This is a genomic window from Beduinella massiliensis, from assembly GCF_900199405.1.
Lineage (GTDB): Bacteria > Bacillota > Clostridia > Christensenellales > Aristaeellaceae > Beduinella > Beduinella massiliensis.
Window position 1 is genome coordinate 57,672 of the sequence record NZ_LT963428.1, and the last position, 57,671, is coordinate 115,342.

General features: G+C 64.3%; 46 protein-coding genes and 1 riboswitch (2 of these 47 cut by a window edge). Of the genes, 22 read left to right on the forward strand and 24 right to left on the reverse strand.

Going from position 1 to position 57,671, the window contains the following annotated elements; all coding sequences use genetic code 11:
• The 3 genes from C1725_RS00240 to C1725_RS00250 form a co-directional block, all read right to left on the reverse strand.
• Positions 1-154, reverse strand: partial view of an oligopeptide/dipeptide ABC transporter ATP-binding protein gene (locus tag C1725_RS00240; protein WP_102409675.1) — the start only. The gene continues 842 nt to the left of window position 1, outside the view; only the first 154 of its 996 coding nucleotides appear in the window; its start codon is at positions 152-154; the stop codon falls past the left edge of the window.
• An 18-nt stretch (positions 155-172) separates the two neighbouring features.
• Positions 173-1,108: an ABC transporter permease gene (locus C1725_RS00245; RefSeq protein ID WP_346026180.1), complete on the reverse strand. Its 936-nt coding sequence runs from the start codon at positions 1,106-1,108 to the stop codon at positions 173-175.
• A 272-nt stretch (positions 1,109-1,380) separates the two neighbouring features.
• Complete coding sequence (locus tag C1725_RS00250; protein ID WP_102409728.1) at positions 1,381-2,307, reverse strand: ABC transporter permease subunit; 927 nt, start codon at positions 2,305-2,307, stop codon at positions 1,381-1,383.
• A 458-nt stretch (positions 2,308-2,765) separates the two neighbouring features.
• Here C1725_RS00250 and C1725_RS00255 point away from each other — a divergent pair, with 458 nt between their 5' ends.
• The 3 genes from C1725_RS00255 to C1725_RS00260 all read left to right on the forward strand — a co-directional run bounded on the left by C1725_RS00255 (position 2,766) and on the right by C1725_RS00260 (position 6,254).
• Entirely contained in the window at positions 2,766-4,364 is a 1,599-nt protein-coding gene (locus tag C1725_RS00255) for an ABC transporter substrate-binding protein (protein ID WP_102409677.1), read from the forward strand.
• A gap of 1,206 nt (positions 4,365-5,570) precedes the next feature.
• Positions 5,571-5,747 (forward strand): ribbon-helix-helix protein, CopG family, encoded by a 177-nt coding sequence (locus tag C1725_RS18810; RefSeq protein ID WP_146009082.1) that lies wholly within the window; start codon positions 5,571-5,573, stop codon positions 5,745-5,747.
• An 18-nt stretch (positions 5,748-5,765) separates the two neighbouring features.
• Entirely contained in the window at positions 5,766-6,254 is a 489-nt protein-coding gene (locus C1725_RS00260; RefSeq protein ID WP_102409678.1) for a hypothetical protein, read from the forward strand.
• 91 nt (positions 6,255-6,345) lie between these two features.
• Here the strand turns inward: C1725_RS00260 and C1725_RS00265 are convergent, their stop codons facing one another.
• From C1725_RS00265 to C1725_RS00280, 4 genes are all read right to left on the reverse strand, one after another.
• Complete coding sequence (locus C1725_RS00265) at positions 6,346-7,122, reverse strand: SDR family NAD(P)-dependent oxidoreductase (protein ID WP_102409679.1); 777 nt, start codon at positions 7,120-7,122, stop codon at positions 6,346-6,348.
• 5 nt (positions 7,123-7,127) lie between these two features.
• On the reverse strand, positions 7,128-7,481 hold the full coding sequence (locus C1725_RS00270; RefSeq protein WP_102409680.1) for a metalloregulator ArsR/SmtB family transcription factor: 354 nt from the start codon (positions 7,479-7,481) through the stop codon (positions 7,128-7,130).
• A 137-nt stretch (positions 7,482-7,618) separates the two neighbouring features.
• Positions 7,619-8,041, reverse strand: coding sequence for a VanZ family protein (locus C1725_RS00275; RefSeq protein WP_102409681.1), 423 nt, complete (start codon positions 8,039-8,041; stop codon positions 7,619-7,621).
• Between the two features lie 37 nt (positions 8,042-8,078).
• Positions 8,079-8,855: an SDR family oxidoreductase gene (locus C1725_RS00280; RefSeq protein ID WP_102409682.1), complete on the reverse strand. Its 777-nt coding sequence runs from the start codon at positions 8,853-8,855 to the stop codon at positions 8,079-8,081.
• Positions 8,856-9,229: 374 nt separating this feature from the next.
• On the opposite strand from C1725_RS00280, the gene C1725_RS00285 reads away from it, so the two are divergent.
• Positions 9,230-10,342 carry a M23 family metallopeptidase gene (locus C1725_RS00285; RefSeq protein ID WP_346026181.1) on the forward strand — a complete coding sequence of 371 codons (1,113 nt, stop codon included), beginning with the start codon at positions 9,230-9,232 and terminating at the stop codon, positions 10,340-10,342.
• Between the two features lie 111 nt (positions 10,343-10,453).
• On the forward strand, positions 10,454-12,337 hold the full coding sequence (locus C1725_RS00290; RefSeq protein ID WP_102409684.1) for a M3 family metallopeptidase: 1,884 nt from the start codon (positions 10,454-10,456) through the stop codon (positions 12,335-12,337).
• A 976-nt stretch (positions 12,338-13,313) separates the two neighbouring features.
• Here C1725_RS00290 and C1725_RS00295 read toward each other — a convergent pair.
• The 6 genes from C1725_RS00295 to C1725_RS00320 form a co-directional block, all read right to left on the reverse strand.
• Positions 13,314-14,468, reverse strand: a complete 1,155-nt coding sequence (locus C1725_RS00295; RefSeq protein ID WP_102409685.1) for a hypothetical protein — start codon at positions 14,466-14,468, stop codon at positions 13,314-13,316.
• Entirely contained in the window at positions 14,465-15,280 is an 816-nt protein-coding gene (locus C1725_RS00300) for a hypothetical protein (RefSeq protein WP_102409686.1), read from the reverse strand. Before C1725_RS00300 ends, C1725_RS00295 begins: the two co-directional genes overlap by 4 nt.
• 112 nt (positions 15,281-15,392) lie before the next feature.
• Positions 15,393-16,412, reverse strand: a complete 1,020-nt coding sequence (locus C1725_RS00305; RefSeq protein ID WP_102409687.1) for a hypothetical protein — start codon at positions 16,410-16,412, stop codon at positions 15,393-15,395.
• Positions 16,396-17,172, reverse strand: coding sequence for an AAA family ATPase (locus tag C1725_RS00310; RefSeq protein ID WP_102409688.1), 777 nt, complete (start codon positions 17,170-17,172; stop codon positions 16,396-16,398). Before C1725_RS00310 ends, C1725_RS00305 begins: the two co-directional genes overlap by 17 nt.
• A gap of 461 nt (positions 17,173-17,633) precedes the next feature.
• Positions 17,634-18,167, reverse strand: coding sequence for a hypothetical protein (locus C1725_RS00315; protein ID WP_102409689.1), 534 nt, complete (start codon positions 18,165-18,167; stop codon positions 17,634-17,636).
• The gene (locus tag C1725_RS00320) at positions 18,164-20,515 is read right to left on the reverse strand and encodes a DnaB-like helicase C-terminal domain-containing protein (protein ID WP_102409690.1); all 2,352 of its coding nucleotides are present in this window, start codon (positions 20,513-20,515) and stop codon (positions 18,164-18,166) included. Before C1725_RS00320 ends, C1725_RS00315 begins: the two co-directional genes overlap by 4 nt.
• Before the next feature lie 686 nt (positions 20,516-21,201).
• On the opposite strand from C1725_RS00320, the gene C1725_RS00325 reads away from it, so the two are divergent.
• Positions 21,202-22,125 (forward strand): MBL fold metallo-hydrolase, encoded by a 924-nt coding sequence (locus C1725_RS00325; protein WP_102409691.1) that lies wholly within the window; start codon positions 21,202-21,204, stop codon positions 22,123-22,125.
• 159 nt (positions 22,126-22,284) lie between these two features.
• Here C1725_RS00325 and C1725_RS00330 read toward each other — a convergent pair whose 3' ends face one another.
• The gene (locus C1725_RS00330) at positions 22,285-23,061 is read right to left on the reverse strand and encodes a metallophosphoesterase family protein (RefSeq protein ID WP_102409692.1); all 777 of its coding nucleotides are present in this window, start codon (positions 23,059-23,061) and stop codon (positions 22,285-22,287) included.
• A gap of 19 nt (positions 23,062-23,080) precedes the next feature.
• Positions 23,081-24,658: a type 2 periplasmic-binding domain-containing protein gene (locus C1725_RS00335; protein WP_102409693.1), complete on the reverse strand. Its 1,578-nt coding sequence runs from the start codon at positions 24,656-24,658 to the stop codon at positions 23,081-23,083.
• A gap of 176 nt (positions 24,659-24,834) precedes the next feature.
• On the opposite strand from C1725_RS00335, the gene C1725_RS00340 reads away from it, so the two are divergent.
• Positions 24,835-26,643, forward strand: a complete 1,809-nt coding sequence (locus C1725_RS00340) for a sensor histidine kinase (protein WP_346026183.1) — start codon at positions 24,835-24,837, stop codon at positions 26,641-26,643.
• 54 nt (positions 26,644-26,697) lie between these two features.
• Here the strand turns inward: C1725_RS00340 and C1725_RS00345 are convergent, their stop codons facing one another.
• The 4 genes from C1725_RS00345 to C1725_RS00360 all read right to left on the reverse strand — a co-directional run bounded on the left by C1725_RS00345 (position 26,698) and on the right by C1725_RS00360 (position 32,275).
• Positions 26,698-27,738 carry a response regulator transcription factor gene (locus tag C1725_RS00345; protein ID WP_346026184.1) on the reverse strand — a complete coding sequence of 347 codons (1,041 nt, stop codon included), beginning with the start codon at positions 27,736-27,738 and terminating at the stop codon, positions 26,698-26,700.
• A gap of 17 nt (positions 27,739-27,755) precedes the next feature.
• Positions 27,756-28,640: an ABC transporter permease subunit gene (locus tag C1725_RS00350; RefSeq protein WP_102409696.1), complete on the reverse strand. Its 885-nt coding sequence runs from the start codon at positions 28,638-28,640 to the stop codon at positions 27,756-27,758.
• 33 nt (positions 28,641-28,673) lie between these two features.
• A complete protein-coding gene (locus C1725_RS00355; protein WP_346026185.1) occupies positions 28,674-29,636 on the reverse strand; it encodes an ABC transporter permease in 963 nt (320 codons plus the stop codon).
• Positions 29,637-29,965: 329 nt separating this feature from the next.
• Positions 29,966-32,275 (reverse strand): family 65 glycosyl hydrolase domain-containing protein, encoded by a 2,310-nt coding sequence (locus C1725_RS00360; protein ID WP_102409698.1) that lies wholly within the window; start codon positions 32,273-32,275, stop codon positions 29,966-29,968.
• A 340-nt stretch (positions 32,276-32,615) separates the two neighbouring features.
• Here C1725_RS00360 and C1725_RS00365 point away from each other — a divergent pair, with 340 nt between their 5' ends.
• The 3 genes from C1725_RS00365 to C1725_RS00375 all read left to right on the forward strand — a co-directional run bounded on the left by C1725_RS00365 (position 32,616) and on the right by C1725_RS00375 (position 37,958).
• Positions 32,616-34,016 (forward strand): DEAD/DEAH box helicase, encoded by a 1,401-nt coding sequence (locus tag C1725_RS00365; RefSeq protein ID WP_102409699.1) that lies wholly within the window; start codon positions 32,616-32,618, stop codon positions 34,014-34,016.
• Positions 34,017-34,317: 301 nt separating this feature from the next.
• Entirely contained in the window at positions 34,318-37,113 is a 2,796-nt protein-coding gene (locus C1725_RS00370) for a response regulator (protein WP_102409700.1), read from the forward strand.
• A 129-nt stretch (positions 37,114-37,242) separates the two neighbouring features.
• Positions 37,243-37,340: riboswitch (cyclic di-GMP riboswitch) on the forward strand.
• Positions 37,341-37,436: 96 nt separating this feature from the next.
• Positions 37,437-37,958: a hypothetical protein gene (locus C1725_RS00375; RefSeq protein ID WP_102409701.1), complete on the forward strand. Its 522-nt coding sequence runs from the start codon at positions 37,437-37,439 to the stop codon at positions 37,956-37,958.
• 123 nt (positions 37,959-38,081) lie between these two features.
• On the opposite strand, the gene C1725_RS00380 is transcribed toward C1725_RS00375, so the two are convergent.
• Positions 38,082-39,074 carry a type I asparaginase gene (locus tag C1725_RS00380; RefSeq protein ID WP_102409702.1) on the reverse strand — a complete coding sequence of 331 codons (993 nt, stop codon included), beginning with the start codon at positions 39,072-39,074 and terminating at the stop codon, positions 38,082-38,084.
• 163 nt (positions 39,075-39,237) lie between these two features.
• Here C1725_RS00380 and C1725_RS00385 point away from each other — a divergent pair, with 163 nt between their 5' ends.
• From C1725_RS00385 to C1725_RS00440, 12 genes are all read left to right on the forward strand, one after another.
• Positions 39,238-39,663 (forward strand): DUF3842 family protein, encoded by a 426-nt coding sequence (locus C1725_RS00385; RefSeq protein WP_102409729.1) that lies wholly within the window; start codon positions 39,238-39,240, stop codon positions 39,661-39,663.
• Between the two features lie 161 nt (positions 39,664-39,824).
• Positions 39,825-40,079: a thioredoxin domain-containing protein gene (locus C1725_RS00390; RefSeq protein ID WP_102409703.1), complete on the forward strand. Its 255-nt coding sequence runs from the start codon at positions 39,825-39,827 to the stop codon at positions 40,077-40,079.
• Positions 40,076-41,794, forward strand: coding sequence for a [Fe-Fe] hydrogenase large subunit C-terminal domain-containing protein (locus C1725_RS00395; protein ID WP_102409704.1), 1,719 nt, complete (start codon positions 40,076-40,078; stop codon positions 41,792-41,794). Before C1725_RS00390 ends, C1725_RS00395 begins: the two co-directional genes overlap by 4 nt.
• The gene (locus tag C1725_RS00400; protein WP_102409705.1) at positions 41,791-42,963 is read left to right on the forward strand and encodes a SpoIIE family protein phosphatase; all 1,173 of its coding nucleotides are present in this window, start codon (positions 41,791-41,793) and stop codon (positions 42,961-42,963) included. Before C1725_RS00395 ends, C1725_RS00400 begins: the two co-directional genes overlap by 4 nt.
• 783 nt (positions 42,964-43,746) lie before the next feature.
• A complete protein-coding gene (locus C1725_RS00405; protein ID WP_102409706.1) occupies positions 43,747-45,183 on the forward strand; it encodes a monomeric [FeFe] hydrogenase in 1,437 nt (478 codons plus the stop codon).
• 190 nt (positions 45,184-45,373) lie between these two features.
• Complete coding sequence (locus C1725_RS00410; protein ID WP_346026186.1) at positions 45,374-47,098, forward strand: ABC transporter ATP-binding protein; 1,725 nt, start codon at positions 45,374-45,376, stop codon at positions 47,096-47,098.
• Positions 47,099-47,414: 316 nt separating this feature from the next.
• Positions 47,415-48,638 (forward strand): extracellular solute-binding protein, encoded by a 1,224-nt coding sequence (locus C1725_RS00415; protein WP_102409708.1) that lies wholly within the window; start codon positions 47,415-47,417, stop codon positions 48,636-48,638.
• Between the two features lie 150 nt (positions 48,639-48,788).
• Entirely contained in the window at positions 48,789-49,658 is an 870-nt protein-coding gene (locus C1725_RS00420; RefSeq protein WP_346026187.1) for a carbohydrate ABC transporter permease, read from the forward strand.
• 1 nt (position 49,659) lies between these two features.
• Positions 49,660-50,505, forward strand: coding sequence for an ABC transporter permease subunit (locus C1725_RS00425; protein ID WP_102409710.1), 846 nt, complete (start codon positions 49,660-49,662; stop codon positions 50,503-50,505).
• Between the two features lie 224 nt (positions 50,506-50,729).
• Positions 50,730-51,083, forward strand: coding sequence for a metalloregulator ArsR/SmtB family transcription factor (locus C1725_RS00430; RefSeq protein ID WP_102409730.1), 354 nt, complete (start codon positions 50,730-50,732; stop codon positions 51,081-51,083).
• A 1-nt stretch (position 51,084) separates the two neighbouring features.
• Positions 51,085-51,876 (forward strand): TraX family protein, encoded by a 792-nt coding sequence (locus C1725_RS00435; protein WP_102409711.1) that lies wholly within the window; start codon positions 51,085-51,087, stop codon positions 51,874-51,876.
• A 24-nt stretch (positions 51,877-51,900) separates the two neighbouring features.
• Entirely contained in the window at positions 51,901-53,001 is a 1,101-nt protein-coding gene (locus tag C1725_RS00440) for a substrate-binding domain-containing protein (protein WP_102409712.1), read from the forward strand.
• A 121-nt stretch (positions 53,002-53,122) separates the two neighbouring features.
• Here the strand turns inward: C1725_RS00440 and C1725_RS00445 are convergent, their stop codons facing one another.
• The 4 genes from C1725_RS00445 to C1725_RS00460 form a co-directional block, all read right to left on the reverse strand.
• Positions 53,123-54,895, reverse strand: a complete 1,773-nt coding sequence (locus C1725_RS00445) for an ATP-binding cassette domain-containing protein (RefSeq protein WP_102409713.1) — start codon at positions 54,893-54,895, stop codon at positions 53,123-53,125.
• A gap of 279 nt (positions 54,896-55,174) precedes the next feature.
• The gene (locus C1725_RS00450; RefSeq protein ID WP_102409714.1) at positions 55,175-55,753 is read right to left on the reverse strand and encodes a haloacid dehalogenase-like hydrolase; all 579 of its coding nucleotides are present in this window, start codon (positions 55,751-55,753) and stop codon (positions 55,175-55,177) included.
• Between the two features lie 97 nt (positions 55,754-55,850).
• Complete coding sequence (locus C1725_RS00455; protein WP_346026188.1) at positions 55,851-57,038, reverse strand: class I SAM-dependent rRNA methyltransferase; 1,188 nt, start codon at positions 57,036-57,038, stop codon at positions 55,851-55,853.
• Between the two features lie 133 nt (positions 57,039-57,171).
• Positions 57,172-57,671: the 3' portion of a phosphotransferase gene (locus C1725_RS00460; protein ID WP_346026189.1), read on the reverse strand. It continues 391 nt past the right edge of the window; only the last 500 of its 891 coding nucleotides appear in the window; its start codon lies beyond the right edge, outside the window; it ends in the stop codon at positions 57,172-57,174.

A 57,671-nucleotide genomic window follows, 5' to 3' on the forward strand; every position in this document is an offset into this window, starting at 1 on the left:
ACAGCATGCTCACGCTCTTGCCCGAGCCGCTCTCGCCCACGATGCCCACGGCCTCGCCCGCGTCCACGTGAAAGTCGATGCCGCGCACCGCGCGCACGAGCCCCGCCTGAATGCGGAAGGTCGTGCGAAGGTTTTTGACCGTAAGTAGTTCCATGTTCCTCCGCCTTTCCGCTTATTTCTTGAGCTTGGGGTCGAGCGCGTCGCGCAGGCCGTCGCCGATGAAGTTGAGCGCGAACATCGTCAGGCTGATCGCGAGCACCGGGAAGATCATCTGGTACGGCTGCGAGCGCAGCATGGGGATGGCGTCGTTGGCGAGGCTGCCCCACGAGGCCATGGGCACCTGAATGCCGATGCCCAGGAAGGAGAGGAACGCCTCGGAGAAGATGGCGGAGGGGATCAGGAAGGTCACGGTCACGATGATCGGGCCCATGGAGTTGGGAATCAGGTGGCGGATGAGGAGCTGCCAGTTGTTCGCGCCCGCGAGCTGGCCCGCGAGCACGTACTCCTGATGCTTGAGGCTCACCACCTGCGAGCGCACCACGCGCGCCGTGCCCACCCAGGAGGAGATGCACATCGCGATGATGATCGACTTCATGTTGGAGCCCAGGAACATCATGATGAGGATGATGTAAAGGAGCGAGGGCAGCGCGATGATGATGTCCACGATGCGCATCATCACCATGTCGACCTTGCCGCCGAGGTAGCCCGCGATGCCGCCGTAGAGCACGCCGATAATCATGTTGATGAAGGCCGTCACGAAGCCGATGGACAGCGAAATGCGCGCGCCGTAGAGGATGCGCGTGAAGATGTCGCGCCCGAACTTGTCCGTGCCGCACAGGTGCTGCAGGCTCGGGCCCTGGTTCATGGCGGTGTAGTCCTGCTGGGCGTAGCCGTAGGGCGAGAGCATCGGCCCGAAGATCGCCAGCAGCGTCATGAGCACGATCACCACCATGCCGAACATGGCCAGCGGGTCCTTTTTATAGCGCAGCCAGACGTCCTTCCAGTACGAGACGCTCGGACGGGCGAGCGCCTCCGCGTCGCGCTCCCCGCTGCCGATGGGCCGGTACAGGGAAGGGTCTAGCGTCGGATCGGTAATTCGCGTATCCAAATGGAGCACCTGCCTTGTCTTAGGATGATGAGGTGTAGAGCTTGAAAGATTGAGAGATATATAAGGAAGGAATAGGCCGCGAGGGTATGCGCATCAGGTACGCGCTGCGCTGGGCCCAGAGGGGTCAGGGGGGATTCCGATTTCCCCCCTTAGACCCCTCTGGACTCCCCTATCCCCCTTGAAGCGGCCCCTCTCGGGGGGCTGCGGCCCCCCGGGGGAGGATCGCAACTCCCCCTGGCCCCCCTGGCCTCAGCGGAGCGCGTCCCCTCCTCTTAGTCGTTCAGCTTCACGCGCGGGTCGATCACGCCATAGAGGATGTCCACGACCAGGTTCGCCACGATGACGAAGATGCCGAAGAACGCCGTCATGCCCAGGATGACCGAATAGTCGCGGCTGGAGATGCCGTCCACGTACTCACGGCCGATGCCCGGGATGGAGAACAGCCGCTCCACGACGAACGAGCCCGTCAGCATCGAGGCGACCAGCGGCCCCAGATACGTGACCACCGGCAGAATCGCGTTGCGCAGCGCGTGGCGCAGGATCACCATCTTTTCGCTGATGCCCTTCGCGCGCGCGGTGCGGATGTAGTCCGCCCGCATCACCTCGAGCATCGAGGAGCGGGTGAGCCGCGCGATGTACGCCGTCGGGCTGAAGGCAAGACAGGCCACCGGCAGGATGAAGTGCTTCCAGCTCGTGAGCCCGAACGAGGGGAGAACCTTCCAATAATAACAGAAGATGTAGAGCATCAGCACCGAGATCACGAACGCGGGAATGGAGATGCCGATGGTCGCGAAGATCATCGAGAACCAGTCCATCCACTTCCCCCGCTTGATCGCCGACACGATGCCCAGCGCCAGCCCCATGATGACGCTGACCACCACCGCGATGACGCCCACCTTGGCGCTCGCCGGGAAGCCTCGGTCGATGATCTCGTTGACCGAGGTGTCCGCCTTCTTGAACGAGATGCCGAAATCGCCGTGCAGAATGTCGCTCAGATACCGCAGGTATTGCTGCCACAGCGGTTTGTCCAGCCCGTACTTCTGCTCCAGGCGCGCCATCACCTCCGGCGGCGTCTTGTTCTCTTCCTTCATTTGAAAGGGGTTGCCCGGCACCGCATGCATCAGCACAAAGGTGATCGTGATGATCACCCAGATGGTGAGGATGCCTGCCATCAGGCGCTTCAAGATGTAACGCAGCATGTCCTTGACCTCCATCCGCGCCCCGCCCCGCCGGGCGGCAGGGGAAGCGCCGTTTACCCGCCGGCACGCGCTCCGGCTTCAAATTTTCCTCTATCTCCCGCGCGGGAGAACGGGAAGCGGCCGGCAAATGCAGGAGGAATTAAAAAAACTTGCATAAGCCCGCGATTTCCCTGAAAGGCGATGTTGATATGATAACAAGAAATCCCCCTAATGGCAAGAGGGTAACGAAATTTTAAACGGATTGCCTACATATTGCTGACCTTCAAAAACGCATTTTCCTGCGCCCTCAAAATTTGTTTTTGACAAACGGATGCTTTTCTGCTAAGATACTAGCAAGCAAATTTGCACAATCTGAGGTTCAAACTTTCAGGATTGCGCAAAACCTGCGGCAGGAAGCGCCCATTTTCGCGCCCCTTGCCGTCCGGGATTGTCTGATTTAAATAAGGAGGCTGATTTCATTGAGAAGACTGCTCGCGCTGCTGATGGTTCTGGTGCTGTGTGTGCCCGCGATGGGCGCGCTGGCCGACGCGGAGAAGGTCATCACCGTGCAGACCGGCGAGCCGGAGTGCATGGACCCGACGATGAACGACTACTCCAACGGCTCGTTCGTCATGACGAACCTGTTCACCGGCCTTTATACCTACGACGCAAACGGCCAGATCATTCCCGGCATGGCCGAGAGCTACACCGTGAACGACGACGCCACCGTCTTCACCTTTACGATGAACCCGGAGGCCAAGTGGTCGGACGGCTCGAAGCTGACCGCGTATGACTTCGAGTACGCCTTCCTGCGCACGCTGAACCCGGAGAACGCGGCCGAGGGCGCCTACGCGCTGTACGACATCAAGAACGCGCAGGCCTACTTCACCGGCCAGTGCGACGTTTCCGAGGTCGGCGTCAAGGCGCTGGACGAGAGCACCCTGGTGCTGGAGACCAACGTGCCGACCCCGTGGTTCATGGAGCTGGTCGCCGGTTCCACGAGCTACTACCCGGTGAAGAAGGAGGCCGTGGAGGCCTTCGAGGGCCTGCAGGAGTGGACGAAGAAGCCGGAAACCTACGTGTGCAACGGCCCGTTCATGCCCGCCGAGCTCAACGTCAAGAGCAACTACAAGATGGTGAAGAACCCCTACTACATCGGGGCCGACCACGTGAAGATCGACGCGATCAACTACGTGTTCATCGACACCCCCGAGGCCTCGCTGGTCGCCTTTGAAAACGGCGAAATCGACGTGCTGATGAGCCTGAACACCGACGCGCTGGACAAGTACCGCGATTCGGACCTGTTCTTCACCTCGCCCAAGCAGGGCCTGCGCTACTACCACTTCAACTGCACCAAGGCCCCGTTCGACGACGCCCGCGTGCGCAAGGCGTTCTCGCTGGCGATCAACCGTGAGATCATCTGCGACGCGATCCGCCAGACCGGCGAGCCCGCGCTGTACAGCTTCTTCCCCTACGCGATCAAGGACGCGGCGGACACCACCAAGACCTGGCACGAGGTCAACGGCGACGCCTTTGCGGAAGACCTGGAGCTCGCCCGGCAGCTGCTGGCGGACGCCGGTTACCCGAACGGCGAGGGCTTCCCGTCCGTCAAGATCGTGCAGCGCCCGAACCAGAGCGAGGTTGACGTGGCGCAGGCCATGCAGGCCATGTGGCTGAGCAATCTGGGCGTGAACGTCGAGGTCGCGACCTACGAATCCGGCGTGTACTGGGACGAGCTGGACAACAAGAACTTCGACATCGCCTTCACCGGCTACACGGTCGATTATTCCGACCCGCTGGCCATGTTCATCCTCTACCGCGCCTACAAGCCGGACGACACCACCGCCGGCTGGATTCACGACGAGTACAACAAGCTGGTCGAAACCCTGCAGGTGACCACCGAGCCCGCGGCCCGCGAGGAGCTCGCGAAGCAGCTCATGGACATCCTGGTCGAGGAGTTCCCGGTGATGCCCGTGTACAGCTACATCGCCTCGCACGTGGCCTCCGACAAGGTCAGCGGCATCGTGCGCGTGAGCGGCGGACACCCGCGCTTCGAGTACGCGGACCTCGCGCTGTAAGGCCGGCGCAAACAAAGGAATGAAAAGCCCCTTCGCCGTCAGCAATGCGGCGAAGGGGCTTCTCTTTGCGGGCCTGTAAGCGCAATTCAGGTTGCGGCCTTTGTCTTTGTATGATAGGATAAGGCCGTAGACAGGAAGGGCTGCAGGGTGGTGCCTCCGCAACGCGTCGTACAGAAGCGGAGGTGATCGCATGACTAGCTATGAGATTCTCATGGTTGTCCTTACGATCATTGGTTTGCTGTTAACAGCTTATCATTTAGGACGTAAGTAAAAGCGAACCGCCGTGTAGTTAGGCCTACAACGGCGGTTTGGGATTTCCCAGACGCTTGTGGTGGTTTTCCACCCTGGAGGATAGCAACCTTCCTGCCTACATTGTACGACACCGCCCCCCTCGCTGTCAAGCGCGGGGGGCTTCTTTTTACAGGCATATCTTTGTTGCGGCCGCGTTCCATCTGTGATAGAATAGGGCCGCAGGCAGGAAGGGCTGCAGGGTGGTGCCTCCGCAACGTGTCGTACAGAAGCGGAGGTGATCGCATGACCAGCTATGAGATTCTCATGGTTGTCCTTACGATCATTGGTTTGCTGTTAACAGCTTATCATTTGGGACGTAAGTAAAAGCGAACCGCCGTGTAGTAGCCCCTACAACGGCGGTTTGGGATTTCCCAGACGCTTGTGGTGGTTTTCCACCCTGGAGGCCAACAACCTTCCTGCCTACATTGTACGACACCGCCCCCCTCGCTGTCAAGCGCGGGGGGCTTCTTTTTACAGGCATATCTTTGTTGCGGCCGCGTTCCATCTGTGATAGAATAGGATCGTAGGCAGGAAGGGCTGCAGGGTGGTGCCTCCGCAACGTGTCGTACAGAAGCGGAGGTGATCGCATGACTAGCTATGAGATTCTCATGGTTGTCCTTACGATCATTGGTTTGCTGTTAACAGCTTATCATTTAGGACGTAAGTAAAAGCGAACCGCCGTGTAGTAACCCCTACAACGGCGGTTTGGGATTTCCCAGACGCTTGTGGTGGTTTTCCACCCTGAAGGGAGCAACCTTCCTGCCTACATTGTACGACATCGCCCCCCTCGCTGTCAAGCACAGTTTTGGGGGGCTTCTTTATTATATTTTTATAAAATGATTCGCTTTATGACCCGCTTTTTGAATCTATTATTCTCCCATCATCTTTGGTAGAATATGCCCGAGGTGAGCGCTTATGTCGGTCTTCGTACCCAGAAAATACGACAAAAAAGCGGTCACCATCCGAATCCGGCAGGACGATCTGGACAGAATCGACAAGCTGTCCAACGAAGCCCGCATGAGCAGGAACTCGTTCATCAACCAGTGCATTCAATTCGCCCTGAAGAACATGAAGGAGGAAGGAGTCGGCTGACCCGCCGGATGCGCGCCCATGGATAAGAGAATCCTCGCCGCCTGCCTTTCCGCCGCCGCAGCGCTCGCGCTCGCCGTCCTCGTGCGCGGGGCGCGGGCGCCCTCTTCCACCGAGGGCGCGCTGCAACCGCTCGCCCGCATAGAAGGCGCGCTGGACGACACCTGGGTGCGGCAGATGGTCACCGTCGTCTCCCCCACCGTCTACGTGGACGCGGCGGGAAACACCCTCGTCTATCACCTGTGCCGCACCGTCTACGACGCGGCGGACCCCGCGGAGATCACCGGGCTCAACCTGTACGCGGTGCAAAGCGTCCTGGACCCGGACACGGCCGACAGCAGCCGCGCGTGCAGCGTAAACGGGCTGGACGCGCGGCTCTACGAAAAGGACGGCCGCCGCTTCCTGTGCTGGACGCTCTCGCCGCAGGAGACCTGCGTGCTGGAGTACAGCCCGGACGCCGTGTCGGAGGCGGACATCCTGCGGATGGCGGAAAGCGTCCCCGTGGACTGACCGCGAGCCCAAAAAGCAGCCCGTCCTCTTCACCAGCCTGAGGACGGGCCGCTCCTTTTTTCACCGCAGGCGCGCGGCGCGGGCCGGACGTCTATTGGATTTTCTGCTGCGCCAGCCATATTTTCATCATCGCCCTTTGCGGCAAGAGCTTGGCGAGCGCATGGGACATCTTGACGGTCAGCCCGTACACCGACTGATCCCTTCCTTTTTCCGCATCGCGCAGCGCCTTAGCCGCCACCTTGTCGGGCGTAACCATGCCGGAGAAATTGTTCGTCCCCTTCGACGCGCCGACAAGTCCCCTTTCAAACAGGCCCGTCTTCATCCATCCGGGGCACACGGCGGTCGCGGAAATGCCGCTGCCGACAAGCTCGACGTTCAGCGCCCGCGTATAATTGCGCACGAAGGCTTTGGTGGAGCTGTAAATGTTCTGATAAGGCAGCGGCTGAAAGGATGCCTGCGACGCGATGTTGATGATGCGGCTGCCCTCGCCCATATAGGGAATGCACACCAGCCCCATCGCCACGACCGCGCTGACGTTCAGGTCGATCATATTCAGCGATTCCTCGACGTCGATATCCCCATAGGAGCAGAACTTCGCAAACCCGGCGTTGTTGACCAGATAGCGGACGCGCACATGCTCCTCCTGCAACAGGTCCGCGATGACGCCGATGCTGCCCCGCACGGTCAGGTCCAGCGCGATCGGTTTGATTCGATCGCCCAGTTCTTCCTTCAGCGCCGCCAGCCGCTTTTCATTGCGGGCGACCGCCCAAATCTCCTCGACCTCCGGTTTTTCGTTTAAGCGCTTCACAAACTCTTTTCCAAGTCCGCCGTTCGCGCCCGTGACGACGGCAATTCCCTTTCCGCCCATGTCGTCTATCCCTCCGTGATGTTTTGATTTTCCGCCGCCAGCCCTCTGCCGGGCGCGCAAAGCGCGTCGTCTTCCAGCGAGGCGAGCAGCTCCCTCAGCTGCCTCACCGCGCTGTCGAGGCACAGGCTGTAGATCCTTTCCTTCCCGTTCTTCCTGACCTGGACCAGCCCCACGTTCAGCAGCAGCCGCAGATGATGCGAAACCGCGGGGCGGGAAAGCGCGATGCAGGACGTGATCTCCGAAACCGTCATCTCCGCGTTGTCGGACAGAAGAATCAAAATCTCCTGCCTGTTTTCATCCTGCAGCATGGTAAAAACGGGAATGCACTCCGTCAGGATGCGCATCGTCCTCTTGCTCATCCGTATCCCTCCCTTCCTATCGCGTTTACATGTTTAAGAATGTAAACCTATTGTAGCACGGCGGCGGCGAAAAGGCAAGGGGCAGATTGGCCCCCACGAGAATCGCCGCGCGGACTTTGCCGCGCGGCGATTTGCGTTCAGGTTTTCCGGCGTCTGAGGCGGCGGACGCCCGCGAAGAGCGCGCCGCCGAGGGCGGCGCCCACGGTGTCGATGGCGACGTCCACGGGCGAGGGGCCGCGCCCGCCGACGAACATCTGGTGAAACTCGTCGGTCGAGGCGTAGGCCGCGCTCAGCAGGAGGCAGCAAAGGAAGAGCCGCCGGCCGCAGAGCGAGGGGGCGAGCGCGTAATGGAGCAGCGCGCACAGCACGGCGTATTCCGTCATGTGCGCGGCCTTGCGCACGAACAGCTCCACGTTCGGGCCGGAGAGCCCGGCCTGCTCGAGCAGGTGGACGACGAACTCGCTCTGCGCGCCGGAGGCGTCGCCGTCCTGCGCGGAAAACCAGAAGATGACGCCCATCCAAAGCAGGGCGGGGAGAAAACGAAGCAATCTTTTCAGCATGTTCACGATCCTGTTAAAGGGAATTTAGGGGGCCGCGTCAGATGCAGGTGAACGCGCCGTCGATCACGAAGTCGGAACCGGTGGTGAAGGCGCTGGTATCGCCCGCGAGGTAGACGGCGATGGCCTGCAGCTCGTCCGGGCGGCCCATGCGGGAGAGCGGGGCCATGTGGTTCCACTGCTCGATGAGGGGCTTTAAGGACGGGGAGTTGAGCGTGAGCTCCGTGCCGATGTAGCCGGGGCTGATGCAGTTGACGCGCACGCCCTTCATGGCCCACTCGACGGCGAGGGACTTGGTGAGCTGGATGACGCCCGCCTTGGACGCGTTATACGAGCACTGGGGCTGCGGGACGTTGACGATGTGGCCAGACATGGAGGCGGTGTTCACGATGGAGCCGCCGCCCTGGCGCAGCATGACCCTGCCCGCGGCCTGCGCGGTGAGGAAGACGCCGGTGAGGTTGATGTCGATGACCTTCTTCCACTGGTCGAGGGTCATCTCCTCGGCGGGGATGTTCATGCAAATGCCCGCGTTGCAGAAGGCCGCGTCGATCCGGCCGAAGGCGGCGAGCACGGCCTCGATCATCGCGTCCACCTGGCCGGGGTCGGTCACGTCGGTCTTCACGGCAAGGGTCTTGCGGCCGGTCGCCTCCGCGAGGGCCGCCGCCGTGCGCTGCGCCTCGTCGATGTCCACGTCCACGAGGGCGACGTCCGCGCCCGCCTCGCACAGCGCGGTGGCGATGCTCTTGCCGATGCCGCGCGCGCCACCGGTGACGAACGCCTTTTTGCCGTCCAGTCTCATCTTTTCGATAATGCCCATGGAATTACCTCCTACATGTGGTCGAATTTTTGCGCGGGACAAAAGCGCTTTTGAGGGGGCGGCCCATCGACGCGGGGGCCGCGCTTGCAGAAACCCCCTGTGTCTTTTGCGCTATGGGTACGGCGGGGCGCCGCCCCACACCCCGCCCAAGGGCTTTGCCCTTGGGAATCCCCTCCCCGCTTTTAAGGGGCTTTTTTTCGTCTCACGCGGCTTTTTTTATCATAGCATCAAAACCTTTTTATCGCAAGACAAACCCCCAAACAGCGCAAAAACCACACAAAACATCGCAGGAAAGAAACAAACCCCTTGCAAGCGCCGGGCAGTCTGGTATAATAATAGGTAGAAACTTGGAAACAAACAGGAGGTTTCTGCCTATGAATAGGACGCTCCGCCGCATCGCCTGCGGCCTGCTCGCCGCCGCGCTGCTCTTGCCCGCGGCCGCTCTTTCGGAGGTTCAGCCCACCGAAGAGTACCGTTCCTTCGTGTACAAGAACCGCGTGCTGCGCGACAAGAAGGTCGCCTATTACGACAACGTCTATGCGGTCAACCATGGCGAATACCTGCTCCAGCCCTTCAGCGCGGACGTGCCCGCCGAATACTTCGTGGACGACGGCGCGGGCGCGCTCGCCCTCTCCCCCGCCGTGCTGGACGTGACCGACGCCATGCGCAGGGCGCTCTACGGCGCGGACGTCGGGGAAACCGCCCTCTACTACGGCCAGTACTGCGAAAAGGTGCGCTCCGCCGACGGCAAGCTCGGCTTTTCCGGCATCCACGAGGGCATCGACTTCCGCAACAAGGCCGGCTGCAACGTCTACGCCCTGCTCGGCGGCGAGGTGCTCAAGTCCGGCAAGGACAAGGACGGCACCGTCACCGTCTACAACGCCGATTACGACGTGGCGGTCATGTACCTGCACGTGCGCAAGGTCAAGGTCAAGGTCGGGGACAAGATCGAGGCCGGCGCCCTGCTCGGGTGCGAGGGCGACAAGGGCGCGGGCGGCGCTTACACGCACGTCGAGGTGCAGCGCGGCCGCATGAAGTCCCCGCACCCCTACCGCGACGCCCAGCTCGAGAGCGACGACCCCTACGCCGTGATGCTGGTGGCGCTCAACGTGCCGGAATCCGGCCGCGAGCCCATCACCGCGCGCAAGGCCGCCGAGGAAGCGGCGGCGCGCAAGGCCGCCGAGGAAGAAGCGGCGCGCAAGGCCGCCGAAGAGGAAGCGGCGCGCAAGGCCGCCGAAGAGGAAGCGGCGCGCAAGGCCGCCGAGGAGGAAGCAGCGCGCAAGGCTGCTGAGGAAGAAGCGGCGCGCAAGGCCGCCGAGGAGGAAGCAGCGCGCAAGGCTGCCGAGGAAGCGGCGCGCAAGGCCGCCGAGGAAGCGGCCAAGCCCACGCCGGAGCCCACCCCTGAGGTGCTCGACGAGCTGCCCGACGATCCCGGCGACGACGGCTACGGCTTTGCCGACGGCGCGGCGGCCACGCCCGCGCCCTAACCCGGGCTTCCCTGTTCCGAACCCTGTGACGATTGAACCGGCCGTCCTTTTCTGGCGGCCGGTTTATTAAAGCCCCGGCCAAGACATCGAAATGCAGAAAGGAAAAAAACCATGAAAGAAAGATGGACGCGCTTACTCGCCGTGCTGCTGGCGCTGGCACTCTCCCTCACCTGCTGCCTGGGCGCGGCGGCGGAAGGCAAATACCCCACGCAATGGGATCTGACGGAGATCTACGCCTCCGTGGACGAATGGCAAGCCGATTACGACCGGGTGATGGAGGAGATGCTCCCGCAGATCGAGACGTTCCGCGGCACGTTGAACACCGCGCAGGGGATCTGCGATTTCTATCAGTTCTCTCATCTTGGCGAGCTGACGCGGCTGGAAAACAAGCTGTACCTTTACGCCTATCTCGGCACCAGCCTCAACCCAGCCGATCCCGTGTCCACAAACCTGATGGCGAAGATCAACCTCCTCTTCAGCACGGAAAACCGGCTGAATTCCTTTGTAAACCCGGAGATTTTCGCGCTGCCGCTTGAGACGCGCGAGGAAATCCTGGCCGATCCGCTGCTGGCGGAGCTGGCCTATTTCCTGCGCGACATCGTGAACCCGGACCGCGAGCCCCTGAGCGAGGAGACGAACACGGTGCTGGCCATCCTGGCCCCCGCCATGGGCAAATCAAGCGGCGTGTACGACATTTTGTACAGCGTCGAAATCCCCGATCCCCTCATCACGATGCCCGACGGCGAGGAAGCCGAGCTGACGGATGTGCTGTACAACCAGATCATCTACAGCGACGCGTACGACCGCGACTTCAAGAGCCTGTGCAACCAGGTATACCTGACCAAGCTGGTTCCCTACGTCAACACGTTCGCCGCCCTGCTGGAGATGTGCGTCGGGGAAAACTGGGCGGCCGCGCAGATCAATCACTACGACAGCTCGCGCGAGGCTGCGCTCGCCAAGTCGGACGTGGACCCGGCCGTCTACGACATGCTCGTCGAGGCGGCGCACCGGGGCGCGCCGGACTATCAGCGCTACCTGAACGTCCACAAGCGCGGCCTGGGGCTCGACGTGCAATATCCCTTTGACACCGCCGCCTCTGTCTCCGGTTATAACGGCAACGATACCCCCTATGACGACGCCGTGGAGCAGGTGCGCGAGGCGCTCTCTATCCTGGGCGAGGACTACATCGCGATTTACGATGAAATCATCCAGAGCGGGCATCTGGACGTATACCCCACGGACACGAAGACGACGGGCGCGTTTTCCATATCCGGCGGCGACGAATTTCTCCCGTACATGCTCTTCAACTACGCGGGCATTCCCTCGGACGTGAGCACGCTCGCGCACGAAATGGGACACTCCGTCTACAGCTACCTCAGCGCCGAGGCGCAGAACGCCGTCAATGAAAATGCGACGACATTCACCCACGAGGTCGCCTCCACCACCAACGAGCTGCTCTACTATACCTATAAGATGGAGCACGCCGCCACGCAGGACGAGCGATTGTTCTACCTGGAAAAAGTGCTCTTCACGTTCGGCGGCTCCTTCTTCATGCAGACGCTGTACGCGGAGTTTGAGGACGAGATGTACAGGACCGTGGAGGCCGGCGGATCGCTGGACGCCGAAACTTTGAGCGACCGGTGGGCGGAACTGTACCTGCTCTACCGCGGCGACGCTGTCAAGGCCTTCCCGGACGCGCGTTATCAATGGTCGACCATCCCCCACTTCTACCTGAATTACTATGTATATCAGTACGCCACCTCGGTCGCCTACGCCGCCTCGATCGCCCAGCGCATTATGAACGGGGAGGAAGGCGCGGTGGACGATTACCTGTCCTTCCTGAAGCTGGGCGGCTCCATGTCGCCCGTCGACCTGCTGAGCGTTGCCGGCGTCGATCCCCTCAAGGAAGAGACGTATCAGCTGGCCCTCGATTACTTCTCCGGCCTGGTGGATACCTACGAACAGCTCGTAGACGCGAAGCTCGCTGCGAAATAAAGAACCGCCGACAGGATTGCAGGAACGTTCTTCCTTCTTACATGACGACACATCGTTGATTTTTTAGGCCGGAGAGGGCAATCCTCTCCGGCTTTTGTGTATCCCCCGGCCACGGACGCTAAGGCTGCACGCGGTACCCTATGTTCGGAAGTGGGTGTGGGCACCGCCCACCGGCCCACACGACCACACGCCCACCGGCCTCGTACGCTAAGGCCCCACGCGGTACCCCTCGTTCGGATGTGGGTGTGGGCACTGCCCACCGGCCCACCGGCCCACACGACCGTGGGTCTATTTTGGGGCTTTCGCAAAATTGCAACGGATTTGGGCAGACCCCGTTTTCGCAAAGCTGCAACGGATTTGGGTAGACGCGCCGCAGGCCGTTTGCAAATTTGCAACGGTTTCAGGCAGACCCTTTCGCAAAGCTGCAACGGATTTGGGCAGACCCCCGCGCGGGGCAACGAACCAAAAAGCGCCGTCTTTGCCAAAACCCGGCGGGTTTGCAACGGATTTGGGCAGACCTTTTCGCAAAGCTGCAACGGATTTGGGCAGACGCGCCGCTTTTTGTTGCAACAAATTTGGGCAGACCCCGATTTCGCAATGCCGCAACGGATTTGGGCAGACGTTCCGCGGGCGGTTGACAGGTCAAAACAGACTTTTGGTCTTTCGTTGCAACGGATTTGGGCAGACCTCGGCGTCCGTCAACCCTTTGCGCGGAAAAAGCCGCGTTTTTTCGCGCGGCCGCGGCACGCACCCCGAAAAAAGGACGGCCCGCCGACAGGGCGGGGCCGTCCACCGTATAAAAATCTAAGAGATTTTATAAGACTTTAGCGATTTGTGTACCCGTCACAAACCCTTGCGGGACAAGGCCCGGGGACGGTCTGCCTGCAACGGTTGCGGATAGACTTTGCAATGGATTCAGGCAGACCCTGCACCAAATTCAGGCAGACCTGGCAACGGTTTCAGGCAGGCCGCTGCCTCACTCGGCGGCCTCCCCGCCCTCGCGCAGGCCCTTGGGGTAGTACACCTTGCCGGGCGCGAGCGAGAAGTCCGCGATCGTGCGCAGCGCGGGCGAGGCCTCCTCGAAGCGGTAGGCCGCGATGTAGCCCAGGTCGTAGGCCTTCTGGAAGAAGTCCGTGAGCTGCTGGACGATGCGCTTTTGCTGGCGCGACTTGATCAGCGCGTCCATGCGCAGGCCGTAGGCGATCGTCTCGAACGTCAGGCGGAAGGAGAGCTGCTCCTTGTAGCGCGCGCGCTCCGCGCCCTTGGTCAGCAGGTACTCGATGAACAGCGCCAGCTTCTTGTCCGTCTTCCCGTACTTGAGGCGCAGCTCCTGGTACAGGTTCGCGGGCTTGAGCACGAAGTACTTCCCGATCTGGTCCACCAGCACCACCGAGGGCTCGATGACGATGTGCGAGAGCTTCTCCGTGACCCCGGCGCCGGCCTTGATGCCCTCCAGTTCGCTTTCCGTCACGTCGCGGAAGCCCTCCACGATCGACAGCAGCGGCCGCACGGTGCGGATCGCGTCGTACAGCGGCGCGCCGGCCTTGTCGCGCCCCTTGAAGCGGTCGTACACCATGATGACCGGCTTTTCCAGGTCGCGCAGCGCGCGCAGCGCTTCCTCCCGCTCGCCGGAGGAGTACTCCATCTTGCCCCGGCGCGTCAGGTACTTCGTCACCCCGTAGGCGTCCAGGTATTCCGCGATGGTGAACTTGAGCACCGGCAGCGTGCCGGTGTAGGCGAACACGTTGTTGGGGTCCTTGACGTAGCGCTGGGGCATGTTGCCCTTGTAGTCCGTGCGCGAGAGCAGCGTCTGCACCGCGTACAGCGCCTTGGACTGGGACAGCGAGAAGTCCAGCCCGATCACCGTCAGGTTGTGCTCTCGCGCGCGCTCCTTGTCCTCCTCGCGCAGCTGCATGTCCTTGCCCGCGCCCGCGTCCAGCAGGTCGAACACGTCGATCTGCTCCGCGGCCTCGGGCTTGTGCCCGAACTTCATCTTCTCCCCGTGCAGCGCCACCTTCACGAACTCCTGCTCCGGGTCCGGCATGCGGTAGTACTGCGGCCGAACCGGAAAGGGGCTGCGGCTCTCGAAGAGCTGCTCCAGCGAGGGCGCGGCCTTGTTCGTCTCTTTCATCGGCGATCACGTCCGTTTCCGCAGATCAGCATCATCAGGGCCATCGGTTCCTCCACCGCCGTCAAATCCTCCTGCAGCAGCTTCACCGCCTTTTGAAGGTTCGCCCTGTCCGGCTCCAGCTCCTCCTGCGTGGTGTCCGGCAGCAGGATGTCCAGCAGCTTCGCGTCCTCCTCGGGGCGGCCCACCCGCCGCAGCGTGTCCTTGAGCATCGACTTGGCGCTCAGCAGCAGATTCAGCCGCCCGTAGGGCGGGCGCGTCATCTGCTCGTAGAGCAGCAGCTCCGGCACCTGGATGCGCGCCGCCACGATCTCCAGCCCCCGCTCGTGCGCCACGCACATGCGCAGCGACTGGTAGAACTGGTCCATCGTGTTGCGCATGCCCTCGTAGAGCTGGCCGAACACCCCCGAAAAGCCCATTTCCCGCAGGCTCTTCATCGCGGAAAGCTCCGGGCTGACCCCCTCCTCCACGAATTCCGCGTAGATCTGCTCCGCGTCGCGCACCGTCACCAGCGAGGAGTAGATGCGCGCAAACGCGCTCTCCACCGACTCGCTCACCGAGGAAAACACGAGCTGATAGCTCGACAGGTACGCCTGCACCGAGCGGTACTGCCCGTACACGCGCACGTCCTGCGGGTCGGCCAGCATCGCGACCAGCCGGTGCTTCTCCTCCTCCGTGAGCAGGGGCTCCGGCGGCTCGTCCGGCGCCGCGTAGGCGTCGAAACACAGGTGTACCATGTCGCGGATCAGCGCCTGGCCCACCTGCTCGCCCGTGACGGCCTTCTGCGACAGCAGCTTTCTGATGTCCTTGTTCATGCGTGCTCCTTTAAATGTTTACAATGTAAATCGGGTAATCCCTGTATATTCTGTATTCCGCGTATTTCCTGTATTCCAGGTAAACGGGTCGTCCGGGACGCCCGGGCGCGCGCTACCGGGGGCGGCGAAGCAGCTCCTTGCCCTCGAGATAGGCGGCGAGCGCCTCGTCGAGCACGTCGCGGATGGTGACGCGGCGCGTGTAGGCGTAGTCCTTGAGGTCCTCGAGCAGCGCCTCGCGCACGATGAACGTCGCGCGCGTCCAGTTCTCCGGCAGCCCCTCCTGCGAGGACTTCGTCACCTCGCGGAAGTTCGTGCGCGGCCTGCCGCGCCGGGGCGCGATGCCCTCGAGCTGTTGGGCGATCAGGGCGCGCAGCGCGTCCTCCGACAGCGCGGCAGGCGCGGCCTGTGCGACCTGCGCGGCAGGCGCGGCAGGCGTGACTTGTGCGGTAGACGCGGCGTGAGCGGGCGGGGCGGCCTGTGCGACAGATACAGCGTGTGCGGCAGGTGCGACCGTCTCCCAAGCGGCAGGTGCGGCCTGTGCGGCGTGAACGGCCTGCGCGGCCTGTGCTGCCTGTGCGGCGTGAACGGACGGGGCGGCCTGCGCAACTTGCGCGGCAGGTGTGACCGTCTCCCAAGCGGCAGGTGCGGCCTGCGCGGCCTGCGCGGCAGACGCGACTTGTGCGACTCGCGCGGCAGGAGCCTCCTGTACGACAGGCGCTGCCTGCGCGGCAGGAGCTTCCTGTGCGGCCCGCAAAGGGGCCTTTGAGGGCCTCTGCGCTTTAGCGGGCGTTTCCCCCTCCGCGGCCGTCCGCGCGGCGGAAGGGGCCTTTTTGCGCCTTTGCGCGGGCGCTGCGCTCTGCGTCCCGTCCGCGGGGGACCGGCCTTTCGCGGACGTCGCCGGGGCGCTTGTCTTTGGGGCGCGCGTCGTAGTGGCCGCCTCCTGCGCGCCGGCCTCGCCGGACGCCTGCGCCGGGGCCTCTGCGCCGCGCGCGGGCCGCTCCCGTTCGGGCCGCTCCCTCACGGACAGCTCCCTCACGGCCGCCGCGCCGCCCTCCTCCTCCGCGTCCTCGCGGGTGTCGCGGATCCAGCTGAACGGGTCGGTGCCCAGGCGCGATTTAGGCGGGGTTTTCACTTGCCGTCACCTCCTGACCGATGACCTCCGCGGCAAGGGCCTCGTAGTCCTTTGCGCCGTAGGAGTCCGGGCGGTATTCAAAGATGTCCATGCCGTAGCTCGGGGCCTCCGCGAGCGAGATGTTGTCGCGGATGCGGGTTTGAAACAGCCTGTCCCCGAAGTAGGCGGTGATGTTGTCGATGACCTCGCGGTTGAGCCGCTTGCGCTGGTCGTAGAGCGTGGCGATGATGCCGGTGATCTCAAGGCGCGGGTTGAGGCGGCGGCGCACGACGTCCACGGTCTGCAGCAGCTTGCTCATGCCCTGCAGCGCGAGGTACTCGCTCTGCAGCGGGATGAACACCTCGCCCGCGAGCGTGAGCGCGCCCAGCGTGAGCAGCCCCAGCGAGGGCGCGCAGTCGAGCAGCACGTAGTCAAAATCCGCGCGCACGGGCTCGATGGCCTCCGAGAGCAGGAACTCGCGCCCCGCGGCGGTGGAGAACTCGATCTCCGCGCCCGACAGGTCGATGGAGGCGGGCAGCACGCTGTACGCCTCCCGCCGGACGAGCGCGTCCCCCGCGGGCACGTCGCCCCGCAGCACCCGGTACAGCGAGGGCCGCTCCGCCATGTCGATGCCCAGCGACGTGGTCAGGTTGGACTGCGGGTCCACGTCGATGAGCAGGACGCGCCGGCCCGCCCTGGCGAGCGCCGCGCCCAGGTTGATGGTGGACGTGGTCTTGCCCACGCCGCCCTTCTGGTTTACCAGTGCGATGATTCGGTTCATAAATCTAAACTCCTTTAGACGGTCGTGCAAAATGGTGCCATTTTGCACGAGGTTAAACGCCCCGGCCGACAGGGACGCCCGGCGTCTAGGCGCTTCGGCAGCGCGAAGCGCCCCGCGGCGCCGTACCCTGCGCCCGAAGGGGGCAGGGCGCAGCGGGCGGAGCCGGTCGGTACGATTGCACATGAAGGGGGAACCCCTTCATGCATCCCCCGCTGTATACGGTGCTTTTGTCGGTGGATTGGGTGCTTGGTTGGGGGGCCGCCCTGTACCTTGCGCCTTTCGGGCGCAAGGGCACGGTGAGCGAAGCCCCTTTTATCGCTTCATACGCGTTCTCATAAACATCTCAAATCTGCGAAGGACGCTGCTGCGCGCCTGCGGGCGCGCAGAACGCTCTCAAAAATTCCATTTCACGACTGCGTAGGGGGTACGCTGGGCTGCCGCCCAGACCTGCCTGAGGGATTTCATCCCTCAGACTCCCCTCCCCCTTCTCCGATCAGCCGCAGGCGTTCCCGCACCTCTTCAAGCCGCCTGCGCGCCTGCTCGCGCTCGCCGCCCGGCACGCTCTCGTCTGCGATGAACGCCCGCAGCGCGTCTGCGCGCTGCGACAGCTCGCGCCGCTCGCAGGCCCGTAGGGCCTCCTCGCTGTCCGGCGCGCCGGGCGGATCGCCCGAAGCCCCCGAAGCCTCCGAAGCGCCTGCGCCCCGCAGCCGGGCGAGGTTGTGCGCGGCGAAGGCCTCGTCCCCGCACAGCGCGGAGATCGTCTCAAGCGCCAGGGGCAGCAGCGCCTCGGCCCCCTCCCCCGCGGCGATGCGCCGCGTCAGCTCCGCGCGGTAGTCCTTTGAAAGCGCCTGCAGCCGCATGGCCTCCAGGTAGGGGCGCTCCAGCTTCTGCGCGATCTCCCGCGCGCGGCGCTCCACCGCCTCGCGAAAGCGCTCGTCCTCGATGCGCTCCTCCTCGAGCGCGGCTTGCAAATACGCCTGCAAGTAATCCTTCATAGCTTGTCCCTCGCGCTGCTGCGGATGGTCAGCGTCTGCGGCAGGAAGGTCAGCGGCACCGTCGCGCCCGCGACGCCGTTGCGGTTCTTGAGGATCGTCACCGTGAGCTTCTGCTCGCGCTCCTGCGCGCCGGAGAGGGCCGCGCCGTCCTCCTCGCTCTGGTCCACCGCCTCGTTGAACAGGCCCAGCACCACGTTGGCGTCCTGCTCGATGTCGCCGGATTCGCGCAGGTTGTCCAGCCGCACGCCCCGGCGCGTGTCCTCGCGCGCGCTCGTGGTCTTGCTCGGGCGGCCGAGCTGCGCGGCCAGAATCACCGGGATGTTCGCCTCCTTGGCCGCTTCCAGCAGCCGCCCGGAGATGCGCTGCAGCTCCACCTGGCGGCTGGGCGCCTGCGCGCCCGCCCACTTGATCTTCTGCATGTAGTCGATGAACACCGCCCGCAGCCGCGGGTTGCGCTTCTTCATGGAGACGATCAGGTCCGCCAGCGCGCCCGCGTCCAGACTCTCCTCGAAGAGCAGCAGCCGCCCCGCGTCCACCATCTCCCCGAACCTATCCCACGCGGCGTCCAGCTTCGGGCGGCGCATGTCCTGCGCGTCCCCGCCGCGCGCGAAGTACTGCTTGATCGCGTACTTGTTCTTCGTGCGGCTGAGCGTCTCCCCCGCGAGGATGTTGATCATGTTGAGCGCCAGCGCCGCGCGCGTCTCCTCGTAGGAGAAGAAGGCGAAGCTGTCCTCCGGGTTCTGGCGAAGCTGGTTCAGGAACACGTTTGTCAGCAGCGTCGTCTTGCCGTGCGAGGGGCGCGCGGCGATCAGCGTGATCGCCCCGTCCGGGATCGTCACCAGCGCGTCCAGCGCGGCAAACCCCGTCGGCAGGCCGTCCGGCGTGTCCTGAATGTCCTGCTTTAAGTCGCCCAGCGTATACGGCCTGAGCGTCCGCGCCGCAGCGCCCGCGATGCCCGACAGCGACTGCTTGACCATCGCCTCCACGTCCGCGGCGCGCCCCTCGGACACGTACTGCGAGATGCGCTGCGAAAGCGCGCGGTAGGCCGCCTCGCGCTCGCGCCCTGCGGCGCGCTCCTGGTGCGCCTCGTACTCCAGGCTCAGCAGCGCCTGCGGGATGCCCAGCGCCCCGGCGATGGGCGAAAGGTAGTCCATCGGGCTGATGGGATCGGTGAACGCGGAGGCGAAGGCCATGGCCTCGTCCAGCATTTCGTCGCGCTCGGGCTTGGTGAGCAGCCTGCCCTCCGAAAGGCCGTATTTGCGCAGGAGCTGCTCCGCCGCCCATTGCGCGGCGCTCTGCGGGCTCGCGATGGCCTCCTGAAAGGCCCTGACGCCCGCCTCGCCCGTCCGCATGAGCTCGTCCGGGTCTTTATACCCCTCCGGCAGCCGCGCGACGTAGGCCCGTCCCCCGGCCGCCTGGATGAGCCGGATCGCGGCGAGCGCGCCCTCGCGGCCCGCCTTGTCCATGTCCGCGTTGTCCAGCGCGAGCACGAAGGAGCGCACGCCCATGCGCAGGGCTTCCCGAAGCTGCGGCTCGGTGACGCGGCTGCCGCCCGTCGCCACCACGTTTTCGATGCCGCAGGCGGAGGCCATCAGCGCGTCGATGTAGCCCTCCACGACCACGGCGGCGGTGGCGCCCCGGCGCAGCGCGTCGATGTGAAAGAAGTGCTCGCCGCGCTTTACGCCCCGGTTGAACAGGTACTTGCGCCCCTCCTGCGAAAGGGGCTCCACGCACCGCACGATCACGCCCTGCGCGTGGCCGTAGGCGTCGCGGTACGGGATGGCGAGGGTGTGCGTGTCGCCCAGCCCGCGCGGGGAAAAGAGCGAGAAGTCCTGCGTGTCGGCCGCCTCGATGAAGTCCGCGAGGTACGCGCGAAGCTGCCCCTGCGCGGGGTAGTGGCCGAAGCCCGCGGCGCGGATGGCCTCGTCCGTCCAGCCGCGCGCGCGCAGGTAGGCAAGCGTCCCCTCCCCCTCCGGGGAAAAGAGGCAGACCTGCATCGCCCGCACCGCCACGTCCAGCGCCTGTTGGCGGCTGATCGCGCGCTCCTGCCGCCGCCCGGCGTGCTCGGGCAGCGCGACGCCCGCAAAGCGCGCGAGGGTCTTCAGCGTGCCCTGCGCGTCCGTGCCGTCGCGGCGGGAGACGTAGTCCCACAGGCTCTGGCGGTAGCCGCACTTGTTGAGGCGGTTGCAGACGATCTGCGTGCCGTCGTGGTACAGGTACGCCTCGCGCCGCCCGCATTGGGGGCACTTGAGCGCGTAGGCCTGGCCGCTGCGCCGGGGCTCCAGCTCCGCGAGCAGCGCCTCGCGGTCGAGGCTCTGGTAGATCGAGGTCATCAGTTCGGATGCCATGGTTTCTCCTTTGCGCCTTTCGTTTTAAGGTATGTAAGCAGGGTGCTTTGTATGCGTATGTTTACGGGGTGGGCGGGGTTTACGCGGTTTAAGCTGTTTACTCCTTTTACCCCGTTTACGGGGATTCCTTTGTAAATCCGGTAAACAGGGTAAACGCCGCGCGGACAGCCGGAGCCGGTAAACGGGGTAAATCCGATAAACCGGATAAACGGAATAAACACGGTATAATCGGTTTATCCGGTAAACAGAGAAATCCGCCGCGGCTTAAGGATACGAGTGGGAGCGGAGAATTCCGTGGTACCCGCGTCTTCTGCGTAATCCGAATAAACGGAGTAAACGAGCTATACAAATAATACGGATTAAACCGAGGAAACACCGTAAACCCTGTTTACACGAAATCTTCTTCATTTTGATGTTTACATGAAACAGTGTAAAACAGAGAAAACAGAAGAAACAGGGAATACACAGGAAACAAAGAAATCACAGAATACAAGAAATACGTAGAATACATTGTAAACAGAAATTACATGGAAATACGATAAACACAGTAAACATTATAACAGGCCGCGCGCCGCAATGCAAGATGTATACAATGTTTACAGGATAATTTTGCGAAACCCCGCTTGCGCCGGGGCGCGACGGGCGGTATACTACTCCGTAGAGAAAGACACAGGGAGGGAAACGGCATGAAGCTCACATTTCTGGGCACCGCCGCGGGCGAGGGCTACCCGGGGCTCTGGTGCGACTGCAAAAACTGCCGCTACGCGCGCGAGCACGGCGGCAAGAACGTCCGCGAGAACAGCTGCGCCGCGCTCGACGGCGACGTGCTCCTCGACCTGAACATGACGGCCTTTTCGCAGGCGAGGCGCTTTGGCGTCGATCTGCGGGGCGCGCGGGTGCTGCTGGTGACGCACGCACACGAGGATCACTTCACGCCCCAGCACCTGTACTGGCGCAGGATGCCCGCAGGCGCGGACGCGCTCACCTGGGAACAGCAGCACGACGTGGGCGCGCCGCGCTTCACAAGGCTTCCCCGGCTGCACATCGCGGGCCCGCGCTACGCGCTTTCCGCCCTGCGCGAGAAAGAGCTGCACGGCGGCGTGCCCACGGCGCAGGGGGGCGGCGGCGAGGGCGGCTGGTCGGACGAGGCGGGCGACATGGACTTCACGGTCGTGCGGGCGGGGGAGCGATTGACGTTCCCCGACGTGGCGGACCTCGCGGTGACGCCGGTGCGCGCGCTTCACGGCCCGGAGGCGGACTTCACGTTCAACTACGTGATCGAACGCGGCGGCAAGACGTTGCTCTACGCGCTGGACACCGGGGGCTACGACGACGAGATGCGCGCGGTGCTCTCGCGCTTTTGCTTCGACGCGGTGGTTCTGGAGGGCACCTGCGGGCTGACGCGGCGCGACCCGGGCGGGCACATGAACGCGCAGAAGGACCGGGAGATGGTGCGCTATCTGGAATCTCACGGCCTGCTGCGCGCCGGGGCGCGCGTGTACCTGTCGCACCTGTCGCCGCATTGGGCGCCGCCGCACGACGCCTACGCGCCGATGATGGCCGCGGAGGGCATGACCGTCGCCTACGACGGGCTGACGGTGCGCGTTTAGGGGGCGGCAAGCCGCACCGTGGCTCGATAAAAAGCCAGCGCCGGTTGGGGGCGAAACCGCCCGAAACCGGCGCTGGATTTTTTATTTGGTTGCTCAGGGAAGCGGCCGTTCGCAAGAGGCCGCGTGCGAGAGCGGGGGACAGCGGGCGCGCCCCTCGCCCTAGGGGCGCTTTACGCCCGGCGGCAGCTCCCAGGGCTTGTCCGGCCCGTCCGCCTCGGTTTTGCAGAAGAAGAAGTCCGCGACGTGCCACTCCTCCGGCATGAGGAAGGGGCGCATGCGCTGAACCTCCCGCGCAAGGGGCGTGCGGTCGTAGGGCGTGTGGCGAAGCAGGATCGCCCCGTCCTCGATGACGGCGTAAAAGGCGTCCTTGCTCGGCTCGTCCGGACGGCGGTAGGACGCGCTGCCGGGGTTAAGCCAGAGAGAGCGGCCGTCGTGCCGCTGCACGAGCTGGCGGTGGCTGTGGCCGAAGATCATGCGCCGCTCCGCGCCCGGCGCGTGGGGAAGGGCGAAGTTTTTTTCCCAATAGCGGTCGAAGTGGTATTGGCTGTCGATCGTGGCGTAGCCTTCGCCGCAGCGGTGGGCCATCAGGTATTCGATGCCGTCCGCGGTAAAGGACAGGTGGGTCGGTAGGCTTTCGAGGAATTTCACGTCGGCCTCCGCCAGGCGCTCGCAGTTGTGGTGCACCCAGGCGCAGCGCTCCTGTGGCAGGCCGGCGTAGCCGCCGGCCCGATAGACGCTGATCAGCCGGTCGTCATGGTTGCCGCGGACGCATCGAACGCCGTTTGCGCGCACCCACGCGATCGTCCCCGCCGGGTCGGTGCCGTAATCGACGAAGTCGCCCGCAGCGTAGATCGCGTCCGCGCCGCCCTCCTTTTGCAGGATGGCGCGCACGCCCTCTGCGTTGCTGTGCAGGTCGGAAAGAATCAACAGCTTCATGTCCGGCGCTCCTCCCGCGTTACTTGGCGTAGGCCTCGTTGAGCTCTTCGAGCACGGGGTCGATCAGGTAGGCGTAGGACTTGACCCAGTTGTTCCAGTTGTCCTCGATGTCGCCGCTGCTGAGGATGACCGTCGCGTATTCGTCGCCATAGTTGATGCTGACGCGGCTCATCGCGTCGGAGGAGTGGAGCTGCACGTTCCAGTCGATGGGCGCGATGCTCGTATCGGACGCGTACTGGTTCTTGAGCTCGTACATCTGGGCGACGCGGTCGCGGTATTCCTGCCGGTAGGCCGGGTTGATGAGCGTGAAGTCGTCGCTCATGATGACCAGCCGGTGGTAGATCGGGTAGATGGAGGGGTACTTGCTGCGCGCGCTGTCGCCCTCCGCGTAGTGGGAGACGATCGCGCCGTCCTCGCCGTAGTTCCAATCGACGTCCTCAAAGCCCATGCGGATGACCATCTGGCCGTAGTCCGTGGCCGCGTAGTCCATCAGGTCCATGTAGCGCGCGAACTTCTCCTCGCTGATGCTCGGGCTGAACATCACGTAGCCCGCGTAGTTGATGAGCTCCGGCGCGTGATAGGCGCCGTCCTCGCCCAGGATGAGCGCGGTGTGCACCACGTCGTCGTACTCAAGGCCCAGGTTGTCGCGCAGGTAGTTTTCCGTCAGCGCCATGTAGGAGGCCATGCCGTACTGAACGGTAAGCCCCGCGATGCCCGCGATGTAGAAGTCCTCCTCCGCCTCGGAACCCGTGTAGGCGTAAAACTCCGGATGGAGCAGGCCCTCGTCGTACGCCTGCTTGTAGAGCCGAAGGCCCGTCAGCGTGTCCTCTGAGGCGGGGCCCCACTGATACCGGCCCTCCTCGTCCAGGTAGAACTCGCAGGACGTGTCCGCGCCGCCGGCGTAGGCGTTGTTGGGCAGCGTGAACGTATAGGAGTTGAAGATGGGGCGGATGGCCATCGGCACCAGACGGCTGCCCACGTTGCCCGGGTCCTTTTCCTTGATGAGGCGGGCGTATTCCATCAGCTCGCTGGTCTTGTAGGCGTCCTTGAGCGGGAAGCCGACGGCCTCGGCCCAGTCCTTGCGCAGGTACGCGAGGTAGTGGGGCACGACCTTCTCCGCCGGGTAGTTGCTCGCGAAGATCGCGCGCGGGAAGATGTAGGTGCCGCCCGCCTGGTTTGCCACGGCGTCGCCCAGCGAGGTCAGCTCAAAGGCCTTTGCGGCGTTGGGCCAGCGCTCCTTCCAGTCGTCGGGGAAGCGGTAGAGCAGCTCCTGGTCGATGTAATTCATCATCTCGCCGCTCTTGTAGGAGCCGCCGATGACCACCTCGGGCATGTTGCCCGCGTTGATCCACACGCGGATCTTCTCCTCGGAGTTCTCCGTGGGCAGGGAGATGATGTCCCACTCAAAGTTGAACTTGTCCTCAAAGTAACGGGAAAGCTCGTCTCCGTTGTAGTCCACCGATTCGTTGATGTTCGTGGAGGCAACCTGGAACACCATGTGGTCCGGGTACTTCGGGTCGGTTTCGCCAAGTGCGGCGGGCGCGCACGCGCAAAGCGCCAGGAGAGCTGCAAGGGCAGTTGCAAAGAGCCTTTTCATAGGGGTTCTCCTCTCATCGGTCGGTCGGAACGGATACCTTCTTTTTAGGACATTATATCAGTATTCCGGTGGATTTTTAATGCATAATAGGATGTTTTAGATGGACTATATTATGTTTTGTCCCATGCCGGTGGACAGCTCCCGCCTCCGTGCCTATAATGAAACGGGGTGAGAACATGATGGGGCGGGCGAAAAAGCGGAGCCTTCGCAGGCTCGATCTGCGCGTGCGCATGATCCTGAGCACGGTGGTCGTGGCCTGCTTTTTTCTGCTGGTCGGCGGGGTCTACGTGGATTTGTTCGCAAACATGGCCGAGCGGCAGGTGGACGAGCTCAGCGGGCTGCTCGCCTCGGAGATGGATTCGCAGATGCGGCGCACCGCGGACATTCTGCGGCGCACCGCCATATCGCTTAGCTATTCCAGCGACGTGCAGGGCGCGCTGTACGCCCCTTCGCCCCTGACGCGCATGCAGAACCTCAAGATCGTGCGCGGCACGGTGCACAACTACGCGGAACTGAGCGCGGGCATCCTGAACATCCTCATCTATCAGGACGCGCACAACAAGATCACGTCGGGCGATTCCTACCTCGCATTGCAGACGGACACGCTCCGCGGGCTGGGCTTCGAGGACCTGCGCGCCACGCAGGAGGAACGCTTTACCCCCATCCTCACGACGGACGGGGGCGCGCTGTGTTTCATGTACGTCCTGCCCTTCCGCAACGCCCTCTTTCCCGGCAGCGCGCAGGAGGAATCCGGCCTGTGCGCCATCCTCTACAGCCTGCGGGACTTCGTCAGCGACGAACTGTTCCGGCGGGGGAGCGTCAATTACCTGGTCGTCACCGACGGAAAGGACGCGCACGCGCTCACCCCCATGGAGGAGGCGCTTTCGCTGCGCCTTTCCCGCCTTTCGCCGGGCGTCAGCGACATCGACGTCTCGGGCACGCGCTGCGTGGCCTACGGCTTTGAACTGCCGCTGACCGGTTGGCGCCTGACCTACGCGCTGCCGCGCGCGGACATCGTCTCCGTCTCCATCGGCGCCTATCGCGGCTACATGACGTTCATCGGCTGCGGCGCGGTGGCGGTCATCGTGTTCGTGCTGTACAACCTGTACTACATCGCCCGGAGCATCCGCAAGGTCACGCGCGCGGTCGGTGCGACCCGGGGGACGGAGGGGGCCCAAATCGAATCGCCCGGCCTGCCGGAGATGCGCATGCTGGCCGACGAGCTGAACAGCCTGCTTTCGCGCATCGAGAGCGAGCAGGCGCGCAGCGCGCAGGCCCAGCAGCGGTTTTACGACGCGATGCTGGCCAAGAACGAGGCGGAGATGGCCTTTTACCGCAGCCAGATCAGCCCGCACTTTCTGTTCAACACGCTGGAATGCATCCGCTCCATGGCGCAGCACTACGGCGCGCAGCCCGTCGAGCGGCTGATCTTCGCCACGTCGCGCGTGCTGCAATACTCGCTCTATTCCGAGGTGATCGTGCCCCTTTGCGACGAGCTGCAAAACGCGCGCAACTACGTGGAGCTGATGAACGCCCGCGCCATGAACGCCTACGCGTACCGCGAGAGGGTGGACGCGGGCGCGCTGGACCGGCCCATGGTCTCCATGATTTTGCAGCCTCTGCTGGAAAACGCGATCCGCCACGGCGCCGGGGGAGAGCGCGCGCGGGGCTTCGTGCTGGCGCTTCACGTGCGGCTGCTCGCGGACGGCTCGATGGAAATCCGCGTGGCGGACAACGGGCGCGGCATGAGCCCGCAGGCGCTCACGCGTCTGAACCGCAGCATCAGCGAGGGGGAGGGCACGCAGGGCGCGGGCAGCATCGGCATCCTGAACGTGGACAGGCGGCTTCGCCTCGCGGACCCCGGGTGCCGAACCCGCATCCTCTCCCGGGAGGGGCACTTTACGGCGGTGATCCTGAACATCCCGCGCGCGCTCGCCCTGCAGGAGGTCATCCTCCGCGAGGAGGAAAGGGAGGGCCGCGCGTGATTCGGGCGTTAAAAAAGGGGGACGGACCGCCGCGCGGCGGTCCGTCCCCCCTTCTTACGCCCCCCGCCGGTAGCGCTCGGGGGAGACGCCGATCTTCTTGCGAAAGAGCCGGCCGAAGTAGCCCGCGTCGGGATAGCCCACGCTTTCGGCCACCTCGCGAATGGACAGGTCCGTCTCCGTCAGCAGGTACATGGCCCGCTGCATGCGCACGTGGATGACGAACGCGCCCACGGTCATGCCGGTGTAGCGCTTGAAGCACTCGCTCATGTAGACCTCGGACATGTAAAAGTCGCGCGCGAGGTCGCTGTTGAGCAGCTTTCTGTCGTAATGCGTGGCGATGTAGAACTGAATCCCGCTCACCGTTGGGTGCGGGCAGTAGCGAAAGCACAGTGCGCGCGAAGCCTGCGCCTCGCGCAGCAGCGCGCCGGTGTCCTCAAAGTCCGGGTGGCAGCGGCTGACGCCCGGCGCGAGCGCCGGGGCGTCCAGCGGGCGCTTGCGGGAGACGAGCGCCGCGCGCGGGTAGCCGCTGAGCACGACGCGCGTGAAGCGGGCGTCCGCGCCCGGGCCGATCAGCGCGTCCAGCTGAAGGTAGCAGTTGGGGTAGGCGGCGGCCTCCTTCAACAGGCGGGCCGCCTCGGCGTCCGCGGGGACCGCGCCGTCCGCGCCGAGCTGCAGGGGGGCGGGAGCCGCCTGCCCGCCGCGCAGCGAACGGGCCATCCGCTCGGCCACGCGCTGAACCTCCTCGCGGTCCAGGGGCTTGAGCAGGTAGTACGCCACCCCCTCGCTGATGGCGCGCTTGGCATATTCAAAGTCGCGGTAGGCGCTGACGATCACCACCACCTGCGCCAGGCGCTCCCTGAGCAGAATCGCGGTCAGGTCCAGCCCGGACATTTCGGGCAGGCGAATGTCGGTGATGACCGCGTCCACCGGGTCCCGGCGCAGCGCGGGCAGCGCCTCCTCCGCGCTGCCGAAGGCGTAAGCGCGCGCAAACCCGTAGTCCTCCCAGGGGATGATGTCCCGCATGCCCAGCAGCACCCACGGTTCGTCGTCGATAAAAGCGATCCGCAGCTTCGGGCAGCCTGTCTGCGCGTCCATGCTCAACCTTTCCGCGCTCATCCCTTGATGGCGCCGACTTTCATGCCCTTGATGAAGTATTTTTGCAGGAAGGGGAAGACGCACATGGCGGGCAGCATCGTCATGACGACGGCGGCCATCTTGACGCCGGAGGTGAAGGGCAGCTCCTTCATGCTTTCGGAGACGAAGTCCTCGGCCTGCTTGGTGTCGTTGACGATGTTGCGCAGCACCAGCTGCAGCACCGTCTTGGAGGTCGAATTGATGAAGATCATGGGGTTATACCATTCGTTCCAGCGGTCGGAGAGGTAGTAGAGCCCGACCGTCGCGACGATCGGCAGGGAAAGCGGCAGCACGATCTGAAAGAGGATGCGCCATTCGCCTGCGCCCTCGATGCGGGCGGATTCGATCAGCCCGTCGGGGATGGAGGAGAAGTAGTTCATCATCAGGATCATGTAAAACGTGTTGATGCCGGTGGCCAGCACGCAGGACCAAAGCGAGTCGATCAGGCCGTAGGTCTTCATGATGAGGTACAGGGGGATGATGCCGCCCTGAAAGAGCATCGTAAAGACGATCATGTACATCAGCAGCCGCCGTCCGGGGAAGTGGCCGCGGCTCAGGCCGTAGGCCAGGCTGGTGGTCAAAAAGAGGTTGAGCGGCACGGCCAGCGCCACCAGCGAAAGCGTGGAGCGGTAACCGATCCAGATACGCCCGTCCGCGAAGAGCGCGTCGTAGGCGCTGAGCGTGGGCTTCATGGGCATGAGCAGAAGCGGGGTGTCCAGGTATTCCTTCTGCGTGGAAAGCGACATGGCCAGCACGTGCACGAGGGGCACCACGATCTGCAGCGCCAGCACGAGCATCAGCGCGAGCAGCACGGCGTCCAGCGCGGTGGCGCGGTTCTTTTTGTACTTGTTCTGAGCGGGCATAGCATTTCCCTCCTCACCTTTTAAAAACGCCGGTCAGCCGACGCTGAACAGCCCGCTGCCGCCCATCAGTTTGGCGCCGCGGTCCGCGATCAGCAGCAGGATCATGTTGATGGAGGAACGCAGCAGCGTGATGGCCATCGAGAAGCCGAAGTCCGGCGCGGCCTGGAAGGTGATGCGGTAGATGAACATGTCCAGCGTCTCCGCCACGCTGCGAACCGCCGCGTTGGAGAGGTTGAACACCTGGTTGAAGCCGGCGGTCATGATGTTGCCCGTCGCCAGGATGAACATGATGACGATCGTGGATTGAATGCTGGGGATCGTCACGTGCATCATCATTTGGAAGCGCGTCGCGCCGTCGATCTCCGCGGCCTCGTACTGCTCGGTGTCGATGTCGGTGATCGCGGCCAGATAGATGATGGTGTTCCACCCCGCCGTGCGCCAGATGTCGGTGTAGTACAGCAGCGGCAGGAAGGCGCGCTCGCTTCCGACGATCTTTACGGTGCCGAGCCCCAGGGCGGCCAGGCAGTTGTTGAACATGCCGTCGTAGGCGAGCAGGTTGTTGAAGATACTGGCGATGATGACCCACGAAAGAAAGTGCGGCAGGGTGAAGATGACCTGCATGGGCTTCTTCACCCGCCGGAAGCGCATCTCGTTGAAGAGCAGCGCCAGCACGACCGGGAAAGGAAAGGTGACGACGAGCCGCAGGACGTTGATGAGCAGCGTCTGGCGGATGGCGTTCCAGAAGTTCACGTCGTGAAACACCCGGTCGAAGTTCTTGAGCCCCGTGAACGGGCTCCTGAGAATGCCCAGGTTGGCGCGGTAGGTCTTGAAGGCCAGCGTCAGGCCGCCCAGCGGCGCGATGGCGAACAGGATATACCAGACGAGCCCGGGCAGCAGCAGCAGGTAGATCGCCTTGTACCGGCTGAGGGTTTGCAGGACAGTGGAAGCGGGGCTCCTTCCGCCCGCGGGCTTTGGCGTTGCTTGCAGGGTGCGCACGTGGTTCCCTCCTTGCTGGGTGAAATGGCCCGGCCTGTGGGAAGCAAAACCGGGCGGCGTGCTCCAGATTGGAAGTGCTCGCGAACCACTTCCAGCCATGAGGCATCTTCTTTGGTCATTGTATCAGAATAAAAGCGGATAAAATAGGGCAATACCTATGTTTTGATGGGACTATTTGAGGTTGTTCCGCCTGGCAAGCGGACAACAAAACGCGCGGCGGAATTGAATCCGCCGCGCGTTCGCCGGCCAAGCTGAGGGCCTTGCGCAAAAGAAAGCTTCATTTCGCTCAAGGCATACGGAAATGCGCATTTCTGCAAATGCCCCGCCCGTCAGACCTCCGTCTCCTTCCCGCACAGCACGACGGTCAGCGGGTCGCCCTCAAGGCGCGCGACCTTCGGGCCGCCCTCGTCCATCGACACCTCGAGCAGGCGCCCGCGGTAGACGATCTTGAACGCGTAGTGCGTAAAGCAGGAGGGCAGCACCGGGTCAAAGCACAGCCGCCCGGTCTGCGTGCGCATGCCCGCAAAGCCCTGCACGATCGCGAGCCAGCCGCCCGCCATGGAGGTGATGTGCAGCCCGTCCTCCGTGTCGTTGTTGATGTTGTCCAGGTCCAGACGCGAGGTGCGGCTGTACATCTCCACCGCCTTGTCCATGTCCCCGATCTCCGCCGCGAGGATCGCGTGTACGCAGGGGGAAAGGCTCGATTCGTGCACGCACATCGGCTCGTAGAAGTGGAAGTTGCGCTCCTTCGTCTCCCGGTCGTACAGGTGGCCCAGGAAGTACAGGCCCTGCAGGGTGTCCGCCTGCTTGATGAAGCACGAGCGCAGGATGCGGTCCCACGACCAGTGCTGGTTGATCGGCCGCTCGCTTTCGGGCAGGTCGCTCGCGGGCATCAGGTCCTTGTCCAGGAACGTGTCGTGCTGCACGAAGACGCCCCGCTTCTCGTCGTAGGGCAGGTACATCTTGCGCGCGATCTCCTCAAAGCGCAGCAGCTCCTCCTCCGTGACCGACAGCTTTTCGCGCTTCTCCTCGCTCACGCCGCGCGCGACCTGCGCCGCGTAGGTCAGGCACCAGGCCGCCATGCGGTTGGTGTACCAGTTGTTGTTCACGTTGTTCTCGTACTCGTTGGGCCCCGTGACGCCGTGAATCATGTAGACGTCCTTTTCCCGCTGGTAGTGCACGCGCCCCGCCCAGAAGCGCGCGATGCCCGTCAGCACGTCGGCGCCGTAGGCTTCGAGGTAGTCCGTGTCGCCCGTGTAGGTGACGTAGTTGAAGATCGCGTAGGCGATGGCCGCGTTGCGGTGAATCTCCTCAAACGTGATCTCCCATTCGTTGTGGCACTCCACGCCCGTGAACGTCACCATCGGGTAGAGCGCGCCCGGCAGCCCCTGCTGCGCGGCGTTGTGGTACGCGCCGTCGAGCTGCAGGTAGCGGTACTTGAGCAGCTGCTTGGCCACGTCCTGCCCGGCGATGGCCATGTACAGCGGCAGGCAGTAGGCCTCCGTGTCCCAGTAGGTCGCGCCGCCGTACTTCTCGCCCGTGAAGCCCTTGGGCCCGATGTTCAGCCGCGCGTCCTCGCCGTAATAGGTGGAGAAGAGCTGGAAGATGTTGTAGCGCACGCCCTGCTGCGCCGCGTCGTCGCCGCCGAGGGTGACGTCCGCGCGCGCCCAGCGCGCCGCCCACCCGGCTTCGTGCGCCGCGAGCAGCGCGTCGTAGCCCTTTGCGCGCGCCTCGCCGCAAAGCCGGGCCGCCGCCGCGCTCAGCGCCGTTTCCTCCATGTCGCGCGAGGTCGTGACGCTCACCAGCTTGTCGATGACCACGGTTTCCCCGGCCCCCGCGTTCGTCTTGTACACGAGCGCCGCGTAGCCCTCGTCCGTCTCGCCCGTCACGGGCACGGCCCCGGTGACCACGCAGGTCATCGCGCCGCAGACCGCAAAGCGCGGCGTGCCGAACGGGTTCTCCTTCGTCTTGGCGCAGACGTACTGAATCGCCTCCGCCCGCGCGTCGTCCTGATAGGTCGAGCGGTAGGCCTCCGGCAGGCGCGGGCCCTTCTCCTGCCCGATTTCGCCCTGGCCCGTGAAGTCCCAGAACGTCTCGTCGTAGTTGCTGTCCTCGTTTTTGACGCGCGCGTCCAGCGCCGGGATCAGGTGCACCGCCGCCTCGAAGGAGGGCGTCACCGCCATGCGGATGCACAGCAGCTCCCGCGTGTCCACGGAGACGAAGCGCTCCACCGCCACGCTGACCTCGCCTTCGGGCAGGCGCACCGTGAATTCGCGGGTGAGCACGCCGCGCTTCATGTCCAGCGTGCGCTCGTAGGCGGTCACCTCGTCCTTCGCCAGGTCGATCTCGTGCCCGCCCACGACGATGCGCAGGGAAAGCAGGTTCATCGCGTTGATGACCTTGCCGAAGTACTGCGGGTAGCCGTTCTTCCACCAGCCCACGCGCGTCTTGTCCGGGAACCACACGCCCGCCAGGTACGTGCCCCGGTGGCTGTCGCCCGAATACGTCTCCTCGAAGTTACCGCGCATGCCCATGTAGCCGTTGCCGATGCTGCAAAGGCTCTCCGACAGGCGCATATGGTCCTTGGGAAGCTCCGTCTCCGTCAGCTTCCACGGGTCCACCGAAAAGGCTGTGAACATGGTCTTCACGCTCCTGTTCATTCAAACGTTTGCACGCCGAAAAAATCCCGGCGCTTTGTACCAATTATCCTAAGGCCTGGCAGCGGGTTTGTCAAGGGGGACGGGGCTGCGGGGAAGCGGCCGGCCGCATTTTCATGTCAGGCGCGCAAAGCGCCCTTAGGGAGCTTTCCCCTGTTTCTGCGGATTTAGCCGACCGTGACGCGGCCGGCAGGGCCTTTGATCGGAAAGAAAACGCCGCGCAAAAAAGAAAAACTTGGAACGCACGTTTTGCTTGCTTCTTTCAGGAAAATCGGTTATAATAGATAAGATATCGCCTATCAGAAAGTTGAGGAAACCATTTTTGCGATTTGAGGAAATGCAGTTGTCGCCCCAGGTTCGCCACGCGCTGGCGGACATGGGCTTTCAGGACGCCATGCCGATTCAGGAGCGGGTGCTGCCCGCGATGATGGAGGGCAGGGACGTCATCGGCCAGGCGCGCACGGGCACGGGCAAGACCGCGGCCTTCGGCGTGCCGCTCGTGGAAAAGATCGACGTGCGCCGCCGTCAGGCGCAGGCCCTGGTGCTCTGCCCGACGCGCGAGCTTTGCCAGCAGATCACGCGCGAGCTGAACAAGATCAGCCATTACAAGCTGGGCGCGCGGGTGGTGGCCGTGTACGGCGGCGAGCCCATCCAGCGCCAGATCGAGGCGCTGCGCCGCACGCCGCAGATCGTGGTGGGCACGCCGGGCCGCCTGCTCGACCACGTCCGCCGGGGCACGGTGAAGCTAGACGCCGTCTCCTGCGTCGTCATCGACGAGGCGGACGAGATGCTCCAAATGGGCTTTCAGGAGCAGATGGACGCGGTGATGGAGGCCGTGCCCGGGACGCGGCAGACGGCGCTGTTCTCCGCGACCATGACGCGCGAGGTGCTCGGGGCCGCGCGCAGGTACCAGAAGGGCGAGCCCGTGCGCGTGAGCGTGGATTCGGGCGAGCTCACCGTGCCGCAGATCGCCCAGTATTACGTGAACGTCACCGGCCGGGACAAGACCCAGGCGCTGGTGGACCTGCTCCGGGAGGAGGTGCTCGCCGCGCCCGAGGCGGGCCGGGCCATCGTGTTTTGCAACATGCGCGCCCGGGTCGAGGAGATCGGCGAGGCGCTCTTTCAAGCGGGCCTGCCCGCGGCGGCGCTGCACGGCGAGATGCGCCAGGTGCAGCGCGAGCGCGTGATGAACGGCTTCCGCCGGGGCGCCGTCCGCGTGCTCGTCGCCAGCGACGTGGCCGCGCGCGGCATCGACGTGAGCAACGTGTCGGCGGTGCTCAACTACGACCTACCGCAGGACGTGGCCTTTTACGTGCACCGCATCGGCCGCACCGCCCGCGCGGGCCGCGCCGGGGTCAGCTACTCGCTCGTCTCCACGGGCGAATCCGCGAAGAAGCTTCTGGAGATCGAGCGCTTCACCCGCGTGCGGGTCGCGCCGATGCCCGGCACCGAGCCCCTGCCCGCCGCCCGCGTGCGCCCCGCCGCAGGACGTTCGGGCGGCGGACGCCGCGCCTCCTCCGGCAGGGCTTCGGCCGCCGGCCGGGGTGCGAATGCGGGCCGCAGCGCCTCCGCCCGGCCGGGACAGGCCGCGGAGCGGCCGCGCCGCCTGAACATGGACGGTTCCCCCGCGCAGGAGCGCAGGCCGTGGCAGCCGGGCAAGGGCCGTCCGGCCGCCCGGGGGGCGCGTCCGGCGCGCGCGCAGGGCAGCGCCCAAAAGGGCTGAAAGCCTGGGGCGTGTAAAGGGATTTCGGCCCCCGGCCCGGACCGCCGGCAAAGCGGCCGATCCGATTTCAATAGGTAGGGGAGGCCTCCCCTATAGGCGGCCCTTCTTACGGGAAGCCACGCCGCCGATCCCCCTGTGCCCGGCCATCCCTCTGCGGATGACCGGGCTTTCTATTTGCCCCGTCAGGTTGCTATTTTCGGCTTTCTTTGCTATACTTCAAGAAAAATCAAACGTGCCGGGTCTGTGTATGAAAGCGGGGCATCTCATAAATAGGCGCCGTCGGTCGGAATAGGTGATTGTGATGATGGATAAAGAAGAGAGAAACGGGCAGGAAGATGCGGAGCTGCTGCGGCCCGCGGGCATGAAGTGCCCTCCGGGGCTGGAGCTGCTGAAGGCCGGGGTAATTTGCTGCCTGCTGGACGACCCGCTGACCCTTCTGTGGGGAAACGCCGGCTTTTGCCGCATGACGGGCTGCGCGGCGGCGGACGTTCCGGGTTCTCTTCGGAGCCTGCGCCGGCTTTACGAACAGATGCCCGGCGAGTTTGAGAGAATCCGCCATGAGGTGGAAGAGGCCGCCGCGCGGGGCGCGCGCGACGTCGAGTTGACCGTCCGGCTGCCCCGGCGGGCGGGCGGTTTCACCTGGGCGCGGCTGCTGGGGACGATCGCGGAGGATCCGGCCGCGGGCGTTCGGACGCTGCAGGCCGAGTTTGCCGGCGTGGACGCGCTGGCCGCGGAGCGGGAGGAGCAGAACCGGCTGTACCGGCAGCAGCGGCATTACTTCCGCCTGATGCTCGACACCTATGAAGGCAATGCGTACATCAGCGACATGGATACCTATGAGCTGCTGTACCTGAACAAGACCTCCTGCAAGGTGCTGGGCATGCAGGCGTCCGAGGCCGTGGGCCGCAAATGCTACGAGGTCATTCAGGGGCGGACCTCGCCCTGCCCGTTCTGCACCAACGACAGGCTGTGCGAGGAGGAATTCTACCAGTGGGAGTTCGCCAACCCGGTTCTGGAGCGCACCTTCATGATCCGCAACCTGAAAATCAACTGGGAGGGGCGCAGGGCGCGGCTCGAGCTGTCCCACGATATGTACAGCGCGGAGTACAAGCTGGCGAAGAAGGACCAGGAGCGGGACGCGCTGATCAACAGCGTCCACGGCGGCTTTGCGCGGGTGGACGCCCGGGATATGACGACGATCCTCTGGTTCGGCGGCGGCTTCCTGGACATGATCGGCTACACGCAGGCGCAGTTTGAACAGGAGCTGCATAGCCAGTGCGGCTATCTGCACCCGGACGACAGGGCGCACACCCTTGAGGTCATGGGCAAGTCGCGGGATACCGGCGAGGCGGCGGTGGTGGAGGGGCGCGTCGTCACCCGGGACGGGACGGTCAAGATCCTGACGCTGACCTATCGCTATGTCAGCGGCGAGGACAGCTGGGACGGCGTCCCTTCCTTTTACAGCGTCGGCCTGGACATGACGAAGGAGCGCATGGAGCAGGCCCGGCAGCGCCAGGCGCTGGAAGACGCCTGCAAGGCGGCCCAGATCGCCAACGACGCCAAGACGAACTTCCTTTCCTCCATGTCCCACGACATCCGAACCCCCATGAACGCGATCATCGGCATGTCGGTCATCGCGCAGGCGAACCTGCGCTCCCCGGAGAAGATTCAGGACTGCCTGAGCAAGATCAACACCGCCAGCCGGCACCTGCTCGGCCTCATCAACGAGGTGCTGGACATGTCCAGAATCGAGAGCGGAAAGATCGACCTGATGCCCGAGGAGGTCTCCCTGCCGGACCTGGTGGAAGACGTGATGGACGTGTTCAGGCCCCTGGCCGAGGAAAAACGCCAGGCGCTGCAGGTCAACGCCGACCGCGTGCGCCATGAAAGGGTGGTGACGGACGGCGGGCGGCTGCGGCAGGTGCTCGTAAACCTGCTGTCCAACGCGGTCAAGTACACCCCGGAGGGCGGGACGATCGGCCTGCGCGTGCAGGAGAGCCCGTCCTTCGCCAGGGACAAGGCGCAGTTTTCCTTCGTCGTGACCGACACCGGAATCGGGATGCGCGAGGACTTCCTTCCGCATCTGTTCGAGCCCTTCTCCCGCGCGGAGGACGCCAGGATTTACAACATACAGGGAACGGGCCTCGGCATGGCGATCACGCAGAACATCGTGCGCATGATGAACGGCACCATCGAGGTGAGGAGCGAGCCGGGCAGGGGTACCCAATTCATCGTGGCGGTGTCCCTCGAGCTGTGCGCGGAGTCCGAGGCGGGCGACGAGGAGCTGGCGGGCCTCGCGGTCCTGGTGGCGGACGACGACCCCATCCTGTGCGAGAGCGCGACCGACACCCTGAACGAGCTGGGCATGCGGTGCAGCTGGGTGCTGTCCGGCGCAGAGGCCGTCCGCCGCGTCGTCGCGGCCCACGAGGCGCGGGACGACTTCTTTGCCGTGATCCTGGACTGGATGATGCCCGACATGGACGGCCTGGAGACGCTCCGGCAAATCCGCGCGCGGGTAGGCAGGGACGTGCCCATCGTCATCGTTTCGGCCTACGACTATTCCAGGATCGAGGAAAAGTTCCGGCTCGCGGGCGCGGACGCCTTTATCACGAAGCCGCTGTTCAAGTCCAAAATGGTCCATACCTTCCGCAGGTTTTGCCATCAGGAGCGCTCAGGCGCGCCTGCCCCCGCGCCCGAGGAGCGCCAAAGCAGCCTGGCGGGCAAGAAGGTCCTGCTGGTGGAGGACAACGAGCTGAACCGTGAAATCGCGGTCGAGCTGCTGGAGATGCACCGCCTGCGGGTGGATACGGCGGAAAACGGCCAGGTCGCGGTGGAAAAGTTCGGCGCGTCCGCGCCCGGGGAATACGCCTGTATCCTGATGGACATTCAGATGCCGGTGATGAACGGCTATCAATCGGCCGAGACGATCCGCGCGCTGAAGCGGGCGGACGCGCGCGCCGTCCCCATCCTCGCCCTGACCGCGAACGCCTTCGCGTCCGACCTGGGGAAGGCCCACAGCGCGGGCATGAACGACCATATCGCAAAGCCCATCGACGTGGACCGGCTCATGGAGACGCTGCAGCGGTGGATCGGCTGACGGAGGCCCGGCTGACGGAGGCCCGGCGGTTTCGCCGGGCCCGTTTATTAAAAAAGATTTAAGGTGTAAGCGCCTTGACCCCCGCGCGGCGGCGTGTTAAAATAAGCATATCAAAGATCTTCCTTGGATCAGCGATAAAGGCAAAGCAGCCGAAAGGCTGTGACGCAAAGCTACAGGGCCTAATCCCCGGCGGTCAGTCGGCGGGGGAATGGCAGCCAGTTGCCGTTGTATGCCCGCGCGTGCGGGCTTGCAGGGCGGGTCTATTTTTTGTGGTATCGCGGCCCTGCAAAGCGGCAACCCGACTTTTATAGGGGGTTGTTGACATGAAACAAAAAGGCTTTCTCATCATGCTGCTCGCGCTGGCGGTCGTGATCTCTCTTTCGGCGGGTTCCCTCGCGATCTACGCGAGCGCGGCGGACGTGGCCGCGTCGCAGGGGGATCCCCAGCGCTTCGATCTCGCTTCTCCCGTGGCGGTGGACGTAAGGCCCACGGTCGCGCCGATGCAGACCGCGAGCTACCCGTTCGAGGTGTCCGGCGATTCCCTGGGCGGCGGCCCGGCGGACGCCATGGACATGACGGTTTTCTTTGGCAGCACCGACGCGCTGGCCCAGACCCCGGGGCTTTACGCCTGCCTGGTCGAGACGACCGACGGCGCGTACCGCGTGCTCAAGACGGTGACCTCCGGCGACCTGCTCTACGAAGAGTCCCGCGCCTTTGATGAGGGCAGCGCGAAGACGCGCACGTTCGCTATCGAGCTGAGCTGGCTGGACGACAGCGAGGCCGCGACGGCGCGGCTGAACGCGTGTCAGCTCTTCGTCACCGGCGCGCCCCACATCGAAGGGTAAGCGCCCCCGCGCTTTCCTTATATTTTACAAAAGAGAAGCCCCGCGAAATACAAAAGAAGAAGCGCAAAAGACAAGCAGAGGCGCGGCCGTTTGGCCGCGCCTCTGTGCGTTTGCCGCGCGCTTTTACGCCTCCCCGATCTCGCCGCAGAGGTTTTCCTGCATGATGCGGGCGGCCTGCGCGGGGTCGTCCGTCTGGCCCAGGGCCCACATCAGCTTGGTGACGGCTGCCTCGGTCGTCATGTCGCCCGCGGCGACGACCGCCTGGCGGCTGAGCTGCGCGCCGACCTCGTAGCGCTCCAGGTCGGTGGAGTCGTACAGGCACTGGCTGGTGACGACCACTACGATGCCCGCGCGGTGCAGCGCCTCCAGGCGGGGCAGCAGGTTTCGGCGCAGGTAGTGAAACCCGCCGACGCCGAACGCCTCGATCACCACGCCGCGATAGCGCAGCGCGACCAGCGCGTCCAGCAGCGCCGGGTTGGTGCCGGGGATGAGCTTGATGAGGCAGACCTCGGGGCACACGCGCTCGCAGAGCCGGAAGGGCTGGTCGCGGACCGGGAGGGGGAACTGCATGCGCACGCCGCGCGCGTCCACCTCGCCCGCGTAGGGCGCGTTGACGGATTGGAAGGCGTCGAAGCCCATCGAGCGCACCTTGAAGGCGCGGGTGCCGGCGATGATCTTGTTGTTGAACACCAGGTACACGCCGGGATAGCCCGCGCAGGCGGCGGCGAAGGCGTTGGCCAGGTTCACGCGCCCGTCGGACATCAGGTGCGTGATGGGCAGCTGCGAGCCGGTCAGCACCACGGGCTTCTTCAGCCCCTGCAGCATGAAGGAGAGGATCGCCGCGGTGTAGGCCATGGTGTCGGTGCCGTGGGTGACGACCACGCCGTCGTAGTCCGCGAGCGTGTCCGCGCAGGCCCTGGCGATGACGCGCCATTCCTCGGGCTGGATGTTGCTGCTGTCCAAGTAGAGGATGTCCTCCGCCTCGGCATGGCACATGGAGGAGAGGCCCGGCAGGTAGGAGAGCACGCCCTTGGCGGTGAGGGACGGCGTAAGGCCGTGCTCGCCTTCGCCGGAGGCGATGGTGCCGCCGGTGGCGAGAAGCTTGATTCTTTTCATAGGTGACCTCCGATGGGTGGATGTTCCTATTATATCCGATTTCGCCGCCGGGGGAAAGCTCTTTTCGGCCGGTCTTAGCTTCCGGACGCGGCAATCGCATTTTGCCTCCAAACATGGTATAATGAAGGTGGATTTCGACATTTTTTGCAAAGAGGGGCTGCACATGCGCATCGCCGTCATCGACGGGCAGGGGGGCGGCATCGGCCGCGCGCTCTGCCAGGAACTTTCCCAGAAGCTCACGCCCCCGCACGAGCTCATCGCCTTGGGCACCAACGCGCTGGCGACCGCCAGCATGCTGCGCGCCGGGGCCCATCGCGGCGCGACCGGCGAAAACGCCGTCGTGCGCGGCGCGCGCTCGGCGGACGTGATCGTCGGGCCCATCGCCATCGCGCTCTCCTGCTCCATGCTGGGCGAGCTCACCGAGAAGATGGCCGCCGCCGTCGGCGAGTCCGACGCCTACCGCGTGCTCATCCCGACGGAGCGGTGCAACACCCACGTCGTGGGCGCGGGGGACAGGCCGCTCACGGCTCTTTTGCAGGAGGCGGTGAGCGCCGTGCTCGCTTACGTGGAGAATGCGGCCGAGATTTAGAAGAAAATCACAAACTTCGTCCTTTTAAGCGAAGATATTGCCGGAATTGTTTAATTTCTATCAAAATTCGCGCGCGTATACAGGAATTGGAGAAATCCGCCTCGAATATTTTTCGCGTTATGCGCGTCTTTATCTTAGAACGCTTTTCATGGAGGATGGCTATGAAGGACATCACGATCTGCATCGGCTCGTCTTGCCACCTGCGCGGCTCGCGCGACGTGGTGACGATCCTGGAAAAGCTCGTCGCGGCATCCCGCCTGGAAGAGGAGATCAACCTGCGCGGCTCCTTCTGCATGGGCGAGTGCGAGCACGGCGTCTGCGTCGAATTTGAGGGCAAGCGCTACGCGCTGGGCCCGGGCAACACGGAGGCCTTCTTCAGGGAGACCGTTCTGCCCGCGGTAGGAGGGAAAGCATGAGCATCATCAGCCTCAAGAAGGCCAACTGCAAGCACTGCTACAAGTGCGTCAAGAACTGCCCGGTCAAGTCCATCCAGGTCGTGGGCGGGCAGGCGAAGATCATCGAGAAGACCTGCGTGCTGTGCGGCACCTGCCTGCTGGTCTGCCCCCAGCACGCCAAGACGCTGGAATCCGACCTTTCGCTGGTGCAGCAGTGGGTGCGGGAGGGCAGGCAGGTCGTGGCCTCGCTCGCCCCCGCGTTCACGGGCTCGTTCGAGGGCACGGGCAAGCAGATGGTGAGCGCGCTGCTCGCGCTCGGCTTCGACCGGGTGAGCGAGACGGCGCTGGGCGCGGCCTACGTGACGACGGAGTTCGTGCGCCTGGTGCGCGAGGAAAAGATGGAGCACATCATCACCTCCTGCTGCCCGGTGGTGAACGACTTCATCGAAAAGCACCATCCGGACATGCTGCCCTACCTCGCGCCGGTCGTGAGCCCGATGGTCGCCCACGGCACGCTGCTGCACAGCCAGCTCGGCGAGGACGTGAAGGTCGTCTTCATCGGGCCCTGCATCGCCAAGAAGCAGGAGGCGCGCGACATCCGCCACGACAGCGCCATCGACGCGGTGCTGACGTTCGACGACCTGGCCGCGTGGCTCTCCCAGGCGGGCGTGCGCCCGCAGGACATGGAGGAGACGCCCTTCTTCAACGCGAACCCCTCCATCGCGCGCATGTACCCGGTGCCCGGCGGCGTCAACGAGACGGTGCGCCGCCTGATGGGCGAGGAGGGCACTTCCTATTATAACTTCCTGGACGTGACGGGGCTTACGAACTGCGGCGAGCTGTTCGAGGCCATCCGCCACGGCGACATGCAGCATTGCTTCATGGAGCTCAACGCGTGCGTCGGCGGGTGCACCGGCGGCCCGGCGCGCTCCGAGCACGCGCACAGCCGCTTTGAAAGCAGGCTGCGCGTGTCCGACCGCACGAAGCGCTCCAGCCGCGAATATCCGCCCACGCCGGAGAGCCTGCGCATGCGCAAGGTCTTCACCGACCGCAGCGAGAAGGAGGACGTCCCCGGGGAGGAGGTCATCCGCGCCATCCTGCGCCAGACCGGCAAGGAGACGCCGGAGCAGGAGCTCAACTGCGGCATGTGCGGCTACAACTCCTGCCGGGAAAAGGCGATCGCCGTCTACCAGGGCAAGGCGGAGCTCAACATGTGCATCCCCTACATGCGCGAGCGCGCGGAGTCGCTCTCCGAGGTCGTGCTGACCGCCACGCCGAACGTCACGATCATCGTGGACAGGGACCTCAACATCTGCGAGTTCAACCGCGCGGCCGAGCAGAAGTTCGGCATCCCGCGCGCCGAGGCGCTCAAAAAGTGCCTGTTCGAGCTCATGGACGCGAGCGACTTCCAGTTCGTGCTGGAGACGCGCGAATCCATCGAGGACAAGCGCGTGACCCTTCAGGAGCAGGGGCTCGCCGCGCTGGAGACGGTCGTGTACATCCCGGAGGGCGACATGGCCATGGGCATCCTGCGCGACATCTCCGCGGAGGTCGCCCGCGAGGAGAGCCAGTACAAGCTGCGCGTGGAGACGATCGAGCAGACGCAGAAGGTCATCGACAAGCAGATGGTCGTCGCCCAGCAGATCGCCTCGCTCCTGGGCGAGACGACGGCGGAGACGAAGGTGACGCTCACCAAGCTCAAGAACATGATCGTCTACGATGGAGAGAAGCCATGAAATACACGATCGATGTAGCGTACAAGAGCCTGTTCAAGTACGGCGAGGAGCTGTGCGGCGACAAGGTCGCCGTCGCGCGCACCGAAAACAGCACGATCTGCGTGCTGGCGGACGGCCTGGGCAGCGGCGTCAAGGCCAACATCCTCTCGACGCTCTCCAGCCAGATCATCGTCACCATGCTGAAGGAAGGCGCGACGATGGAGGAGGCGGTGGAGACCATCGCGGGCACGCTGCCGGTGTGCTCGGTGCGCAAGGTCGCCTACTCCACCTTCTCCGTCCTTCAGATCACGGACGAGGGCGAGGCGTACCTGGTCGAGTTCGACAACCCGTTCTGCATCTACGTGCGGGACGGGAAGCTCGTGCAGCTGCCCTGCGTCTACCGCGAGTACGCGGGCAAGGGCATGTACGAGAGCCGCTTTAACGTGCTCCCCGGCGACAGCCTGACGATCGTGTCCGACGGCGTGATTTACGCGGGCGTGGGCGCGACGCTCAACTTCGGCTGGACCTGGGATTCCGTGGCCGAATGGCTGACGCGCACGGTCACGCGGGACATGTCCGCCCTGCGCCTTTCGACCCTGCTTTCCCAGGCGGTGAGCGACCTGTACATGGGCAAGTGCGGCGACGACTCCACGGTGATGGCCGTGAAGGTGCTGCCGCGAAAGTCCGTGAACCTGCTCGCCAGCCCGCCCAAGGACAAGGACAAGGACGAGCAGATGGTGCGCGACTTCATGAAGGCCATGGGCAAAAAGGTGGTCTGCGGCGGCTCCAGCGCGAACATGGTGGGCCGCGTGCTCAGCCGCAGGGTTTCGACCGCCCTGACCTATTCCGACCCGGACATCCCGCCCATCGGCCGGATCGAGGGCATCGACCTGGTGACGGAGGGCGTGCTCACCATGGCGCGCACGCTGGAGCTGCTGCGCGCGGCGCAGGCGGCGCAGACGGACACCGACCCCTTCAAGCGCCTGGACGAGGACAACGGCGCGGCCCGGCTCGCGCGGCTGCTGCTCGAGGACTGCACGCACCTTCGCCTCTTCGTGGGCACGGCGGTCAACCCCGCGCACCAGAACCCGAACCTGCCCGCGGATCTGACGATCAAGTTCAGGCTTATAGATGAAATACAGACTGAGCTGGAACGGCTAGGCAAGACGGTGGAGAAGGCTTATTATTAGGGGGAGGGCGCTGCGCGCCTGAACGTTACTGAGTGCGGATGCGCGGCGGACTCCGGCGGGGTTACGCGCTCCGCTGAGGCCAGGGCGGGCCAGGGGGGATTCCGATTTCCCCCCTAAGGCCCCCCTGGCCCGCCCTGGCCTCAGCGGAGCGCGTAACGCGGCCACTCTCGGGGGCCTCACGGCCCCCTGGCGTGGTGCCTTCCCCCAGGTGGGATTGCGGCCTGCGGGCCGCAGCATGGACGACCTCTGCGGCCCGCAGGCCGCAATCCCAAATAGGACGCAAGCGTTGCTTCCAGCCGAGCCAGCGGGCGATGAAGGCGCGCGCTCGCGGAGGGATGCCTTCCGCGGAGCGGATTTCTAAGGCATCCCGGAGCAATATAGCGCGCCCGCCCGATGGCTCGGCTGAAGAGCGTTTAGGGGGTTATAGGAGAGTCCAGAGAGGGCATAAGGGGGGAATCGCAACCCCCCTTGCCCTTTCTGGCCCCAGCGGAGCGCGCATCCCCGCCGGAGGCAGCAGCGGATGCGCACAAGGTTACGCGGGCGCGCAGTGCGCGCCCCTGCACAAGAAAAACAGCATAGGGGCGCGAGGGGGCTCAGTCAGCTTCGCTGAAAAGGGAGAGCCTTTTAAGACGACGGGTGCGCGCGCACCTGCAAAGCCCGATAAGCAACCGGGCGCAAAAAAAGGGAAGCCAAGGGCCGACTAGGCGGAGCAATTTGGCGGAGCCAATAAGCCCGCCGTACCCCGGCACTGAAAGGGCCGGGGCGCAAAAAAGGGAGGAACTTATGCCAGTTTGCAGCAATACCGAACACTTTAAATTCGAGGTGCTCAAGCGCATCACGCAGCTGTGCTACGAGGATAACCTGAACCTGGATACCATGGACGAGATCCCCATGGAGCTCATCCCCCCGGGAAGCCAGGCGACGGTGCGCTGCTGCGTGTATAGGGAGCGCGAGATCATCCGTTACCGCGTGCGCTGGGCGACGGATCGGGTGAACAAGCCGGGCGTCGTCGCGGTGATGCACGCGGCGTGCGAGGGCTGCCCGATCAACCGCTACACCGTGACCAGCAACTGCCAGCGCTGCGTGGCGCGCAAGTGCGTGGAGGCCTGCCCCTTCGGCGCGGTCAGCGTCACGGGCCGGGGCGCGTACATCGACCCGGAGAAGTGCCGCGAGTGCGGGCGCTGCGCGCAGGCCTGCCCGTACAACGCGATTTCAGACACCCTGCGCCCTTGCGTGCGCGCCTGCCCGGTGGACGCCATCACCATGGACCAGAACCGGCGCGCGGCCATCGACTACGAGCGGTGCATCTCCTGCGGGGCGTGCGTCGCCTCCTGCCCCTTCGGCGCGATCAGCGATACCTCGCAGATCGTGCACGTAATCGAGCGCATCCGCGGCCGCGGCGAGGTGTACGCCGTGCTCGCCCCCGCGGTCGAGGGGCAGTTCGGCATGGCGACGTTCGCGCAGATCGCGGGCGCGGTGCGCCAGCTCGGCTTCACGGACTGCCTGGAGGTCGCCCTCGGCGCGGACGCGGTCGCCCAGCACGAGGCGCAGGAGCTCAAGGAGGTCGCCCAGCGCGGCGGCCACATGACGACGAGCTGCTGCCCGGCGTTTTACAACATGGTGGAAAAGCACTTCAAGAAGCTGATGCCGATGGTGTCCTCCACCGTGTCGCCCATGACGGCCACCGCCCGCTTCGTCAAGCAGCGCCATCCCGGCGCGGCGGTGGTGTTCATCGGCCCCTGCATCGCCAAGAAGAGCGAGGCCAGGCGCGTGCCGGACGGCGCGGACTTCGTGCTGACGTTCGACGAGCTGTACGCGATGTTCGCCGCGCGGGAGATCGATCCGGCGAAGGTGCAGGCCGATTTCACGCAGCAGGGCAGCCGCTACGCCAAGGGCTTCGCCCAGTCCGGCGGCGTCGCGGCGGCGGTGGGCCGCGTGCTCGACGAGGAGGAATTCGAGACGCCCTATTCGTGCCTCAAGTGCAACGGCGCGGCGGAGTGCAAGAAGGCGCTGATGCTGCTCGGCGCGGGTCGCCTGCCCGAGACGCTGGTGGAGGGCATGGCCTGCGAGGGCGGCTGCGTCGCGGGCCCGGGAAGCTGCGAGGACCCGAAGGTGACGGTGCGCATGCGCCAGAAGCTGCTCGCGCAGGCCGACGCGCGCGGCGTCACGGAAAACCTCGAACAGCAGGGCTTCGCGGGCGTCGACATGGAAAGGCGCTGACGCGCTGCTTTTTCGGTGCCCAGGGGGAGGAAGCGATCGACTTCCTCCCTTTTTTGTGCTACAATGACAGAAGTTTTGCCGGTTTCCGCGCGCAAGGCGCGGGCTCGGCCATTTGAGGAGGAAACGCCCATGAAAAGCATCAGAGCGACGCATTGGAATCATCGACCCGACAGGAAAGGAAATGCTCCTCTTGAATACGCGCTTTGGAAAGTTCTTCTCTTACTATAGGCCCTATCGCGGCCTGCTCGCGGCGGACATCGCCTGCGCGGCGGCCGTCGCCGCCATCGCCCTCATCTTCCCGCTGCTCGTGCAGCACGTCACAGGCACCCTGCTCGCGGAGGGCCTCGCGGATGCGCGCGGGCGGATCCTGCTCGTGGGCCTCGCGATGCTCGCGCTGATCGCCGTCAGCGCGCTGTGCACCTTCTTCTTCGACGCGCGCGGCCACGGCATGGGCGCGATGATGGAGCGGGACATGCGCGCCGACCTGTTTTCGCACATGCAGCGCCTGCCGCAGAGCTTCTTCGACGGCGAGCGCACGGGCCAGCTCATGACGCGCCTCACCAGCGATCTGGAATCGCTTTCGGAGGTCTGCCACCACGCGCCGGAGGACTTCGTCGTCTATCTGGGCAAGTTCGTCGGCGCGCTGGCGATCCTCGCCCTGCAAAACGCGCGCCTTACGCTCGTGCTGTGCGGCTTTCTGCCGCTCGTCGCGCTGTACACGGCCTTCTTCAGCCGCAGGCTCTCGCGTTCCTACCGCCGTAGCCTGGAGAGCATCGCGCAGGTCAACGCGCAGGCGGAGGACAGCCTGCAAAACATCCGCGTGGTGCAGTCCTTCACCGGCGAGGCGGCGGAGTCGGAAAAGTTCCGCCGCGCCAACGAGCGCTTCTGCGACAGCCGCAAGGACATCTACGCCCATGAATCCTACCTGTACACCGGTGTGGAGGCGCTCACCCAGCTCATGACGGCCAGCGTCGTGGTGCTCGGCGGGCTGTGCATTACGGGCGGCTCGCTGAGCCTGCCGGGCCTCATCACGTTCATCCTCTACACGGGCTACCTGGTGGAGCCCATCCCGCGCCTAGCCCAGCTCTCGAAGATGTATCAGGAGGCGTTCGCGGGCTTTGGCCGCTTCATGGACATCCTGGAGACGGAGCCCGCCATCCGCGACCGCCCGGGCGCCAGGGACCTCGCGCCCGTCCGCGGGGAAATCGACTTCGAGGACGTGTCCTTCACCTACCGCGAAGGGCAGGAGCGGGTGCTGCAAAACGTGAACCTGCACGTGCGCGCGGGGGAGTACGTCGCGCTCGTGGGCGCGTCCGGCGTGGGCAAGACCACGCTGTGCGCGCTGATCCCGCGCTTTTACGACGTGACGGCGGGCTGCGTGCGCGTGGACGGCGTGGACGTGCGCGAGGCGACGCTCGCCTCGCTGCGCGCGGCCGTCGGCGTGGTGCACCAGGAAAATTACCTCTTCGCGGGCTCGGTGCTGGAAAACATCCTCTACGGCAGGCCGGGCGCTTCCCGCGAGGAGGCGATGGAGGCCGCTCGCCGCGCGGGCGCGCACGACTTTATCGCGGCGCTGCCCGGGGGCTACGACACGCAGATCGGCGAGCGCGGCGTCCGGCTTTCGGGCGGCCAGCGCCAACGCCTGAGCATCGCGCGCGCGTTCCTCAAGGACCCGCCCATCCTCATCCTGGACGAGGCGACCAGCGCCCTGGATTCGCACAGCGAGCGGCTCGTGCAGCAGTCGCTGGACGCGCTCTCGAAGGGGCGCACCACCCTCGTCATCGCCCACAGGCTTTCGACCATTCAGGGCGCGGAGCGCATCGTGGTGCTGAGCGAAAACGGCGTCGCGGAGGAGGGCACCCACGCGGAGCTGCTCGCCCGCGGCGGGGTGTACGCGGAGCTGTACAACGCCTGAACCGGAGGCACGCCGCATCCGCCCCGTGCTGGACCGCGGCGCCGGGGCTGCTCTTTCGTGCGAAAGGCCGAAAAAAGAAGAATGAAACGGACGGCGCGCGATGCGCCGTCCACATTTTTACTGCATTTTCCAGCGCTTAATTGCATAAGAAAAGAATTTATGCGCATACATTTTGTTATACATCACTTTTTATATCAGATTTCAACATAATGCGATATTATTTTTAATTGACATAGCACAATAAACCGCCTATAATACAGGTAAAGTTGTATGCCGCCCGTGGGGCGGACACAAAAAGCTGTAGGAGGCGGTAACCATGAAAAGGTTCCTTGCGATCGCGCTGGCTGCGCTGCTGCTGCTCGTGCCCATGATGGGCGCGCTGGCGGAGGACGTCGTGCTGACGATGGGCTCCTGGCGCGCGGACGACGTGGAACAGATGAACCGGCTGCTTTCGATCTACAAGGATAAGACGGGCGTGGAGATTCAGTTCCAGCCCACGACGCCGGCGGACTACAACGCGACGCTGCGTTTGCAGCTCGACGCGGGCACGGGCCCGGACCTGATGTACGCGCGTTCCTACGCGACGGGCGTGGAGCTGTTCGACCAAGGCTACTTCGCGGACTGCACGGACATCCCGGGCCTCATGGAGAACTTTACGCCCACGAATCTGGCCCCGTGGCAGACGGCGGACGGCAAGATGTTCGCCGTGCCGTTCGCGGCGGTGTCGCACGCGGTGTACTACAACAAGGACATCTTCGCCAAGGAGGGTATCGAAATCCCCACGACCTTTGAGGAGCTGCTTGCCGTTTGTGAAAAGCTGCAGGCCGCGGGCATCACGCCCTTCGCCAACGGCGTCGCGGAGGAATGGGACATCCTCGAGTGCTTCTTCCTGGGCATGCTGCCCAACTACATCGGCGGCGCGGAGGAGCGCGTGAAGTACGAAAACGGCGAAAAGAAGCTGAACGACGAGGCGTTCGTCTCTGCGTTTACGGACCTCGCGGCCGTTTCCCCGTACCTGCCCAAGGGCTTTGAGGCGGTCAACTACAACGACAGCCAGATCCTGTTCGCCACCGGCAAGGCCGCCATGTTCATGGACGGCTCGTGGACGGCGGGCACCTATTCCGACGTCGGCTTTGAATGGGGCGTCTTCGCGATGCCCGCGCGGGCGGGCGGCAAGACCGCGATCACCTTCCACCCGGACATGGCGATCACCATGAACACAAAGACCGCCCACCCCGAAGAAGCCAGGGCGTTCCTCGCGTGGCTTTGCACGGAGGAGGGCGTGAACGCCGCGGCGGCGAACCTGCCGGTCGGCTACTATCCGCTCATCAGCCTGCCCGTGACGCTCGAGGACGCGCACGCGGCGGAATTCCTCGCGCTCAACGACGGCAAGGAGACGGACGCGCGCTTCGTGTGGCCGAAGCTGATGGACCTGTACAGCCCGATGAACCAGGCGGTCATCAAGGTGCTCAAGGGCGACATCACCCCGCAGGAAGCGGCGGATCAGATGGCGGCGGAGTACGATAAGCTCGCCAAGTAAGACGGGAAGAGGGGGCCGCGCCGGGAGGTAGCGGCCCCTTTCCCCATTTAGGAGGGAACGGATATGACACAGCGAGCGCCAGCCCCGCGGCCGGCGGCCCGTCCCCGGTTCAGGGGCGGATCGAGCCTCCGCCCCAGCGGAGCCTATTGGATGCTCTACCTGTTGCCCGCGCTGATCCTTTACGTCGTCTTCATGGCCTGGCCGCTGCTGGATTCCATCCGCCTGTCGCTGTACACCGGCAACCAGGGGAACCGGCAGTTCGTGGGGCTGCAAAACTACGTGCGCGTGTTCGGCGGCGGCGAGATGACGGAGCGCTACTTCGGGGCGTTTTTGCACACCTGGATCTTCTTCTTCATCCACATGCTGGTACAAAACGTGCTGGGCATCCTCTTCGCGGTGATGCTCACCAACCGCACCATGCGCGGGCGCGGGGTGTACCAGACGATCATCTTTCTGCCCACGACGCTGGCCGTGCTGGTGACGGGCTACCTGTGGAAGCTGCTGCTCAGCCCCGTCTGGACGGGCGACATCCTGGAGGGCCTCGGCCTGGGCTTCCTCGCCAAGGCGTGGCTGGGCCAGGAATCGACGGCGCTCGTGTGCGTGGCGCTGGTGTCGTGCTGGCAGTGGGTCGGCATTCCGACGATGATGTTCGTGGCCGCGCTGCAGGGCATCTCGGAGGAGCTGATCGAGGCGGCGTCCATCGAGGGCGCGCACGCCTGGCATCTGTTCTGGCATATCAAGCTGCCGCTGATCCGCCCGGTGGTGGGCATCGTGGCGATCCTCACGTTCGTCAACAACTTCAACGCCTTCGACGTGGTCTACGCCATGGAGAACGCCAACGGCGCGCCGAATTACGCGACCGACCTGATCGGCACGCTGTTCTACCGCGTGGGCATCGCGGGGCAGCATCCGGTGGCCATTCCCGACCCGGGCCTGGGCGCCGCCATCGCGACGATCACGTTCGTGATGCTGTCCATCTTCGTGATTCCCACGCTCATCAAGACGCAGGGAGGGGACTGACATGGCCAAGAGAGAGAAATCCATGCGCGTGGCGAACCTGCACATCCCGTCCCACATCGTGCTGATCCTCTGGTCGATCCTCGCGCTCTTCCCGATCTGGGTGCTCGTGATCAACTCCTTCAAGACGCGCTACACGATCTACTCCAACCCCTTCTGGCTGCCGGAGCAGTGGAACTTTTCCAACTATCAGTCGGTGCTGCAAAGCGGTGACTTCCTGGGGTACTTCAAGAACAGCCTGATCGTGGTGCTGCTGTCCATCGCGCTGGTGCTCGTGCTGGGGGCGCTCAGCTCCTATGCGCTCGCGCACTGGCGCTCGAAGGCGTCGGGCGCGCTGTACTTCTTCCTGATCGCGGGCATGATGCTGCCGATCAAGATCGCCTCCATCCGCCTGCTGGAGCTCGTGCGCCAGCTCGGCCTGCTCAACACGATCTGGTCGCTGGTGCCGGTGTACGTGGCGATGGGCATCCCGATTTCGGTGTTCGTGCTCACGGCCTTCATGCGCACGGTGCCGGGCGAGCTGACGGAGTCCGGCTTCATGGACGGCGCGGGGCGGTTTAAGGTGTTCCTGCGCATCGTGCTGCCGCTGCTGCGCCCGGCGATGGCGACGGTGGCGATTTACAACCTGGTGCCCTTTTGGAACGACCTGTGGTTCCCGCTGATCTTCATCAGCGACGAGCGCTCAAAGACGCTGCTGCTGGGCGTGACGCGCCTGTTCGGCCAGTATCAGACGGACTGGAGCAAGGTGCTGGCGGTGCTGACGCTCTCCGCCCTGCCGGTCATCGCGCTGTACCTGATGATGAGCAAGCAATTCATCAAGGGCCTGACGGCGGGCGCCGTCAAGGGCTGACGCCTGCCCGATTGGGTTTTTCTTCTGCCCCTTGACGGGGACACAAAAAATGCCTACAATAATATAGAAAAGAGCAGATATACCACCGGAGGGGATTGGGGAGGCCGTTCGGTTTCTTCAAATGCGATGGTACCGCGGCGGCATCCGCTGCGCGCGTTTCGCGGGGGAGCCCGTGCCCCCTCTTGTAAATGACGGAGTTTCTGAACAAAAGGAAGGAAAAGCCCATGAAGGAAGAGACGTGCCCCTGCTGCGTGAACGAGCAGCACGTGGCGGACGTGCGCGCGCGCATGATCTCGCCCGAGCGCTGCGAGGACCTCGCGGCTTTCTTCAAGATGCTCGGCGCGTCCTCGCGCGTGGGCATTCTGTACGCGCTCAGCGTGGAAAAGGAAATGTGCGTGGGCGACCTCGCCTCCCTGCTGGACATGGCGCAGCCCGCCGTCTCCAATCAGCTCAAGGCGCTCAAGCAGGCGCGGCTGGTCAAGAGCCGCCGGGACGGAAAGATGATCTTTTACGCCCTTTCCGACGAGCATCCGGAGGGCATCATCCGTTACGGCCTGGAGCACCTGGAAGAGGAATGAGATGAACCCGCAGAAGACGGCGCGCTCCCTTACGGACGACGCGCTCAAGCTCATCGCGATGGCGGCGATGCTGGTGGATCATATCGGCGTCGCCATGATGGAAAACATGCTGGCAGTCCCTCTGATCGAGGCAGGCAGCGGGGAACTCGGAAACTGGGCGCTCCTCGCGGACCTGCCGTTTCGCATGGTGGGGCGCATCGCGTTTCCGATTTACTGTTATCTGCTGGTACAGGGCTTTTTGCATACGCGCAGCGCTGCAAGGTACGCTGCGCGTTTGGCCGTCTTTGCCGCGATTTCCGAGGCGCCCTATGACCTGATGGTCTTTGGCCGTCTGACGGCGGAGGCGCAGAACGTCTTCTTCACGCTGGCGATCGGGCTGCTGCTGATGATGGCCCTGCGCTCGCTCGAATGCGGACGGCTGCCCGCGCGCCGGCGAACGGCTGCGATGGCCGTGTGCGTCCTTGCGGCGACGGCGCTGGCCTACGCGCTGCATACGGACTACGACGCGATGGGCGTCGCGCTCATCGCCGCGCTGTACCTCAGCCGGGGCGACCGGGGAAGGCAGTGCGCCCTTTCGGCGCTGGCGTTTCTCGCCGCGTTCGGCGTGTACGGCGCCGTTACGGGGTATGTGTTTTCCGGCCCGGTAATGGAGCTTTGCAGCCTGCCCGCCTTTTATCTGATCGGCCGGGGCAGCGGCGAGCGGCGCACGCGCGTGAACCGCTATGTGTTTTATTTCTTTTATCCCGCGCACCTGCTCGCGCTTTACGGGCTGGAGCTGCTGCTGATCCGTTAACGCCGCCGACAGGAGGGTTCGCCCATGAAGTGCACGATCAAGGACATCGCGCGTCTTGCGGGCGTGTCGCCCTCCACGGTCAGCCGCGTGATGTCCGGCTCCCCGCGCATCAGCGGGGAAACCCGCGCGCGGGTCGAGCGGATCATGCGCGAGGCGGGCTATCAGCCCAACCAGCTCGCGCGCCTGCTGGTGCAAAGGCGCAGCAACATCGTGGCGGCGGTGCTGCCCGCCGCGCCGGAGCGGGCGCTGGGCGAGCCGTTCTTCTTTGAGGTGCTGCGCGGCATCACCATGGCCGCGACGCGCGCGGGCTGTCACGTGCTGCTCTCCGCCGCGGGGCCGGAGGGCGAGGCGGCCTGCGTGCGCGCGCTGGTGCAGGGCGGCATCGCCGGGGGCATCCTCCTGCTGCGCACCCGCGAGGACGACGCGGCCGTAGCGGAGCTGACCGCGCAGGGCTTCCCCTTCGCGCTGCTGGGTCATCCCGCGGGCGAGGACGCGGTCAACTGGGTGGACAACGACAACTTCGCGGCGGGGCGCGCGGCCGCCCGCCACCTGATCGGCCGGGGATGCAGGCGCCTTTGCTACTGCGGGCATTCGCCGGGCTTTCGCATGTCCGCGCTGCGCCTGGACGGCTGCCGCGAGGCTGCGCGGGAGGCGGGGCTGCCGCCGCCGCGCGTCATCGAGCGGCCTGCGCCGCCGGAGGCTGGGCCGGACGCGGGGGGCCGCGTGGACGCGGAGACCGTGCGCGCGATGTTCGCGGGTGACGGTTGGCCGGGCGACGGCTGGCCGGATGGGGTGGTGGCGGAAAACGACCTGGTCGCCGCGGAGCTGATGACCCTGCTGCGCGCGCTGCACCTGCGCGTGCCCGAGGACGTATCCGTCGTGGGCTTCAACGACGCGCCGCTCGCGCAGCTGCTCAAGCCGCCGCTCACCAGCGTCAACCTCTGCCCGGAAGAGCTGGGCAGACGCACCTGCGAGCTGCTGCTCGACGCCATGGACGCGCACTCGCCCGACGGCCGCCCGCTGGAGCCCCGCTCCGCGTTGGTTCCCTTCACGCTCATCGAGCGGGAGAGCGTGCGGCGCGGGGACGAACAGCCGGGCGGGGGACAGGCTCCGGCCCGGGCGTGAGAAAGAAAAAGACTTCGCAAAACCATACTTTTGCGAAGTCTTTTTTTGTTTTGGCCGCACATGCCGCGCGTACGCGATGAACGGCACGGAGCGCCGTTTGAAAGCGCAGATGCCCGCCGCTTTACCGGGCGTCCGTCTCCACGTAGAACTGCGCCTGTAGGGTAAAGAGCTCCGCATATTTGCCGCGCCTTTGCATCAGGTCGCGGTGCGTACCGGCTTCCACGATGCGGCCGCCGTCGAAAACGGCGATCCGGTCGCAGAAACGCGCGCTGGAAAGCCGGTGCGAGATGTAAACGGCGGTCTTTCCGCTGACCAGGCTGTCAAAGCGGCGGTAGAGATCAAACTCCGCGCGCGGGTCGAGCGCGGCGGTCGGCTCGTCCAGCACGACGATGGGCGCGTCTTTGTATAACGCCCGTGCGAGCGCGAGCTTCTGGCCCTCGCCGCCCGAGGGCTCGAAGCCGAGTGGATCGAACTGGCGGGAGACGGAGGTATCCGCGCCCCGGGGCAGATGGTCGAGCTTGCCGCCGAGCCCGACGCCGCGCAGGATGCGCTCCGCCCGCTGCACGTCGCGCGGTTGGCTCAGGATGACGTTGTCCAGCAGAGAAAAGGGAAAGAGCTTGTAGTCCTGAAATACCGCAGAAAAAAGCGACAGGTACGCGTCGTAGTCGATTTCGCGGATGTCGGTTCCGTCCAACAGAATCTGCCCCTCGGTGGGGTCGTAAAGACGCATCAGGAGCTTGATGAACGTGGTCTTCCCCGCGCCGTTTTCCCCGACGACGGAGAGCTTTTCGCCCGGCATCAGGGTAAAGTCGATCCCACGCAGTGCCCATGTTTGGGCTCCACGATAGCGGAAGCCGACGTTTTTGAACTCGATGCGGTGATTACCCGCCGGAAGAGGACGGTTAGCCCCTTCGCGCAGGCGGGCCGGGGCCTTCAGGTAGGCGTCCAGGTTTTCGTAATACAGATCGTAGGCGCGAATCTCCATCAAGCTTTCCAACATACAGCGCAGCGCGGAGGCGAACGCGGTGATCGCCGCGGAATACATGGCGAAGGAGCCGATGGAGAGGCGTCCGCTGTAAACGCCGAAGAATAGATAGGCGTATGCGACGCCCTGTTCGACGAGCATGAACAGGGCGCCGATCGCGCCCGCCCGGATGTAACCGTCGTTCTGCGCCTTGATGTTTTGGTTAACCCGCGTGAAGTATTGCCGCTCGCGCTGCGCAAGCCAGCGCCCGAGGCGGCCGATGCGAATCTCCTTGCCGAATGCGGCGTCCCCGAAGAGCTGGCTGTAATACATCCACCCTCGCTGGTCGGCGCTGATTTGCAGGGAAAGCCGCATGGCGTCCGTCCTCGCGCGGCCCTCGACCACGGCCCCGGCGAACGCCAGAGCCGTGAAGAGCAGGAGGATCAGGGGGTGAAGTGTCAGCATCACGGCCGAAAGCCCTGCAAATGTCACCATCTGCCCGGCGGTGTTCAGGGCGCAATCGAGCAGGTAGGCGAACCCGTGCCAATCACAGTACAAAAATTTTTCCGCCTTCTTGCGCAGGTCGAGAAAGTCCGGGCTTTCAAGGTTTTCGAGATCCGTGTCCGCCAGCCGCCGGTGCAGGTCGCTGTCGAACTCGGCGTTGACGCGGCAGCGTCGGGTGAAGCTGTCACGGTCGAAAAACGCGGAAAGTGCCGCGGCGAGCGCCGCGTAGCCTGTCAGGATGCCGGCGTAGAGCAGGAGCCTCTGCGGCCGCATGGGCCCCAGCAGCTCGTCGAGGATAAACTTGGGCATGAGCGTGGCGACGATAGGAACGAGCGAATGGATAAGCTGGTACAGCACGCGCCAGACGATGTACAGTTTGTCGTACTTGAGGCCGCAGCGGATAAAGAAAAGCAGTCCCTTGAACATAGCAGTCCCTCCTAAAAAGGGCCGCGGGCGCAGGCGCCCCCGGCCTTGCGTCGCTTTCGTGCCGTCTTTACACAAAAAAGCTGTAAAGGCGACACCAAACAAGGGACAGCAAAGCTGCCCCGCCGACGTGGGACTTTGTTTGGGGTGCTCTTTACAGCTTATCTGTGAAGGAAGGGCTTGTAGGCGCAGCAGCAAAACTTCATACGAAGGCCTCCTCTTTCGGGTTTCTTTGATAAAAGGATACCCTGTTTTAACGCCCGTGTCAACGCGAACCGTCCCCTACGCCTCGCCCAGGCGTTCCAGCTTTCCGTGGGTGACGAGGTAGCGCTCGTCGGCCAGGGCGAGCAGCGGCCCGTCGGCCTTCACGTTGTCCGTGTACATGGCGCGCACGGAAAAGTCGCCCAGCAGCTTGTGCAGGCGGCTGATCTTCTCGGCGGCGCGGCAGTTTTCGCCCTCCAGGCGGCCGGTCGCGAGGTCCACGCGCGTGGCGACCAGGTGCAGCGCGCCCAGGCGCTCCGCGATGGGCGTCAGCATGAACTGCGGCGAGGCGGAGGCGATGACGAAGGGCAGGTCGCGCGGCCGCGTCCCGAACCACGCCCCGACCTTTTCGAGCGTCCGGGGCTCGTTCCAGAAGTCGCGCGCAAGGGCTTCCCCGTCGATGGCGGCGAGAAAGCGCAGAAAGACGCCCTTGCCGCGCGTGAAATCCCAGGCCTTCACGGCCATCATCAGGCCCGCTAAGGCCTGACGCGGCAGAAAGCGCAGCAGCGAAGGCTTCCTGCGCAGGCAGTAAAGCCAGAAATCGACGGTGGAATCCCCGTCGTAGATCGTGCCGTCAAAGTCGTAAACGTCGATGCGCATCGGGTCACTCCTTTCAGGGGCGCCGCCCCCACGCCCCCGAAAGGGCCGGTTTCCTGCGAAGCCCGCGCGGGCGGGCCTTACCCGGGGTATCCTGGGTTCAGTCCAGCATTTGCAGCCACAGGCTCTTGAGGTAGTGCGATTCCGGATAGCCGGCCAGCACCGGGTGGTCGATGTCCTGCCTGCGCAGGGTGATGACCCGCACCTGCCGGTGCAGGTCCTGCGCGGCGGAGAGCACGGTGTTTACGAACGTCTCCTCCGGCATGTGGTAGGAGCAGCTGTGCGTCGCCAGCACGCCGCCCGCGGGCAGCAGCCGCATGGCGGAAAGGGCGATCTCCTTGTAGCCGCGGCAGGCGTTGGCCAGGTTCGCCTTGGCCTTGGTGAAGGCGGGCGGGTCGAGCACCACCACGTCGTAATGCTCCTTCGCGCGCACCTGCTCGCGCAGGAAGTCAAAGCAGTTCTCGCACACGACGTTCACGTCGAGCCCGCCCAGCCGCGCGTTTTCCGCCGCGAGGCCGCAGGCATCCTGCGAGATGTCCACCGCCGTGACGGAGGATGCGCCGCCCACGGCCGCGTTCAGCGCGAACCCGCCGATGTAGGTGAAGCAGTCCAGCACGCGCGCGTCCTTTACAAACCGGCGCAGGAACAGGTGGTTCTCCTTCTGGTCGAGAAAGTAGCCGGTCTTTTGCCCGCCGAGCACGTCCACGTGCAGGGCGATGCCATTCTCGTGCACCACCGTGCGGCCGGGCTGCGGCCCATAGAGCACCTTCGTGAAGCACTCCATGCCTTCCTTTTTGCGGATGGCGTCGTCGTTTTGCAGCAGCAGCGTCTTCATCGTGGGCACGCAGTCGGTCAGCGTCTGCGCGATCACGTCGGTCCATCGCTCCATGCCCAGCGCCAGAATTTGCAGCACCACCACGTCCGCGAACTGGTCGCAGATGACGCCGGGCAGGCGGTCCGCCTCGCCGAAGATCAGGCGGCGGCAGTCCGTGCCCTCGCGGCGCATGCTCAGGTCGCGGTAGGAAACCGCCGCGCGCACGCGCCGCGCGATCAGCGCGTCGTCCACGGCCTCGCCCCGGTGGGTCAGCAGGCGCACGGTGATGAGCGATCGGCTGTTGTAAAAGCCCGTGCCGAGGTAACGCCCCCGAAAATCGACCGCCTGCACGAGGCCGCCGTCCTCAGGCTCCCCCTCCACGCGCTCGATCTCGTTGCCGTAAACCCAGGGATGCCCCTGCAAAATTTTTTTCTGACGCCCGTTCAGGACGTGGACAATGGGCATATCCGCCATGGAATGTCCTCCTTTGCGCTCGTATTGAATATGCGGTTCGCCCGCTAAAACGGAGATCCCCTTCAAAAAGCAGATCATTCTTTATGCATGTGTATCAGAAAGATTTATAGAGAGAGAAGATTTAACTCTGCTATCACAGGATATACCATGTCGGGATATCGCTGTTCATATTATGAAACCACTTTAAGACATTTTGATTCAGTTCCAAAATGGAAGCCAATCTATCCGGAGCAAAATATTTAGACCATACAATCGAAGTGATTGCACTGGCAGAAAGATAATATGCAAGGAGCTTCCAAAAATCTTCGGGGACGTGGTTGTCAAAATAACCGTTAATTTGGCCTGATGCAAAATAGGGGTATTCGATGCCGATTCGATTAAACTCGTACCATGGATCTCCGTAATTCTCAAAATCAACAGTATGCCAATCGATGACAAAAAGCTGCCCGCTTTTGGATTGAATTAAATTGCCCAAATGGTAGTCGCCATGATGATAACACTGCGGTCGCTTCTGAAGCATATGCCTGTTGGCGTCGATGTAATTTAAGACAATGTCGCTTCCCTCAAACAGGATGCCCTCCCTGCGAAACGCTTCCAGCCTTTCATCCATGGTGGAAAAATACCGCGTCTCCC

Coding starts and splice junctions, on each gene's coding strand:
- C1725_RS00250 (WP_102409728.1), bottom strand. CDS start 2,307: ATGCTGCGTTACATCTTGAAGCGCCTGATGGCAGGCATCCTCACCATC.
- C1725_RS18810 (WP_146009082.1), top strand. CDS start 5,571: ATGTCGGTCTTCGTACCCAGAAAATACGACAAAAAAGCGGTCACCATC.
- C1725_RS00260 (WP_102409678.1), top strand. CDS start 5,766: ATGGATAAGAGAATCCTCGCCGCCTGCCTTTCCGCCGCCGCAGCGCTC.
- C1725_RS00265 (WP_102409679.1), bottom strand. CDS start 7,122: ATGGGCGGAAAGGGAATTGCCGTCGTCACGGGCGCGAACGGCGGACTT.
- C1725_RS00270 (WP_102409680.1), bottom strand. CDS start 7,481: ATGAGCAAGAGGACGATGCGCATCCTGACGGAGTGCATTCCCGTTTTT.
- C1725_RS00275 (WP_102409681.1), bottom strand. CDS start 8,041: ATGCTGAAAAGATTGCTTCGTTTTCTCCCCGCCCTGCTTTGGATGGGC.
- C1725_RS00280 (WP_102409682.1), bottom strand. CDS start 8,855: ATGGGCATTATCGAAAAGATGAGACTGGACGGCAAAAAGGCGTTCGTC.
- C1725_RS00285 (WP_346026181.1), top strand. CDS start 9,230: ATGAATAGGACGCTCCGCCGCATCGCCTGCGGCCTGCTCGCCGCCGCG.
- C1725_RS00290 (WP_102409684.1), top strand. CDS start 10,454: ATGAAAGAAAGATGGACGCGCTTACTCGCCGTGCTGCTGGCGCTGGCA.
- C1725_RS00295 (WP_102409685.1), bottom strand. CDS start 14,468: ATGAAAGAGACGAACAAGGCCGCGCCCTCGCTGGAGCAGCTCTTCGAG.
- C1725_RS00300 (WP_102409686.1), bottom strand. CDS start 15,280: ATGAACAAGGACATCAGAAAGCTGCTGTCGCAGAAGGCCGTCACGGGC.
- C1725_RS00310 (WP_102409688.1), bottom strand. CDS start 17,172: ATGAACCGAATCATCGCACTGGTAAACCAGAAGGGCGGCGTGGGCAAG.
- C1725_RS00315 (WP_102409689.1), bottom strand. CDS start 18,167: ATGAAGGATTACTTGCAGGCGTATTTGCAAGCCGCGCTCGAGGAGGAG.
- C1725_RS00320 (WP_102409690.1), bottom strand. CDS start 20,515: ATGGCATCCGAACTGATGACCTCGATCTACCAGAGCCTCGACCGCGAG.
- C1725_RS00325 (WP_102409691.1), top strand. CDS start 21,202: ATGAAGCTCACATTTCTGGGCACCGCCGCGGGCGAGGGCTACCCGGGG.
- C1725_RS00330 (WP_102409692.1), bottom strand. CDS start 23,061: ATGAAGCTGTTGATTCTTTCCGACCTGCACAGCAACGCAGAGGGCGTG.
- C1725_RS00335 (WP_102409693.1), bottom strand. CDS start 24,658: ATGAAAAGGCTCTTTGCAACTGCCCTTGCAGCTCTCCTGGCGCTTTGC.
- C1725_RS00340 (WP_346026183.1), top strand. CDS start 24,835: ATGATGGGGCGGGCGAAAAAGCGGAGCCTTCGCAGGCTCGATCTGCGC.
- C1725_RS00345 (WP_346026184.1), bottom strand. CDS start 27,738: ATGGACGCGCAGACAGGCTGCCCGAAGCTGCGGATCGCTTTTATCGAC.
- C1725_RS00350 (WP_102409696.1), bottom strand. CDS start 28,640: ATGCCCGCTCAGAACAAGTACAAAAAGAACCGCGCCACCGCGCTGGAC.
- C1725_RS00360 (WP_102409698.1), bottom strand. CDS start 32,275: ATGTTCACAGCCTTTTCGGTGGACCCGTGGAAGCTGACGGAGACGGAG.
- C1725_RS00370 (WP_102409700.1), top strand. CDS start 34,318: ATGATGGATAAAGAAGAGAGAAACGGGCAGGAAGATGCGGAGCTGCTG.
- C1725_RS00375 (WP_102409701.1), top strand. CDS start 37,437: ATGAAACAAAAAGGCTTTCTCATCATGCTGCTCGCGCTGGCGGTCGTG.
- C1725_RS00380 (WP_102409702.1), bottom strand. CDS start 39,074: ATGAAAAGAATCAAGCTTCTCGCCACCGGCGGCACCATCGCCTCCGGC.
- C1725_RS00385 (WP_102409729.1), top strand. CDS start 39,238: ATGCGCATCGCCGTCATCGACGGGCAGGGGGGCGGCATCGGCCGCGCG.
- C1725_RS00390 (WP_102409703.1), top strand. CDS start 39,825: ATGAAGGACATCACGATCTGCATCGGCTCGTCTTGCCACCTGCGCGGC.
- C1725_RS00395 (WP_102409704.1), top strand. CDS start 40,076: ATGAGCATCATCAGCCTCAAGAAGGCCAACTGCAAGCACTGCTACAAG.
- C1725_RS00400 (WP_102409705.1), top strand. CDS start 41,791: ATGAAATACACGATCGATGTAGCGTACAAGAGCCTGTTCAAGTACGGC.
- C1725_RS00405 (WP_102409706.1), top strand. CDS start 43,747: ATGCCAGTTTGCAGCAATACCGAACACTTTAAATTCGAGGTGCTCAAG.
- C1725_RS00415 (WP_102409708.1), top strand. CDS start 47,415: ATGAAAAGGTTCCTTGCGATCGCGCTGGCTGCGCTGCTGCTGCTCGTG.
- C1725_RS00420 (WP_346026187.1), top strand. CDS start 48,789: ATGCTCTACCTGTTGCCCGCGCTGATCCTTTACGTCGTCTTCATGGCC.
- C1725_RS00425 (WP_102409710.1), top strand. CDS start 49,660: ATGGCCAAGAGAGAGAAATCCATGCGCGTGGCGAACCTGCACATCCCG.
- C1725_RS00430 (WP_102409730.1), top strand. CDS start 50,730: ATGAAGGAAGAGACGTGCCCCTGCTGCGTGAACGAGCAGCACGTGGCG.
- C1725_RS00435 (WP_102409711.1), top strand. CDS start 51,085: ATGAACCCGCAGAAGACGGCGCGCTCCCTTACGGACGACGCGCTCAAG.
- C1725_RS00440 (WP_102409712.1), top strand. CDS start 51,901: ATGAAGTGCACGATCAAGGACATCGCGCGTCTTGCGGGCGTGTCGCCC.
- C1725_RS00445 (WP_102409713.1), bottom strand. CDS start 54,895: ATGTTCAAGGGACTGCTTTTCTTTATCCGCTGCGGCCTCAAGTACGAC.
- C1725_RS00450 (WP_102409714.1), bottom strand. CDS start 55,753: ATGCGCATCGACGTTTACGACTTTGACGGCACGATCTACGACGGGGAT.
- C1725_RS00455 (WP_346026188.1), bottom strand. CDS start 57,038: ATGGCGGATATGCCCATTGTCCACGTCCTGAACGGGCGTCAGAAAAAA.